We start from the raw sequence: 56,070 nt of genomic DNA, 5'->3' as shown, positions 1-56,070 counted from the left end.
GCTCGCCTTGCGCAAGCGCGAGCAATTGAACGCAGCCGCCGACGCCGCCGCGATCGCGGCCGTGAGGCCGGCGATGCTGACGCAGACCGACACGGTCGTCGTCAAGTCGACCGCGGAAGCCGTTTTCGCAGCGAAAGCGAATCTTCCCGGGCTGTCGTCGGTGCCGACACCGACGGTCACGGTCACCGATTCCGGCCTCGCGCGGACCATCACGGTGTCCTACACCGCGGAGTCCATCAACAATTTCCCCGGCGTTCTCGGCAAGCAGACCTGGCAGGTCGCCGGTTCGGCGACGGCGAAGGCGTCCAGCGCGCCCAACATGAACTTCTACCTGCTACTGGACGATTCGCCGTCGATGGCGATCGCTGCGACGCAGACCGACATCAACAACATGATCGCTGCTACGAGCAGTCAGCCTTCATACGCGAGAAACTGCGCGTTTGCCTGCCACGAAGCCCATCCCAATAACCAAAATCCGAGTTCGACCAACAAGGATAATCTCACCGTCGCACGCAATAACAACGTCACGTTGCGCATCGATCTCGTGACCAATGCCGTCAAGCAATTGCTCGTGGGGCCCTGGTCGTGCCCGCAGTCGGGTGTGTCGGGCGGCGTCATGCAGTGCATGGCGGCGCTCAACAACACCACCTACAAGGCCGCCATCTACACCTTCGACTACAATTTCAACGCGATCCAGACGCTGACGACCCCCACGACCGCGGGCACGAAGATCGGCAACATTCAACTCATGACGGTGGATCACCAGAACTGCGTCATTTACGGCAATTGCTCCACCGACTACGGCTCGGACATCTCAGGTGGGCTGACAGGCGTCAACGGCGTCATGCCCGCCCCTGGCAGCGGCACCAACCAGTCCGGCGATACGCCGCAGGAGGTCGTGTTCCTCGTGACCGACGGCGTCGAAGACAAGCTGATCCCGAAGACTGCAAGCTGCGATCCGAATGCCACCTATCCGCTTCCAACCGTCGGCACCACGCAAGTGCGCTGCCAGCAGCCGCTCAATACCGCGGCATGCACGACGATCAAGAACCGAGGCATTCGCATCGCGGTGCTCTATACCGAGTATCTGCAATTGCCGACCGACGGCTGGTACAACACGCGCATCGCGCAATTCAACGATCCGTCCTCGTCCACGGGCACGATCGCGCAACGGCTGGAATCATGCGCCTCGCCCGGTCTGTATGCCAGTGTTCAGACCGGCGGCGACATTTCCGCGGCGCTGACGAACCTTTTCCTCAAGGTCGCGTCCAGCACAGCCAGCCTCGTGCAGTAGAGAAGAAGCGCCATGATCGGCCCCGCCACAACAACCAAGAGACGCCGCAATCGCTGCGCTGCTTTCGCGCGCGACAGCAGGGGCGCCACGGCCGTCGAGTTCGCGCTCGTGGCCGTGCCGTTCCTTGCCCTCATCATCGCGCTCATTCAGACGTTCCTCGTTTTCTTCGCCCAGCAGATGCTCGAATCCGTCGTGCGCCAGTCGGCGCGCCTCGTCATGACCGGACAGGTTCAGTCCGCGCAGATGACGCAGGCGGTTTTCAAGCAGAAGGTCTGCGATCAGATCGTGATCCTGTTCAATTGCAGCGGCCTGATGGTCGACATGCAGGTGGCGACCTCGTGGACGTCCGCGAACACAGCGATGCCCACCCTGACCTTCGACGGCTCTGGCAAGGTCACCAATACCTGGCAGTACGATCCGGGCGACGCCGGCGACATCGTCGTTCTCCGCGTCATGTATGTGTGGCCGGTCGTGCTCGGGCCGCTCGGTTTCAATCTCTCGAACCTCAGCAACGGCAACCGGCTGATCATGTCGTCCGCCGCGTTCCAGAACGAGCCAGGAGCTTCCTGATGATCTCCGCCCTGTCGTCTCGCGCTCGGCACCTGTTGACCGATGTCCGCGCCGTTGCCGCGACGGAGTTCGCCATGGTGGCGCCGTTCATGCTGGTGCTCTATGTCGGCGGTGTCGAGCTCGGCAACGGCCTCGCCATGAACGTCAAGGTCAGCGCGACCGCGCACAGTGTCGCCGACATGATCACGCAGAACACGGCAGTTACCTCGTCTCAAATGGACGGCATTCTCGCGGCGGCGACCGCCATCATGGCCCCATATCCGACCAAGAACGGCTCGACCTCCTTGATGACGATCACAGTCTCGGAGGTCTCGACCGACAGCGCGGGGAAGGCGACGGTGCAGTGGAGCAAGTCGACGAGCTCCTCGGGAGCGAGAGCCGTCGGTCAGCAGCTGACCTTGTCATCCTTTACCGCGCCGAGCGGTACCAGCAACGCCAATATCTCGCTCATTCTGAGCGAGGTGTCCTACGATTACGCGCCCAACCTCGGCTTCACCATCGCCGGCACCGTGAAGCTGTCCGACAGCTACTATCTATTCCCGCGTTGTTCGACCAACAGCCCGGCCACCTCGAGCTTTCCCTATTACGACGTGAAATATCCGGCGACGTCGACCTGCACCTGCGTCCAGCATTTGCAGCAGAAGACCTGTTGATCACCGGTCATAGCCGCAGCACCTTGCCGGGATTCATGATGTTTTGCGGATCGAGCGCGCGCTTGATCGTGCGCATGATGTCGAGCTCGGTCTTCGAGCGGTAGTGGCTGAGCTCGTCGAGCTTGTCGACGCCGATGCCGTGCTCCGCCGAGATCGAGCCGCCCATGGAGGTGATGAGATCGTTCACGGCGCGCGTGATGGCGCCCTTGTATTGGGTCAGCGTCTGCTGATCCATGCCCTTGGGCCCCATGAAGGAAAAATGCAGATTGCCGTCGCCGATGTGCCCCAGCGGGTAGGGCCTGATAGTCGGGAGAATGCCAAGTACGGCCTTGAGCCCCTCGTCGATGAGCTCCGGAATCCTGGAGATCGCCACTGAGACGTCGTAGCTGAGCCCCGGTCCCTCCGCCCGGGAAGCCTCGGCGACGCCCTCGCGGATGCGCCACATATTGCGCGATTGACTGACCGTATGCGCGATCGCCGCATCGAGCACGCGGCCGGCCTCGAGCTGATCGGCCAGAAACTGCTCCATCTTCTCGGACATGCCCTCGGTCCCGTCCCGGCGTGGGCGCGCGGACGACCATTCGAGCAGGAGGTACCATGGCGTATCCGCCTTGAGCGGATCCTGGGTGCCGGGAATGTGACGCAGCACCATGTCGATGGCGCTGCGGCTCATCAGCTCGCAAGAGCCGACATTATCCTCGGACGCTGCGTGCGCTTCGGATAGGATTTCCAGGGCTGCGCGCGGATCGCGGATCGCCAGCCACGCGGTGCAGACGTCCTTCGGCGCTGGCCATAGCTTGAGGACGGCCTTGGTGATGATGCCCAGCGTGCCTTCGGCGCCCATGAACAGGTGCTTGAGGTCGTAGCCCGTGTTGTCCTTCTTGAGCGCACGCAGTCCGTCCCAAACATCGCCATTGGCCAACACGACTTCGAGCCCCAAGACGAGATTGCGGGCATTGCCATAGCGCAGCACCTGCACGCCGCCGGCGTTCGTCGACAGATTGCCGCCGATCATGCACGAGCCCTGCGCGCCAAGACTGAGGGGTAGGAACCTGTCGTGACTGGCCGCAGTCTCCTGCAGCGTCTGCAGCACGCAGCCGGCCTCGACCGTCATCGAATAGCCGACGGGATCGACCTCCAGAATGCGGTTCATGCGGCCGAGCGACAACACGATGCCGGTGTGCGCAGGCCAGGGCGTTGCCCCACCCATCAGGCCGGTGTTGCCGCCCTGCGGCACGATCGCGACGCCGTGCTCATGGCAAAGCCGGACCACTTTGGACACTTCCTCGGTGCTGCCTGGACGAACGACCGCGCCAGCACCCCCGACCAGCAATCCGCGCCAGTCCGTCACGAACGGCTGCTTGCCGTGCTCGTCCTCGATAAATCCCTTCTCGCCCACGATCGCGCGCAACGCATCGCTGATCTCGGTGGTCAAAGGAGCGGTCGGGATAGCGGGTAGGGACGACGGGAAGGCAGCCGGCATTTGTTTCCTCTGGCGCATCTTGGTGTGCACTGCGCACGTGACGTGCGTCGGGACATTGTCCACGTTTGCGCCGAGGAGTCTAGCGACGTACCCTGATGTCAGCCGGGCAGCGGCCTAGTGGATGATCTGGTTCAGGAAGCCCTTCGCCCGGTCCGTGCGCGGAGCCCGAAAGAACGTTTCCGGATTTGCCTCCTCAACGATGCTTCCACGATCCATGAAGACCACCCGGTCGGCGACCTCGCGGGCGAATCCCATCTCGTGCGTCACGCAGACCATCGTCATGCCCTCTCGCGCCAGCTCGACCATGGTGTCCAGCACTTCCTTGACCATCTCAGGGTCGAGAGCGGATGTCGGTTCGTCGAACAGCATGATCTTGGGTTGCATGCACAGCGCCCGCGCGATCGCGACGCGTTGCTGCTGACCACCCGACAATTGTGCGGGATACTTGTCTGCCTGATCCTGAATGCGGACTTTCCGCAGCAAGCCGAGTGCGCGATCGCGCGCTTCTGCTTGCGACAGGCCGCGAACCTTCATCGGAGCCAGCATGCAGTTCTCGGCCACCGTGAGATGCGGGAAGAGGTTGAAGCTCTGAAACACCATGCCGACTTCGCAGCGCACACTGTTGATGTCGGCGACGCGATTGCTCAACTCGACGCCGTCGACGATGATCCGGCCTTCGTCGTGCCTCTCGATATGGTTGATGCACCGGATGAGCGTTGACTTGCCGGAGCCGGAAGGTCCGCACAGAACGATTTTCTCGCCCCTGCCGACCTCGAGATTGACGTCGTTCAGCGCAGTGAACGCGCCGAACCGCTTCACGACATTCTCGACGACGACGATTGCGCCGGGCTGCGTGGCATCGCTCAAGTTCTCCCGAGGCATGTTTCGCTCCCAAATTCGAGGCGTTATCGCGATGTGGCGAGTGCGTATCGTTTGCGAAGGGCAGCGACACACTGGGAAGCTGCAGAACTGATGGCGAGGTAGGCCACTGCTACGACGAGGTACATTTCGACGAGGCGGCCGTTGAGCTGCGCAAGCTTGGAAGCGGCGCCCAGAAGATCCGTCAGCGAAAGCACGTAAACCAGAGAAGTGTCCTGAAACAGGATGATGGTCTGGCTCAGGATGATCGGACTGGCCACGCGCACGACCTGCGGGAGGACGACATGGCGGTAGGTATCATAGGTGGACAATGCGAGTGCCTGGCAGGCCTCGAACTGGCCCTTGTTCACGGCCCGCAGCCCGACACGGATGATCTCGGAGTAGTAGGCCGCCTCAAACAAGCCGAAGGTGATAAAGGCCGTATAGGTTGCGCCGATCGGGATCGGGCGGCCGTTGCCGCTAAGATGCCCAAGCACGATTGGCACCAGGAAGAAAAACCAGAACAGAACGAGGATCAGCGGGATCGACCGGATGACCGCAACGTAGCCGCGGATGATCTGGGCGAACACCGGAATCTCGAAATGCTGGAAGAGCGCAAGGCAGGTTCCGAGAGCCATGCCGATGGCGAATGCGGCGGCCGTGAGCGCAAGGGAGAAGAGCAGGCCCGACCAGAGATAGGGCCAGGATTGCGCTAGAATCGAGAAATCGAGAGTGTTCATTTCACGACCTCCATGGCACCGGGCAGAGCGCCACTTTGCTGCATCTCGGCGGCCAGATCCTGGTCGGCAGTGAGCTTGACGGGAGCGCTCCCCGGAATGCGGACTGCTTTGTCGATGAGCGTCATGGCCTGATACGCAACGAGCGCCAGACAAAGGTAGATGATCGTCGCCGCGCCAAATGCCGAGAATGTCTGGAACGTGGCCTCGCTGATCTGGCGCGCCTGCGCGGTGAGCTCCATCAAGCCGATCGTGAGTGCGACCGAGGTGTTCTTGTATATGCCCATCACCTCGCTGGTGAGGCTCGGCACGATGAGGCGCAAGGCCTGCGGCACGACAACATATCGATAGGTAAGGTAACCACTGAGGCCGAGAGCATTGGCCGCCTCGATCTGTCCTTTTGGGAGCGCTTCGATACCCGCCCGGACCTGCTCGGCTATTCGGGAAGCCGTGTAGAGTCCAAGGCAAAGGAGTGCCGGGAAGAACGATGCCCAGGGCGGCGGGATCTGCTTGATGGCATCGCCCAGCGCGGTGGGCACGGCCTCCGGGAAAACGAAGTACCAGAGGAACATCTGCACCAGGACCGGGATGTTTCTGAATATCTCGACATAGAGCCGGGCCAGGATCGAAAGGAAGCGATTCTGGACTGTACGGCCCACGCCGACGACCACACCGATGCCGAAGGCGATCCACCAGCCGAAGAAAGCCAGAGCCAGCGTCCAACCGAGACCCGACACAAGCCAGTCGATATAGCGCTGGCCGTCCGCCGTCTGTTCAAAAAGCACTCCGAACATCGCGAGCTCTCAGGTTGCAGGTGCGAACGAGGATTTCCTTGCGAGGCGGTCAGCTCCGTCAATCAGTCAACGGCATCGCTGGGATGCGCGATCCGTGCCATCAGTTCGTCCGTGAGCGGGAACGCGAGGTTCTCACCCTTGGGCGGGATCGGCTTGGTGAACCATTTCGCGTAGGTCTTCTCGAATTGGCCGGATGCCATTTGTTTGGAGAGAACGTCGTCGACGAGGCGCTTGAAGCCGGCATCACCCTTCGCGAACATCAGTCCATAATAGATCTTCGCGTAACCCTCGGGAAGGAACAAGAGCGCATCCGGATTCGGCGCCGCAGCCTTGAGCCCGGCGAGGAGGATATCGTCTTCCATGAAGGCGGCCGCACGGCCGGTGTTCAACATCAGGAAGGATTCCGCGTGGTCCTTGGCCTGGACGATGTTGAAGCCGAGGTGCTCCTTGGCGTTGACGCTCTGCGCGAAACCTACCGCGTTGGAGCCTTGCGTGACGACAATCGTCTTGCCTTTCAGGTCGCCGGCGGTCTTCACGCCACTGGCGGCCTTGACGAGCCATCGCGGCTGACTGACGAACGTCGCGACGGAAAACGAGACCTGTTCCTGCCGCTTCTTGTCGTTCGCAGTGCCGCCGCATTCAATGTCGACCGTCCCGCTCTGGATCAGCGGAATCCGGTTCGAGGAATTCACCGGCGTGTAGTTGACCTTGAGGTCGGGCAACTTCAGCTCCTCCTTGATGCGATCGACGATCGCCGCGCAGAGATCGAGCGAGAAGCCGACGGGCTTCTGATCGGGCCCGAGGTACGAGAACGGTATCGAAGCCTCACGGTGGCCGATCGTGATTGCGCCGCTGGATTTGATCTTATCAAGCGTCGGGCTGTCGGCTGCTGCGGAAGGGCTTGGGCTGACGGCCAGGAGTCCTGAAACCAGGAGTCCTGAAACCAGGAGTTCTGGGAGAAGTCCGGGCGCCTGAACAAGCTTCTTCATGGTCTTTGCCTTTCCCTCGTTTGTCGAATTCAAGCTGCGGCGGAAGGGCGTCCGAGCCCTCGCCGACGGATGACGTCGATCAGGCGATCGATGTCGTTGGCGGTGTTGAACATGCCGAGCGAGACGCGAATGCCATCTCGTTCAGGCGACACGCGCACATCGTTCTCCTCGAAATGGCGGAGCCAGTCCGATGGGGGCAGGGCGATGACGTAGATGTGCGGAGCGCGATGCTTTCGCTCGCGCGGGCCAACGAGGCGGATGTCCAGCTCGTCCAGGCGCGCGATGAGGTGATCGCCAAGATCAAAGCAGTGGTTCTGGATGTTGTGCACCCCGATCTGCTCGATCATGTCGAGGGAGGCACCCAGCGCATGGACCGCGGGCAGATTGAAGTTGCCCAGCTCGAATCGCCCAGCGGTGGGCGAGGGCGCTATCTTGTCCCGGCGCGCGATGAGATCATCAGGGATCTCGGCGAGGCTCGCGGCAGCCAGATAGGCCGGCTCCAGCTCTTTGAGCGCCTTGTCCCAATAAAGAAGCCCGAGCCCTTGCGGAACCAGCAATCCCTTGTGGCTTCCGGAGCCGACGAAGCTCGCGCCAATCGCCTTCGCGTTGACAGGCACAACGCCGATCGACTGCATCACATCCACGACGAAGTAGAGTTTCTTCCTGGCGCACATCGCGCCGACGCTCTCGATGTCAAAGCGGTGACCAGCGTGGAACGTGACGTGCGACATCGAAATCGCGCGCGTGTTTTCGTCGATGAAAGGAGCAAAGCTGTCGGCATCGACGATATCGGCCATCGGGATGAATCGGACCTCGACGCCCTTCCGTTGCAGATGCAGGAACGCGTAGGCGTTGTTCGGGTGATCGCCGTGGATCATCAGGACATTGTCGCCGGTCCGGAGTGGCAGTGCGTTTGCCGCGATGTTCATGCTTTCCGACGTGTTTTTCGTGAAGGCGATTTCATCCGCGGCCACGCCGAGAAAGCGAGCGACCTTGGCGCGGGTCTGCTCCACCCGGTCGAGCCATACGCTCTTCGGTCCGGCCGTCTCGAAGCCCTCGCGAAGGAAGAGCTCGATCGCGGCCTTCACCGGGCGCGCAAGCGGCGTTTGAAACCCGGAGTCCAGATAGACCATCCGTTCGACAGCGGGGAATTCCTTCCTCACGGCGTCCACGTCGTAGTGACGAGACATACGCATCTCCTGTTGGGCGCGCCGTCGGGACTTGGCTCTCGGCCAAGCGGCGGAGCGAGATTCTGGGAACGGTGAGACTGCGTTGCACAATTTCTGGTCAATCACCGGCAACGCCAAGAATATGAGCTTTCAGAATTTCGACAAACAACTTTATCGATTTTCAATATGTTTTATTCCGAAAAATGATAATATGTGGCGTAAGTCTTGATTTTGCTGCCGATTTGGCCGGAGGGAAAATGACGAAACGCAGCGAGAAGGACGGGCCATTGGATCGTGTCTTCGCGATCGTTCGGCACGTTGCCGACCAACGCAAAGCGGTCTCAGCGGCAGAGATCGCAAAGGCTCTCTCGCTGCCTCTTCCAACGGCGCACAGGTTGATCGGAAATCTCGAGGACCGCGGACTTCTTCAGAAGGCGTTGGGGACCAAGCGTTACGTTGTGGGAAACCAACTCGTCACACTGTCCGCCACTGTCATCGGAGCGGCCTTCCGCACTGCGCGGCGGCATGCGGTGCTTCAGGCGGTTGCGGGAGAAATCGGCGAACAATGCGAGATCGGCGTCGTACGCGACAACTTCGTTGCCTATGTCGACAGCGTTCGCGTTTCGGAGCCGCAAGGCCTTCAGTTCAATCCGGGAGAGGCGGCGCCGTTACACTGCACGTCGACTGGAAAAATCTACATGAGCAGACTGCCCGAGCGGACCCGGGCGAAGTTGTGCCGCGCACTACCTCTGACCAAATTCACGGAAACGACGATCGTCGACGTCCACGGGCTGATGAAGGTCCTGGAGGACACGCGGCAACGAGGCTGGGCCAAAACCAACGAAGAGTATGTGAAGGGAGTTGTGGGGTGTGCCGTCCCCATTCTGTCACCGGATCGAGAATTGATAGCTTGCTTGGGTGTCTCTGTGCCGGTGGCGCGCGTGAGCTTCGTCGAGCTGGACCGGTTCATACCGCCGCTTCAAAAGGCTGCCGCTCTGCTGTCGGAGACCATTCTGCAAGTTGATTGATGCGCCGATCCCGGCAACGTTCAGGCAATCTTTGCAACATTTCTAAACATCTTCGTCAACATCCCGCGGCTGTTCAGGCATAGGACGCGCTCAGACTTTACGGATCAGGATTGGCAGAATGCTATTGAAGTTTTCGGCGGCGCGCATGGGTATTGGCGCGGCCTGTCTCGTGCTGATCGGCATCAGCCCATTGTGCGCAGAGCCGGTGTTCGACAGTTTGGCGGGCGCATGGTCGGGCATCGGCACCATGAAGCCGTCGGACGGTCCGCGTGAGAAAGTTCGCTGCAAAGTGGCGTACAACGTTACCAAGCCGGGACAGTCGCTGACACTTGATCTGCGCTGCGCAAGCGATGCGTACAAGATGGTCCTGTCCGCGAACATCGAGCAGAGCGGGACGGAGCTTTCCGGCAACTGGTTCGAGAGCGAATACCGACAGGGCGGCAAGGTCTATGGCACGAACAAGGACGGCCTGATCGAGGCGCGAATTGAGGGAAACACGGTGGCTGCGCTGGTGACGATCCAGACCAGGAGCAATCATCAATCCTTTCTGATGGAAGCACCGGGCTCCTGGATGTCGGAGGTCGCGATCGAATTGAACAAGGAAGCGAAGTGACTTTAATTCGGAATAATCGCATAATAGCCCTGTTTTGCCCGACGTGTCAAACGGCGTTACAGACGCACCGGGCTAAGTCATTGATCCGGCTGCTGCGGGCTACTGTGCATGGGGTTGTTTTCGCACTTTTTGTTTGAGCGCTCGCCGGGAGGCTTCTCACGCGCTCTCCGTCTCCCGGTCCACGTCGTGCACCACGAGACCCATGTCTTCGTCCGGCATCCTGATCCAGTCGCGCCGCTTCAGCGTGCGCTTGGTGTCCTCGTAGCCGCTTGTCCAGTGTTCGCGCATCGAGGTGCTCGAGAACTCGTGGTCCTTGGCGTCTCCCTCGCGGCTGGCCGCGGAGTAGGGCGGCGATCGCTCTGCATCATCAAACTGTAACAAAGCCGTAATTGAGTAGCCGCGCGGGGTTCGGAAGATGCCGTCAGCCTTCTTCCGGATACGGGGCATTGTTGACGGTTGGGATTGGCCATGGCTGAGCCGGCAAAGCTTGTCAGCGCGATAACGAATGCCGAACCCGCCATTGCCGGCTTGGTGTGGGCCTTCCGTCTGCACAGCGACGGCAGCACTGAGGCGCTGCCGATCGAGCAGCCGATCGAGTTCAGCCATGACGGCCGGCTCTGGCTGCATTTCAACCTGACGGATGCGCGCGTGAGGCCGTGGATTGCGGTCTCGCAATTGCCGCCGCTCGCGCGCGAGCTGCTGCTGTCGAACGACACGTTCCAGCAGCTTCACGTCATCGATCACTGCGTCTACGGCGTGTTCTCGGACCTCGTGCGCGAGATCGACAGCGCGACGGAAGAGACCGCGTTCCTGCGCTTCGCCATGACCGAGCATCTCCTGGTCAGCGGACGCCATCAAGCGCTGTGCTCGACGGACGCGACGCGCCGCGTGCTCGAAGGCGGCTATCGCATCGACAATGTCGCCCATCTCCTGGAAAAGATCGTCGACGAGGTCGCCGACACGCTTGACAGGATGGCCGACAAGCTCGGGCAGGAGATCGACGACATCGAGGAGCGGATCCTCGCCGACGATAGCAAGCCGGAGATGCGGCGCAAGCTCGGTCGGCTGCGCCGGACCTGCGTGAGGCTGCATCGTCAGCTCACGGGCCTTCGCGTGCTGTTCCACCGCCTCGACCAGAAGAACACCGACCACCTCTCGCCAGCCTTGCGCATCCACGCCGGCAGGCTGGCGCAGCGGCTGGACGGGCTCGATCACGACATCGTCGAGCTGCGTGAGCGCAGCCGCCTGCTCGAAGAGGAGTTGCGCTTCAAGAACGAGGAGGAGAGCAACCGCCACCTCCACACGCTGTCGATCGTGACCTCGCTGCTGCTGCCGCCGACGCTGATCACCGGCATCTTCGGTATGAACACCAAGGGCCTGCCGCTCACCGAGGTCGAGACCGGGTTTCTCTGGGCGGCCGTTTTGATGGCTTCTTCAGTTGGTGCGGCCTATTTCTTCATGCGGCGGACGGGCATATTCAAGTAGCCTCTGCCAGCCGGAATCCGCCGTGATCGTGACTGCCCATAGCTCTCTGTTGCGAGGCGCGGCCGCCACTATGCTGGCCTGCACGGCGATAAGCACGAATGCCCTCGCCGGCGCCAAGGACGAGAGCGCGGCCGAGTGGCTGTTTCCAAAATGGTTCAACGAATGGCATGACGGCCTCGCCAACAAGGGCCTGAACTTCGGCGCCACCTATATCGCCGACAATATCGCCAACGTCTCCGGCGGCGTGAAGCGCGGCGCCATCCATTTCGGCCGTCTCGATCTGTCGGTCGATGCCGATCTCGACAAGCTGGTCGGCTGGACCGGCGGCCGCTTCTACGCCAATGCCCTCGTGATCTACGGCCAGGGTCTCTCCCGTAACTACGTGATGAATCTCGCCACCATCAGCGAGATCGAGGCGCTGCCGGACCAGCGGCTCTACAATGCGTATTTCGAGCAGAGTTTCTTCAATGATCGCCTGAACATCAGGGCCGGCCAGCAGGCTGCGGACGTCGAGTTCTTCGACAGCCAGACCGACGACCTCTTCATCAACGGCACCTTCGGCTGGCCGGCGATCAAGGCATCCAATCTTCCGGCCGGCGGCCCGGCGCCACCGATCGCGGTGCCCGGCATTCGCATCAAGGCGGCGCTGACGGACAAGATCACGGCCTACGGCGCGGTGTTCAACGGCGATCCCTCGGGGCCGGGCGATGCCGATCCGCAATTGCGCGACCACCATGGCCTCGCGTTTCGTGTCAACGATCCGCCCTGGGTGATCGGGCAGGTCCGCTTCACCTACGACATCGATGTCGGTGGCCGTCCGCTCGCGGGCAATTTCACACCGGGCGCCTGGAAGCACTATGGCCCGTTCGACAGCCAGCGTTTTACCGCCGAGGGCGTCTCGATCGCCGATCCCAGCGGCAGCGGTATTGCTGCAAAGCTTCGCGGCAACTACGGAATCTTCGCGGTGATCGAGCAGGTGCTTTATCGTCCTGCCGAGGTGACGGACAAGAGCACCTCAGCCTCGCTCCCTGGCATCACGGCGTTCGGCCGCATCGCCTACAGCCCGCCGGACCGCAATCTGATCGACCTGTATATGGACGGCGGCATCGGCTTCGTCGGCTTCACGCCTGGCCGTCCGCTCGACCGATTCGGCGTGGCGATGGCCTACATGCGGATTTCGAACACCGCCCGCAATCTCGATCTCGACACGCAGGCCTTCACGGGCATCCAGAGTCCGGTGCGCAGCAACGAGACCCTGATCGAGATGATCTACGAGGCGCACGTCAAGCCGGGCTGGCTGATCGCGCCTTACTTTCAGTACGTGTTCCGCCCCTCTGGCGGCGTGCCGAACCCGAACGATCCGACCGGCATCTCGTGGATCGGTGACGCCGCGGTGTTCGGCGTCACCACCACGATCAGGTACTAGGCCATCGCCGCTTGCGGCTTCGGCTTGGGTTGCCGCGACAGCGCCAGCACGATCAGCGAAGCGAACACGCAGAGTGCGCCGGCGATGAAGAAGGCGGGCAAATAGCTCTGATAGACCGTCCGCGAAAAACCGGCACCGAAGGCGGCAGTACCGGCACCGAGCTGATGGCCGGCAAAGATCCAGCCGAACACCAGATTGGCGCGCTCGGGTCCGAATTTTTGAGCTGTGAGCCGCACGGTCGGCGGCACCGTGGCGATCCAGTCGAGTCCGTAGAACATCGCGAACACCGACAGGCCGTAGAACGAGAAATCGCTGAAGGGCAGGAAGATCAGCGAGAGCCCGCGCAGCCCGTAGTACCAGAACAAGAGCCAGCGGTTGTCGTAGCGGTCCGACAGCCAGCCCGACATGATGGTGCCGAAGAAATCGAAGATGCCCATCGCAGCTAACAGGCTTGCGGCCTGCACTTGCGGGATGCCGAAATCGAGGCACATCGGGATCAGGTGCACCTGGACGAGACCATTGGTTGAGGCGCCGCAGACGAAGAAGGTCGCAAACAGGATCCAGAACGCAGTCGACTTCGAGGCATCGCGCAGCGTGCCGAGCGCAACGCCCGTGATCGAGCCATGGCTCACGGGCAGAGCGGGCAGGGGCGCGGTGCCTTCGTCGCCGAACGGGCGCAGGCCGACATCGCTCGGCCGGTCGCGCATCGCGAGCAGGACTGCCAGGGCCGAGACGCCGAGCATGATACAGACGAAGCCGAGTGCGAGACGCCAGCCGAAGCGCTCGGTGAGGCTTGCGAGCAGCGGCAGGAACACGAGCTGGCCGGTGGCGACGCTCGCCGTCATGATGCCGACAACGAGGCCGCGTCTTGCGGCGAACCAGCGCGTGGCAATGGTCGCGCCCAGCACCAGCGCGGTCATGCCCGTGCCGATCCCGATCACCACGCCCCACAAGGCGACGAGCTGCCAGACTTCGGTCATGCCGAGCGAGAGCACGAGCGCCGACACGACGATCAGCTGCGCGGCGAGCGTGACGTTGCGCAGGCCATAGCGGTTGAGCAGGGCGGCCGCGAACGGCGCCATCAGCCCGAACAGGATGAAGCGGATCGATAGCGCGGAGGAAATCTCCGCCGTGCTCCAGCCGAACTCCTTTTGCAGGGGAACGATGAACACGCCGGGCGCACCGACCGTGCCGGCGCTGATCAGCGCGGCGAGGAAGGTCACGCCGACCATCACCCAACCGTAGTGAATGTTGCGGCGGGAAAGTGCTGCCGCGAGCCAGTTCGAGATCATTGGGCCTCAACGTTGATGGGCAGGTCGCAACAGACCTGTGTCAGCTTGCAGGATGGCACGGGACGCCTTCGTCGCAAATGACGGAGTTCCCTCGTTTTCGGACTTTCTCGCGTCAGTGCGCCAGTCGCTCCACCGCAATCGCCGTGGCTTCGCCGCCGCCGATGCAGAGCGCCGCGACGCCGCGCCTGAGGTTCTGCGCCTCCAGCGCATGCAGCAGCGTCACGATCAGCCGCGCGCCTGTCGCGCCGATGGGATGGCCGAGCGCGCAGGCGCCGCCGTTGATGTTGAGCCTGTCGCGGGGAATGCCGAGATCGCGCTGCGCTGCCATCGCCACCACGGCGAAGGCCTCATTGATCTCGAACAGATCGACATCGCCTGCGCTCCAGCCGACCTTGTCGAGCAGCTTGCGGATCGCCGGGATCGGTGCCGTGGTGAACCATTGCGGCTCCTGGCTGTGGGTGGCGTGGCCCTTGATCTCGGCCAGAACCGGCAAGCCGCTCCGATCGGCGAGCGAGCGCTTGGTCAGCACCAGCGCGGCAGCGCCGTCGGCATTGGCGGAGGAGGCAGCCGGCGTGATGGTGCCGTTGGCGCGGAACGCCGGCTTCAAGCCGGGGATTTTTGCGGGATCGACCTTCAGCGGATGCTCGTCGTTGGTGATGACGCGGGGACCCGCTTTCTCGGTGAGCGTAATCGGTGCGATCTCGGCCTTGAACGCGCCACCCTCAACGGCCTTGCGCGCGCGGCTGAGTGTCTCCATCGCGTAGGCGTCCTGGTCCTTGCGGGTGAACTGGTAGGCTTCCGCGGTGGCCTCGCCGAAATCACCCATGGAGCGGCCGGTCTCGTAAGCGTCCTCCAGCCCGTCCATCATCATATGGTCGATGATGCGGTCATGGCCGGCGCGGTAGCCGCCGCGCGCCTTGGCCAAAAGATACGGCGCGTTGCTCATGCTCTCCATGCCGCCGGAAACGACGATGTCGGCCGACCCGGCGCGGATGATGTCGTGCGCCAGCATGGTCGCTTTCATGCCGGAGCCGCAGACCTTGTTCACGGTGGTGGCGCCAGTGGCATCGGGCAGGCCGGCGGCGCGCGCGGCCTGGCGTGCCGGAGCCTGGCCCTGACCGGCCGGCAGCACGCAGCCCATGAAGACCTCGTCGACCTTCTCGGGCGCGAGTTTTGCGCGCTCCAGCGCCACGCCGATCACGTGCGATCCGAGCTTGTGCGCGGGGAGCGGCGACAATTCGCCCATGAAGCGGCCGAGCGGGGTGCGGGCGGCGGAGATGATGACGACGGGATCGGCGGCTTCGGCCATGACAAACTCCCTGTGGTGACAAATAAGATTATGATCATCATATGATGCGGCGCAAAAAATGCAACCGCATCAGGGATGAGAAATTGTCGTGGTTCGGATGAGATTTGGTCGTTCGATTGGGTGAGGCAGGATGTGGTTGTGACGGAGTTGCGGTTGTAGGCGGTGACCGCCTCACACTCCGCTGTCATTGCCCGCGAAAGCGGGCAATCCAGTATTCCAGAGACCCGTGTTGGCGAACTCGCTCTTGCAACTGGAGCCGCGGCGTACTGGATGCCCCGGTCAAGCCGGGGCATGACACCTTTGGCTTGGAGGGAGCTTCTTCACTACAGAACCCACGCCTCACCGCTTCCTGTTCACAAACGCCTGCATGAGCCGCGTCGGCTCGTCCGTCAGGAACGACTCGCCGAACACCTTCACGCTCAAATTCACCGACTCCGTCAGCGGCAACTCCTCCCATTGCCGCAGCAGTGCCTTCTGCGAGCGCAGCGCCTCGGCGCCGCATTCGAGCAACGCCTTCACGACGTGCTCGACCTCGGCATCCAGCCCGCCTTCCGGCGCCACCTTATCGACCATGCCCCAGGCCAGCGCCGTCGGCGCGTCGATGTTCTCCGCCGTCATCACCAGCCAGCGCGCGCGGGCCCAGCCGATCAGGCGCGGCAGCAGCGCGGCATGGATCACCGAGGGGATGCCGACGCGCACCTCGGGCATGCCGAAATGCGCATCATGCGCGGCGATGCGGAAGTCGCAGGCGGCGGCGACCTCGAGCCCGCCGCCGAGGCACCAGCCGGGCATGCGCGCGATCACCGGAGCCGGGAAGGCGCGTACGGCCTCACAGAGATCGCGCAGGCGGCTGATGAAGGCTTCGGCCGACTTCTGGTCGAGCTTCGCCATCTCCTTGATGTCGGCGCCGCCGATCATGCTCTTCTCGCTCTGGCCGCGCAGCACCACGACGCGGATGTTGCGGTCGGTGGCAAGCCGCTGCAAGCCTTCGCGCACGGCATCGGTCACGGGCGAGCCAAGAATGTTGAGTGGGCCGGCGTTGCAGATCGCGACGTGAACGACGCCGCGCGCGTCACGCGTCACGCCGCAGTGGTGATTGAGCATTTCCATCATGCATCCCGAACGGTTCGTGGCAGGCGCAGGGCGCCGGGTCGAAGCCACTTCCGGGCCGAAACGCCCGGCTTGTCAAGCGGGCGGACCGGAGTTGTCAGCGGGAAGTCCGTAGCATAGCATGATATATGTCATATAACGAGGCCGTCATGACCCAAGCCGATCAACTTGACCTTTTTTCGCCCGACCAGCGGCGCGAGCGCGTGGTGGATTGGCAGGCGCCTGCGCCGGTTGCGAAAGTGGTGAGGGGCCTGTCGGGCATGGACGCCATGCTGGGCATTCGCGACGGCCGCCTGCCGCCGCCGCCCTTCGCAAAACTGATCGGCTTCACGATGGCCGTGGTCGAGCCAGGCCGGATCGTCATGGAACTGGAGCCGCATGAAGATCTCGAAAATACCATCGGCCTCCTGCACGGCGCGACCGCCGCGGGGTTGTTGGATACGGCCATGGGGTGCGCGATCTCGACCCGGCTGGAGGTCGGGCAGGGCTCCGTGACCCTCGATCTGAAGCTGACCTTCCTGCGTCCGCTCGGGCCTGATCTCGGCCGAAGGCAAGGTGATCAAGCTGGGGCGCCAGACGAGCTATACCGAAGGCTTCGTTCGCGACGGGAAGGGCGCGCTGGCGGTGCATGCAACTGCAACCTTTTCTATGATCGGCAACAATCTAACTGCGAATTAATGCGCCGTTCGCGGCATTTGCGTGTTATGAGATGATCTCCGACATTCAATGAGATGCGCATGCGCTATTCCCGGGAACACAAGCAGGAAACCCACGATCGCATCGTGAAGAAGGCCTCCGTGCGGCTGCGCGAAAAGGGCGCCCACGGCATCGGCGTCGCCGACCTTATGAAAGAGGCGGGCCTGACCCACGGCGGCTTCTACGCGCATTTCGATTCCCGCGAGGCGCTGGTGATCGAGGCCTTCGCCTACGCCATGGATCGCTCGATGGACCATTGGCGCAAGCTCACCGGCGAGGCCGCTCCTGAAAAGCGGTTGGCGCTGATCGCCGAGAGCTATCTCTCCGCGCTGCATCGCGACAATCCAGGTCATGGCTGCTCGATCCCCTCGCTCGGCGCCGAGATCGCCCGCGAGAGCCCAAAGACGCGCAAGGCCTTTGCCGGCAAGCTCGACGAGATGATCGAGATGATGACCGACTATATCCCGAACATGCCGCGGAAGGCCGCGCGAAAACAGGCGATTGCGACACTCGCCACGATGGCCGGCACCATGCTGCTGGCGCGCATCGCGGGCTCAAGCGAGCTGTCGGACGAGGTGCTGAAGGCGGGCCGGGATAGCGCGCTCGACGGCGCGAAGCGCGAGCCGAAGGTGTCGGCGGTGAAGAAGACGAAGAACTAGGTGCCGTAGGGTGGGCAAAGGCGCGTCAGCGCCGTGCCCACCATCTCTCCACGATTGCAGCAGAAGTGGTGGGCACGCCACGAGCCGCGCATTTGCGCGTCTCGTCGCTTTGCCCACCCTACGACAGCGGCGTTATCGTCCCGCAAATAACGCCCGCTCGCGCTCCACGATCTCGCTGATGTAATCCGCCACGGCCCTGATCCGCGCGAGGTCCTTGCTGTCGGCGTGCATCAGCATCCAGAACGTGCGCGTAATCGAGATCTCCTCCGGCAGCACCGGAACGAGCTGCGGATAGTCGGTCGCCATGAAGTGCGGCAGCACCGCGATGCCGAAACCCGAGAGCGTGGCATTGAGCTGCGCGATCAGATTGGCACTGCGGAAACGTGCGGAAATCTTCGGCGACACCTGAGGCAGATAGTCGAGCTCCGGCGTGAACAGCAATTCCTCGATGTAACCGACGAAGCGGTGCTGCGGCAGGTCCTGCCGCGAGGCGATCTCTGGGAAGCGGTCGAGATAGGCAGGCGCGGCATAGAGCCCGAGGCGGTAGTCGAGCAGCTTGCGGCCGACGATGCGGCCTTCCTTGGGCATGGTCAGGCTGATGGCGATGTCGGCCTCGCGCTTGGAGAGGCTGAACAGCCGCGCCGTGGCGACAAGTTGCAGGTCGAGATCGGGGTAGCGGTCGGCAAAGGGGGCGAGCCGCGGCGCCAGGAAGGCGGTGCCGAAACCGTCGGGTGCGCCGATCCGCACCGTGCCGGTCAGCCGTGCCACGGAGCCACCGACCTGCTCCTGGTTGGCGACGATGGTGGATTCCATGGCTTCCGCGCTGTCGGCGACGCGCTGGCCGGCCTCGGTGAGGAGGTAGCCGGTCTTGCGCCGGTCAAACAGCTTGGCCGAGAGGTGCTTCTCCAGCCGATCGACGCGGCGGATCACCGTCGCATGGTCGACCCCGAGCTGTTTTGCCGCAGCCGACACCGAGCCGCCCCGCACGATGGCCAGCACGAAGCGAAAGTCGTCCCAGTCGATAGCGCCTTGATCCAGCATTTTCGCACATCTATGGTGCATTATCTCAGACTTGAATCCTATAAAATGCAGGTCGATAGGATTTGTCAAAGCGATCAGCTGAGCCTGAAGGAGATCATTCCATGCGTTCAATCGGACATTTCATCGGTGGCAAGGAGGTCAAGGGCACCTCAGGCCGCACCGCCGACGTTTTCGAGCCGATGACCGGTGACGTCCAGGCCAAGGTCGCGCTGGCGTCCAAGGCCGAGGTTCGCGCCGCCGTCGAGAACGCCCGCGCCGCACAGCCGGAGTGGGCCGCGACCAACCCGCAGCGCCGCGCCCGCGTCATGATGAAGTTTCTGGAGCTGGTGCAACGCGACTACGACCAACTCGCCGAGCTGCTGGCGCGCGAGCATGGCAAGACCGTTCCTGACGCCAAGGGCGACATCCAGCGCGGCCTTGAGGTCGCCGAGTTCGCCTGCGGCATTCCGCACCTGATGAAGGGCGAATACACCGAGGGCGCCGGCCCCGGCATCGACATCTATTCCATGCGCCAGCCGCTCGGTGTCGTCGCCGGCATCACGCCGTTCAATTTCCCGGCGATGATTCCGATGTGGAAATTTGCACCTGCGATCGCCTGCGGCAACGCCTTCATCCTCAAGCCGTCGGAGCGCGATCCCGGCGTGCCGATGAAGCTCGCCGAGCTGATGATGGAGGCGGGCCTGCCGGCCGGCATCCTCAACGTCGTCAACGGCGACAAGGAAGCGGTCGACGCCATCCTCGACGACCCCGATATCAAGGCGATCGGCTTCGTCGGCTCCACGCCGATTGCGCAGTATATCTACGAACGCGCAGCGCAGACCGGCAAGCGCTGCCAGTGCTTCGGCGGCGCCAAGAACCACGCCATCGTGATGCCCGATGCCGACATGGACCAGACGGTCGATGCCTTGATCGGCGCCGGCTACGGCTCCGCCGGCGAGCGCTGCATGGCTATTTCCGTCGCCGTTCCCGTCGGCAAGACCGCCGCCGACCGTCTGATGGAAAAGCTGATCCCGCGCGTCGAGAGCCTCAAGATCGGCACCTCGATCGACCCGTCGGCCGACTACGGTCCGCTGGTCACGCGCGAGGCGGTCGAGAAGGTCAAGAGCTACATCGACATCGGCATCAAAGAAGGCGCGACGCTCGCCGTCGACGGCCGCGGCTTCAAGATGCAGGGCTACGAGAAGGGCTTCTATCTCGGCGGTTCGCTGTTCGACAACGTCACCAAGGACATGCGGATCTACAAGGAAGAGATCTTTGGCCCGGTGCTCTCCGTCGTGCGTGCGCACGACTACAAGGAAGCGCTGGCGTTGCCGTCAGATCATGATTACGGCAACGGCGTGGCCATCTTCACCCGCGACGGCGACGCCGCACGCGACTTCGCGGCCAAGGTGAACGTCGGCATGGTCGGCATCAACGTGCCGATCCCGGTGCCGATCGCCTATTACACCTTCGGCGGCTGGAAGAAGTCGGGCTTCGGCGATCTCAACCAACACGGTCCGGATTCGGTTCGATTCTACACCAAGACCAAGACGGTAACCTCGCGCTGGCCGTCCGGCGTCAAGGAAGGTGCGGAGTTCTCGATCCCGCTGATGAAGTAGGGCTGTAGCCCAGTCGTCATTGCGAGGAGCCCGCGACAAAATTGCGAAGCAATTTTGCGCTGGTGCGACGAAGCAATCCAGACTGTCTCTGCCGAGGGATGCTGGAGTGCTTCGCTGCGCTCGCAATGACGGTGGAGTGAAAGGTTAGGCGGCAGCATGCAGTTCGCTCTGAACGAGGATCAGGTCGCAATTCGCGACATGGCTTTGGCGTTTGCAGCGGAAAAGATTGCGCCGCACGCGTTACGCTGGGACGAGGAGAAGCATTTTCCGGTCGACGTGATGCGCGAAGCCGCCACGCTCGGCATGGGCGGCATCTATATCCGCGACGATGTCGGCGGCTCCGCCATGACGCGGTTCGACGCGGCGCTGATCTTCGAGGCGCTTGCGACGGGCTGCCCGACCACCTCGGCCTTCATCTCCATCCACAACATGGCGTCCTGGATGATCGATGCCTTCGGCAGCGATACCCAGCGCCACACATGGCTGCCAAAGCTCTGCACCATGGAGCTGATCGCGAGCTACTGCCTGACGGAGCCGGGCGCCGGCTCGGACGCGGCAGCGCTGCGCACCCGCGCGGTGCGCGATGGTGACCATTATGTGCTCAACGGCCAGAAGCAGTTCATCTCGGGCGCCGGCGGCACCGACCTCCTGGTCGCGATGGTCAGGACCGGTGGCGATGGTCCCGGCGGCATTTCGACCCTCGTCGTCGACGGCAAGACGCCGGGCGTCTCGTTCGGTGCCAATGAGCGCAAGATGGGCTGGAACGCGCAGCCGACCCGCGCCGTGATGTTCGAGAACGCCCGCGTGCCGGTCGCCAACCGCCTCAGTGAAGAGGGCGCCGGCTTCAAGATCGCGATGGCCGGCCTCGATGGCGGCCGCCTCAACATCACCGCGTGCTCGCTCGGTGGTGCGCAAATAGCGCTCGACAAGGCGCTCGCCTACATGAAGGAGCGCAAGGCGTTTGGAAAGCGCCTCGATGAATTCCAGGCGCTGCAATTCCGCCTTGCCGACATGGCGATCGAGCTCGAGGCCGCGCGCACGTTTTTGTGGCGCGCCGCCGCGGCGCTCGACCGCAAGGACCCCGACGCCACCATGCTGTGTGCCATGGCCAAGCGGTTTGGCACTGACGTCGGCTTCGAGGTCGCCAACCATGCGCTGCAGCTTCACGGCGGCTACGGCTACCTCAGCGAATACGGCATCGAGAAGATCGTGCGCGATTTGCGCGTGCACCAGATCCTCGAAGGCACCAATGAAATCATGCGGCTCATCGTGGCGCGCAAACTGATCGAGGGCGCGCGATGAGCGGCGTGGAAGAGGGCGACCTGATCGCCCGTGTCGAGGGCGCAGCCGGCGTGATCCGCCTCAACCGTCCGAAGGCGCTCAACGCCGTGACGCTGGAGATGTTTCGCGACATCGACAAGGCGCTCGACCGCTTCAAGGCCGATCCGGGCATCGCCGTGATCCTGCTGGAAGGTGCCGGCGAGCGTGGCCTGTGCGCCGGCGGCGACATTCGCACGCTCTGGGAAAGCTCCAAGGTCAATGGGGATCTCGGCAAGATCCTGTGGCGCGAGGAATACATCCTCAACGCCCGGATCAAGAAATTCCCGAAGCCGTATGTGGCGTTCATGGACGGCATCGTGATGGGTGGTGGCGTCGGTTTGTCAGCCCATGCCAGCCACCGCGTCGTCACCGATCGCACCAAGCTGGCGATGCCCGAGGTTGGGCTCGGCTTCTTCCCGGATGTCGGCGGCACCTTTTTGTTGTCGCATTCGCCGGGCGAGATCGGCACCTATTTCGGGCTGACCGGCCAGACCATGAACGGGCCGGATGCGATCCATGCGAAGTTCGCCGACTGGGTCGTGCCGGCCGTGAGGCTGCCGGAGCTGCGCGAAGCCCTGACGAAGCTGCACTCGGGCGCGACCGCCGCCGACGTCAGCAAGCTCATCAACGGTTTTTCGACCGGTGAAACCGCAGGCCCGGTCGCCGCAAAAGAGCCGACTATCGACGCATTGTTTGGCTTCGACCGCATGGAGGACATCTTCGCAGCGCTCAAGCGCGACGGCTCCGAATTCGCTCTGACGACATTGAAGACGCTCAACGAAAAATCGCCGCGCGGCATGGTGGTGACGCTGAACCTGCTGCGGCTCGCGCGCAAATCATCGAGCCTTGAAGAGTGCCTGGTGCGCGAATATCGCGCCGCGCTGGAGGTCTTCCGCAGCGACGATTTCCGCGAGGGCGTGCGCGCCGCGGTGATCGACAAGGATCGCAATCCGTCGTGGTCGCCGCCGCGCATCGAGGACGTGACGCCGCAGATGCTGGCGCCATATTTCGCCGAAATCGGCGCCGACGAGCTGAAGTTCAACTAGTATGTGGATGCAGCCAAGGACTCGGATCACCTCTCCCGTAGGGAGAGGTCGGATCGCATCAAGAGATGCGATCCGGGTGAGGGGCTACAGTGTCACTGGGTGCGGCGGCCCCTCACCCGGATTGCTCTGGACGATGCTGCGCATCGCCAGGCGCAATCCGACCTCTCCCCGTTGGGGAGAGGTGACCCCAAAGCCGCCAATTGTGCCTAATTTCTTCGATCTATAATCAGCGAGACATCTCAAGCGGAGGAAACGACAATGGCCACGATCGCATTCATCGGTCTCGGCAATATGGGCGGCCCGATGGCCGCCAACCTGGTCAAGGCCAGCCACAAGGTCGTCGCCTTCGACCTCGTCGAGGCCTCGCGCGCGCAAGCCAAGGCCGACGGCGCCAGCATTGCCGACAGCGCTGCGGGTGCTGTGAAGGGCGCGGACGTCGTCGTCACCATGCTGCCGGCCGGCAAGCACGTGCTCTCCGTCTGGAACGAGGTCGTTCCTGCCATGGCCAAGGGGGCGCTGATCATCGACAGCTCCACCATCGACGTCGAGAGCGCGCGGCAGGCGCATACGTTGGCCGCCAAGTACGGCGTGCTCTCGGTCGACGCGCCGGTCTCCGGCGGCACGGGTGGCGCCAAGGGGGCGACGCTCACCTTCATGTGCGGCGGCGAGGAGAGTGCGTTCGCGGCGGCGAAGCCCGTGCTGGAGAAGATGGGCAAGAAGATCGTGCATTGCGGCGGCGCCGGCGCAGGGCAGGCCGCAAAGATCTGCAACAACATGATCCTCGGCATTTCCATGATCGCGGTCAGCGAGGCGTTTGCATTGGCTGAGAAGCTCGGGCTCTCGCATCAGGCGTTGTTCGACGTCGCCTCGACCTCGTCGGGCCAGTGCTGGTCGCTGACGACCTATTGCCCGGTGCCGGGCCCGGTGCCGACCTCGCCGGCCAACAACGACTACAAGCCGGGATTTGCCTCGGCGCTGATGGTGAAGGACCTGACGCTGGCGCAGGACGCCGCGAAGGCTGCGGGTGCGGCGACGCCGCTCGGCAAGCATGCGCAGGAGATCTATCAGTCTTTCGACGCAGCCGGGCACGGCGGGGTGGATTTTTCCGGAATTATCAAGCACGTTCGCAGCCTCGCTGGAAAATAGCGAGGCTTTGCTCGTAGCCCGGATGGAGCGAAGCGCAATCCGGGACAGCTCTTTCAATTGGCGCGACCGTCCCCGGATTGCGCTTCGCTCCATCCGGGCTACAGTCGAAGGTCAATTCGACGGGCCCGGATCATGACGACATTTCAGGAAGCGCGCGCGTTTCTGCTCAAGCACCGCACGGATTACGAGACAGCGGTCAAGGGCTTCCGCTGGCCCGATCCGGTTCCATTCAACTGGGCGCTCGACTGGTTCGATGCCGACCTCGCGACGAATGCGGAGAGCGGGGATAGGCCCGCGCTCTGGATCGTCGATGCCGCGCAGGACCGGCAGACCAAGCTCTCTTTCGCGACTCTCTCGAAGCGCTCGAACCAGGTCGCCAACTTCCTCCGCGCGCAGGGCTTGAAGCGCGGCGATCATCTCTTGCTGCTGCTCGGCAATGTGGTTCCGCTGTGGGAGACGATGCTGGCGGCGATGAAGCTCGGCGTCGTCGTGATTCCCGCGACCACGCTGCTCACCGCAGAAGAACTGCGCGATCGGCTCGATCGCGGCAAGGCGAAGGCGGTGGTGGCTGCCGAGGACCAGGTCGCGAAATTCGCCAGCCTCGCTACCGAGAGTATCGTCCGCATCGTGGTCGGCACGGCGTCCGATGGCTGGCTTACTTATGACGAGGCAGCGACCGCTTCGGAGAGCTTTGCGCCTGACGGTCCGACCAAGGCCGACGACCCAATGCTGCTCTATTTCACCTCGGGCACGACCGCTAAACCAAAACTGGTGCGACACAGTCAGCGCAGCTATCCGGTCGGCCATCTCTCCACCATGTACTGGATCGGGCTGCAGCCCGGCGACGTCCATCTCAACATCTCGTCGCCCGGCTGGGCCAAGCATGCCTGGAGCTGTTTTTTCGCGCCGTGGAATGCGGGCGCGACCGTGTTCGTGGTCAACCAGCCGCGCTTCGACGCCAAGGGACTGCTCGCCACCATCGGCCGCTGTGGCGTCACCACGCTATGCGCGCCGCCGACGGTGTGGCGGCTGTTCATCCAGGAGAATCTCGCATCGTTCAAGGTGTCGCTTCGCGAGGTCTGCGGCGCCGGCGAGCCGCTCAATCCTGAAGTGATCGACCAGGTACAGGCCGCCTGGGGGCTGACCATCCGCGACGGCTACGGCCAGACTGAAACGACTGCACTCGCCGGCAATTCGCCGGGCCAGCCTATCAAGATCGGCTCGATGGGCCGGCCGTTGCCGGGCTATCGCGTGCAGATCAGCGATGCCGACGGCAACCCGGCGAAGGAGGGTGAGGTGACGCTGGTGCTCGGCGTGAACCGTCCCGCCGGATTGATGCAGGGCTATCAGAGTGATGACGGCAAGCTCTCCGGTGCGGAAGGCGAGCTCTATCGCAGCGGCGACGTCGTGTTCGCGGATGAGGATGGCTATCTCACCTTCGTCGGCCGCTCCGACGACGTGTTCAAATCCTCCGACTACCGAATCAGCCCGTTCGAGCTCGAGAGCGTGCTGCTCGAGCATGAGCTCGTCGCCGAGGCCGCCGTGGTGCCGAGCCCGGATCCGATCCGGCTCGCGGTCCCCAAGGCCTTCGTACTGCTGGCGTCGGGCGCAGAGCGCTCGCCCGAGACCGCGCTGTCGATCTTCAAGCACCTGCACACGCGTCTCGCGCCATTCAAGCGCATCCGCCGCCTCGAGATAGTCACCGAGCTGCCGAAGACGATCTCTGGAAAAATCCGCCGCGTGCAGCTACGCAGGCTGGAGCGCGACGACGATCGCACCGATCCCCTGCGCGGCCGGGAATTCCGCGAGGAGGATTTTCCGGAGCTGGCGAAAACACGGAGTGAGACCTAAGTGAACGAAGTCTGGAAGAAGCCGCCGATTACGCTCGACGCCTATCGGTCCATGGTCGGTAAGGAGATCGGCGTGTCGTCGTGGCACCTGATCGATCAGCCCCGCATCGACACCTACGCCGACGTGATCGAGGATCACCAGTTCATCCATGTCGACCCTGAAAGGGCCAAGAAAGAAACCGCGTTCGGCACCACCATCGCGCACGGTTTTCTCACGATGTCGCTGATGTCGATCATGTCCTATGAGGTGATGCCCGTGATCGCGGGCACCACGATGGGCGTGAACTACGGCTTCGACAAGCTGCGCTTCATTTCGCCGGTCCGCTCCGGCAAGCGAGTCCGCGGCCGTTTCGTGCTGGCGGAAGCCAAGCTACGCAAGCCGAACGAATTGCAGTCCCGCACCAACGTCACGGTGGAGATCGAGGGTGAGGATAAGCCCGCGCTGGTCGCGGACTGGCTCGGGTTGATCTATTTCGAGTAGGCCCGGGCCATCCCGGCCGGGCTTGACCCGGCCATCCATCGCTGCTCAAAAAGGAAACCCAGAGCGGGGTTTCACCCTCTCCCCTTGTGGGAGAGGGTGCCTCGCGGAACGCGAGGCGGGTGAGGGGTCTCTCTCCGCGAGCGCATCTGTAGAGAGAGACCCCTCATCCGGCGCTTCGCGCCACCTTCTCCCACAAGGGGAGAAGGGAAGAAGAATAGAGACCCTTACTCATGGCAATCAGGTTCGACGGACGCGTCGCCATCGTCACCGGCGCGGGCAATGGTCTGGGTCGCGCGCATGCGCTGGGATTGGCGAGCCGCGGCGCCAAGGTCGTTGTCAACGATTTCGGCGGCGCGCGTGATGGCACCGGCGGCTCGCTGTCGCCGGCCGAGGCCGTGGTCGAGGAGATCCGCAAAGCCGGCGGCATCGCGATGGCCGACGGCGCCGACGTCTCGAACTTCGAGCAGGTCACCGCCATGGTCGAGCGCGCCACCAAGGAGTGGGGCAGCGTCGATCTCTTGTGCGCCAATGCCGGCATCCTGCGCGACAAGTCGTTTGGCAAGATGGAAGCGGCCGATTTCCAGAAGGTGCTCGACGTGCATCTCGTCGGCACGTTCTATTGCTGCAAGGCGGCCTGGGCCGGCATGCGCGACCGCAACTACGGCCGCATCGTGCTGACGACGTCATCCTCCGGCCTCTACGGCAATTTCGGCCAGGCCAATTACGGCGCGGCGAAATCAGGCATGGTCGGCCTGATGAACGTGCTCGCCGAAGAGGGCCGCAAGAACGACATTCGCGTCAACATCATCTCGCCGACGGCGGCGACCCGCATGACCGAAGAGCTGCTGCCGCCGCAGGCGCTGCAACTGATGAAGCCCAACGCGATCACGCCCGCGGTCGAGTACATGCTGAGCGAGGATGCGCCGACCCGCACCATCATGGGCGCCGGCGCCGGCTCCTTCGCCGTGATCAAGATCTTGGAGAGCGAAGGCATCAACCTGCCGGAGTCCGAATGGACGCCGGATGCGGTCGCCGCGCGTTTTGCCGAGATCAGCGACATGTCGAAGGCCAAGGCGCTGACGGGGGCGTTCGAGCAGACGCAGAAATACGTCGCCCAGGCCGCGGCGCGGGCGGGGGTAAAACTCTGACAGCCGTCGCCGTCATCGGCGCCGGCCCCGCCGGGCTGATGGCGGCGGAGGTGCTGGCGCAAGGCGGCGCCAGCGTCACCGTTTATGACGCGATGCCGTCCGCGGGCCGCAAGTTTCTGATGGCCGGCCGCGGCGGGCTCAATCTCACCCACAGCGAGCCGCTGCCGCAGTTCATGGCGCGCTATCGCGCGGCGGCGCCGAAGCTGAAGGCTGCCATCGACGCCTTTCCGCCCGACGCGCTGCGCGCCTGGAGCGAGGCGCTGGGCGAGCCGACTTTCGTCGGCAGCAGCGGCCGAGTATTTCCGAAGGCGTTCAAGGCCTCGCCCTTGCTGCGCGCTTGGCTTCGGCGGCTCGATGCTACCGGGGTGCGGTTCGCCTTTCGTCATCGCTGGACCGGTTGGGATGACGAGGGGCGGCTCCGGTTTCAAACGCGCCATGGAACGGCTGTCATCGCTGCCAAAGCGACAGTGCTGGCGCTCGGCGGCGCAAGCTGGCCGCGGCTTGGCTCCGATGGCGGCTGGACGACAATTCTGGCGGACAAAGGCATCGCGATATCGCCGCTACGGCCTGCCAATTGCGGCTTCATCGTCGCCTGGTCCGATGTCTTTCGGTCCCGCTTCGAAGGGCAGCCGCTCAAAGGGATTGCGCTAAACTTCGGCCCGCACAGCCTGCGCGGCGAGGCAATCATCACGCGGGCCGGCATCGAAGGCGGGGCGATCTATGCGCTGTCGGCCGAATTGCGTGAGGCGATCGCGGCGAATGGCGAGGCGGTGCTGCACGTCGCCTTGCGCCCGGATGTCGATGAGGCCGAACTCGTCAAGCGCCTGCATGCCTCGCGCGGCAAACAGTCGTTCTCCAACTTCCTGCGCAAGGCTGCGCAACTCTCGCCCATCGCCCTTGGGTTGTTGCAGGAGGCCGCAATTGGCGCCGGCCAATCGCTGTCGGCAATGCCGCCCCAACGATTGGCCGAGCTCATCAACGCCGTGCCGATCAAGCTAACTGGAGTAGCGCCGATCGCGCGTGCGATTTCCAGCGCTGGCGGCATCTCTTTCGACGAACTCGATGCGGATTACATGATCCGCAAGCTACCCGGCGTATTTGCCACCGGCGAGATGCTGGACTGGGAGGCACCGACCGGCGGCTATTTGCTGCAGGCCTCGTTTGCGACCGGCGGGGCGGCGGGCAGGGGCGTGCTGAAATGGCTCGCTAGCTCACCACCGTCATTGCGAGCGTAGCGAAGCAATCCAGAATCCGTCCGCGGAGCTAGTCTGGATTGTTTCGTCGCAAGAGCTCCTCGCAATGACGGCTGTGGGGCAGCGCCTCTACCGCAGCTTCCCCCGCGCCGCCACCGGCAGCGTGCCGATGATCTCCTCGCCGCGCACCATCACGACCTCGTCCATCATGTTGACGACGACGCAGACATGGTTCGGCACGATGCGGACGACGTCGCCGACATTGGGGCGCGTGTTGCTGCGGGAGAGGTCGAGGAAGCCGTGCTCCTCGGCAAAGCGCGCGATCTTCGCCTCGGGATGCTCCAGGATCAGGCCGTGGCCGTCGAGCCCGCCGGTGTCCGTCGTCAGCGTCTTCGAGCCCGCGTCCAGAATACCGCGCTCGGGGGCGGCGCGGCTCACCACGGTCGAATAGATGTGCAGCGCGCAGTCGTCCCAGGTGGCGACGCCGGCGGCGACCTGCATGCGGTCGTTATAGATGTAGGTGCCGAAGCGATGCTCGGTGGCGCCTTTGAGCTTGCCGAGGTTCTTCAGGTTCGGCGTGCCGCCGGTCGAGACGATCCTTGCATCCAGTCCGTGCGCGTGTACGCCGGCCAGCGCCTCGTCGTAAAATTTCTGCGCGTCCGCCCAGCCTGTTTCGGTCGGATACATCATAAAGCCTGCGAATTGCAGTCCCTTGGACGCGGCGATCTCGCGGGCGAGGGCGATCGCCTCGGCCGGCGTCTCGACACCGGCGCGCTTGCGGCCGGTGTCGCATTCGACGACGACCGAGAGCGGGCGGCCTGATGCGGCGGCGGCCTTGGGCAGACCGGCGACGACGGTCGAATTGTCGGCGGCGACCGTCATATTCGCCTTCGCCTGCAGCGCGCCGAGCCGCGCCATCTTCTCTTCGCCCAGCAGATTGTAGCTGATCAGGATGTCGTCGATGCCGGCATTGGCCATGATCTCGGCCTCGCCGAGCTTCTGGCAGGTGATACCTTTCGCCCCCGCCGCGACCTGCATTTTCGCGATGGTCGGATTCTTGTGCGTCTTGATGTGGGGACGGTTGGCGATTCCGGCGTCGTCGCAGGCCTTCTGGATCCGCGCGATGTTGCGCTCGACCCTGTCCATGTCGATGACGGCGCAGGGCGTGCCGTATTCGCGGGCGATTTTAGCAGCGAGGGGAGTGGTCATGGGTCAAGCCTGCTCTATTTCTTCACGCAGCATTTCGAGTTCAAGCCAGCGCTCTTCGGCGACGGACAATTCGTCATGCGCCTTGGCGATGGCGGCGGAGGTGTCGTCGAATTTTTTGCGATCTTTCGCATAGAGATTGGGATCGTCGAGGACGCGTTGCAGCCTTGCGATGTCGGCGTGCAGCGTCTCCATCTTCGTCGGCAGCGTTGCCAGGGCGTGCTTCTCGTTGAAGCTCAGCTTGCGCTTGGGTGCGGAGGAGGGAGCAGCGGTACGCTCCTCCTTCTTTTCCGCCGGAGCCGGCGCCTTCGCCGTCTCGCGCTTGAGATCCGCGCCGCGCTGCGCCAGCATGTCGCTGTAGCCGCCGGCATATTCGATCCATTTAGCGTTGCCCTCAGGCGCGATCACGGAGGTGACGACGCGGTCGAGGAAGTCGCGGTCATGGCTGATCAGGATCACCGTGCCCTCGTAATCGCCGAGCATCTCCTCGAGCACGTCGAGCGTATCGAGGTCGAGATCGTTGGTCGGTTCGTCCAGCACAAGGAGGTTCGAGGGCTTTGCGAGCGCGCGGGCCAGCATCAGCCGGCCGCGCTCACCGCCGGAGAGCACCTCCAGCGGCGTGCCGCGCTGCTCCTGCGCGAACAGGAAGTCCTTCATGTAACCGACGACATGCTTCGGCTTGCCGCCGACCATGATTTGGTCGCCGCGACCGCCGGTGAGCGCTTCGGCTAGCGTCGATTTGGGATCGAGGCTCTCGCGGTGCTGGTCGAGCGTGGCCATTTCCAGATTGGCCCCAAGCCGCACGGTGCCGGTATCAGGCTGCGCGCCGCCGGTCAGCAGATTGACCAGCGTGGTCTTGCCGGCGCCGTTCGGCCCGATGACGCCGAGCCGGTCGCCGCGCTGGATGCGGGTTGAAAAATTCTCGACGATGTTGCGCTCGCCATAGGCCTTGGTGATGCCCTTGGCCTCGATCACCAGCTTGCCGGATTGCTCCGCTTCCGCCGCCGCGAGATTGGCGCTGCCGGCGGTGCCGCGATAATTGCGGCGCTGGTCGCGTAGGGCATGCAGATTGGCGAGCCGCTTGACGTTGCGCTTGCGCCGGCCGGAGACGCCGTGGCGCAGCCAGTGCTCCTCGTCGACGATCTTGCGGTCGAGCTTGTGCTGGTCGCGCTCTTCCTCCGCCAGCACCTCGTCGCGCCAGCTCTCGAACGAGGCAAAGCCGCGGTCGATCTGCTTGATCTTGCCGCGGTCGAGCCAGGCGGTGGAGCGCGACAGATTGGTGAGAAAGCGGCGGTCGTGGCTGATCAGCACGAGCGCGCTGCGCCGGCTGTCGAGCTCCTGTTCCAGCCACTCGATGGTGGAGAGATCGAGATGGTTGGTCGGCTCGTCCAGCAGCAGGATGTCGGGCGAGGGCGCCAGCACGCGGGCGAGCGCCGCGCGGCGGGCCTCGCCGCCGGAGAGATTATGCGGATTCTCCTCGCCGGTGAGGCCAAGCTGCTCCAAGAGATAACGCGCCTGGTGCTGGTCGTCGCCGGGCGCAAGCCCCGCCTCGACATAGGCGAGCGTGGTCTTGAGTTCGCCGAAATCTGGCTCCTGCGGCAGATAACGGACCGTGGCGCCGGGCTGCACGAAGCGCGTGCCGCCATCGGGCTCGATGAGGCCCGCTGCGATCTTCAGCAGCGTCGATTTGCCCGAGCCGTTGCGGCCGATCAGACAGACGCGCTCGCTTGGTGCGACATTGAGTTCGACACCGCTCAGCAGCGGCGTACCGCCAAAGGTCAGTTTGATGTCTTTCAGTTGGATCAGCGGCGGCGCCATGGTCAGCTCTGGCTCGTTGCGGCCGCGTCGGTGCGGCGGCGCTGGATCCGGCGCAGCGTCTGGTCGAGGGCCGAGAGGAATGCGGAACGGTCGCGCGGCGCGAACGAGCGCGGGCCGCCGGTGACTTCGCCGGCCGAACGCAGATCCGTCATCAGGTTGCGCACCGCCAGCGTCATGCCGATCGACTCTTCCGTGAACGGCTTTCCGTTCGGCGCGATCACGTCGGCGCCCGCTTTCACGCAGCGGCTCGCGAGCGGAATATCTGATGTCACGACGACATCGCCGGGCCTGGCGCGTTCCGCGATCCAGTCGTCGGCCGCGTCCATGCCGGCGCCGGCAGCAATGCGCTCGATCAGGGGATCGTGGGGCACTCGAAGAAAGTTGCCGGCGACGACGCTCACGGGCACGCCGTGCCGGAGTGCGACGCGGTAGATTTCGTCCTTCACCGGACAGGCGTCGGCGTCGACATAGATGCGGGTGGGGGTGTCAGTCATTGGCCGCGTGGTACCCCATTCGGGCCGCAAAGGCGAGGGGATTGACCGCTGTTCCCTGGGGCCTACGATCGCTCTGAAACAATGAGAACACAGGGAAGGCGACCCATGCCGAACCGGCTCGAAACCTATCGCGTCGAGGCCTACAACACCGCAAAACAGTCCGAGAACAAGATGCATGACGACACGGTGGCGCGCCGCTTCGGCTTCGAGGGCGGGCTGGTGCCGGGCGTCGATGTGTTCGCCTACATGATGCACGTGCCGCTGGCGCGCTGGGGCCGCGATTTCTTGTCGCGCGGGCTGGTCGAGGCGCGCTTCATCAAGCCGGTCTATGACGGCGAGAGCGCCGATGTCGACGCCACCGAGCACAATGGCCTGCTCACGATCGAAGTCTTCAGCCGCACTGCGCTGTGCGCGACGGGGACGGCCTCGCTGCCGGCGGCCGCGCCTGCGGTGTCGTTGAGCGGCTATGTCGCGGTCCCCGCGGTTGCCGAGCGCAAGCCGGTCAGCCCGGCGACGTTCGAGACCGGCAAGTGGTTCGGCACGACGCCGCGCCGCTGGGCGGGACAGGATGCGGCCGACTATCTCGCCGACATCAGGGAGACCGATCCGATCTTTGCGCGCGAGGGCCTGGGCCATCCCGGCCTGATCCAGCGGGTGATGAACCGCGTGCTGGTTGACAACACCATCCTCGGCCCGTGGATCCACGTCGGCAGCCGCATGCAGCTCTTGTCAGCCGCACGCATCGGTGACGAGATCACCGCGCGGGCAAAAGTCGCCGCGAACTACGAGAAGAAAGGCCACCGCTTCGTCGAGCTCGACGCGCTCGTCGTTGCCAACAGCACGACGCCACTCGCGCACTGCCAGCACACCGCGATCTACCAGCCACGTGAGCAGGCGGCGGCGTAGGGCGTTTAGGCGGCTGCAGCGTCTGTTGGGTTCGAGGCTCTCACTCCAAAAACGGTGTCATGCCCCGCGAAGGCGGGGCATCCAGTACGCCGCGGCCCATCCGTGAATCACTTCTGCCTCGGAGTACTGAATCGCCCGGTCAAGCCGGGCGATGACAGCATTTGTTGTGGATGCGAAAGAGGCCCTTACGCCGCCTTGGCCTTCGCCTCCTGGATCGCGCGCCATACCCGCTCCGGGGTCAGCGGCATGTCGATGTGCTTGATGCCGTAGTCGGAGAGCGCATCGAGCACCGCATTCACCACCGTCGACAGGCTGCCGGCGCAGCCGGCTTCGCCGCAGCCCTTGCTGCCGAGCGGATTGGTCGTCGCCGGCACCGGGTGATCGCCGACCGTCATGTTGGGCACGTCCTCTGCGCGCGGCAGGGCATAGTCCATCAGCGAGCCCGTGATCGGCTGGCCACTCTCGTCGTAGCGGATGTGCTCCATCAGCGCTTGTCCAATGCCCTGAACGACGCCGCCATGGAGCTGGCCCGCGACCAGCATCGGATTGATCACCGTGCCGAAATCGTTGACCGCGCTGTAGCGCACGATCTGCACCACGCCGGTCTCCGGATCGATCTCCACTTCAGCTACGTGGCAGCCGTTCGGGAACGCCGAGGGCACCGGCTCGCTGGTGTGGTCGACGTCGAGGCTGTCGGGCACGCCCTCCGGCGTCTTGCTGTCATGCAGCTTCCTGGCGAGCTCCATGATGTCGATGCTGCGGTCGGTGCCGGCGATGGTGAAGCTGCCGTCAGCGAACTCGATGTCGGCTTCGGATGCTTCCAGCATGTGCGCGGCGGCGCGCTTGCCCTTCTCGATCACGAGCTTGGCGGCGCCCACGATCGCCATGCCGCTCGCGGTGATTGAGCGCGAACCGCCGGTGCCGCTGCCGGTGTGGACGATGTCGCTGTCGCCCTGGACGAGCTTGACGCGCTCGAAGGGAACGCCGAGCTGATCGCACAGCACCTGCGCGAACGGAGTGGCATGGCCCTGGCCGTAATCGAGCGTGCCGGTGACCAGCTGCACGCTGCCGTCAGCATCGAACACGATCTTGCCGAGCTCCGGGCTCGGCGGCGCGGTGACCTCGAGATAGGAGCCGACCGCGATGCCGCGCAGCTTGCCGGCCTTCCGGCTTTCCTTCTTGCGCTTGGCGAAATTCTCGTGGTCGGAGATCTCGAGCGCCTTGTTGAACACGGCCTGGAAGTCACCGCTGTCATAGGTCACGCCGGAGGAGGCCGGGAACGGCATCTGGCTCGGCTTGATGAAATTGCGCTTGCGCAAGGTCAGCCGGTTGATGCCCATCTCGTCGGCGGCGCGGTCGATCAGCCGCTCCATGTAATAGTTCGCCTCGGGCCGGCCGGCGCCGCGATAGGCGCCCATCAGCGTGGTGTTGGTTAGCACCGTCTTGATGTCGACCGCCATCAGCGGCGTGCGATAGACGCTGGAAAAGTTCTTGCCGGTGTTCAGCGAGAGCGGCCCCGGCGCAACGCCGGTGATGTAAGCGCCGAGATTGCCGTAGCCGGACAGCTTCGCCGCGAGGAAATGTCCCTCGGCATCGAGCGCCAGCTCGGCGTGGATTTTTTGCGCACGGCCGTGGCTGTCGGAGAGGAAGCTGGTGGAGCGCTCGTCCAGCCATTTCACCGGCCGACCCAGCGCCTTCGCCCCGTACAGGATGCACATGTATTCGGGATAGTTGATGTTCTTCATGCCGAAGGAGCCGCCGACATTGGCGGTGAGGATGCGCACCTTCTCGTTCGGCACTTTCAGGTTCTTGGCGAGGTTGGCGCGGTTGCCGGCGACGCCCTGCGTCGGCACCTGAAGCGTGTAGCGCTCGGTCGTCTTGTCGTAGGAGGCAAGGCCCACGCGCGGCTCCATCGACACCACGGCGACGCGGGTGTTCTCGATGTCGATCTTGGTGACATGGGCGGCGCTGGCAAAGGCTGCGTTGACCTTCTCCATGTCGCCATAGTGGTAGTCGAGCGCGACGTTATCAGGGATATGGTCATAGAGCTGCGGCGCGCCGGGCTTGGCCGCTTCCTCAGGGTCGGTCACTGCCGGTAATGGCTCGACGTCGACCTCGACGGCTTCGGCCGCATCGCGCGCCTGCGCCAGCGTCTCTGCCACCACGAAGGCGACGGGATCGCCGACGAAGCGGACCTTGTCGGTCGCCAGCGGCTGGCGGTTGGTCTGGAGCAGGGGCGAGCCGTCGCGGCTCTTCAGCGGCAGGCCGCAGGTGAAAGGGCCGTAGCCGGCGGCATCGAGATCCCTACCGGTCCACACCCCCAGTACGCCTGGCATCGCCTTGGCGGCGTCAATGCCGGTGCCGCGGATGATGCCATGGGCATGAGTGGAACGGACGATCACGGCATAGGCCTGGCCGGGCAGGTTGAAATCGTCGGTGTAGCGGCCCTTGCCGCGCACCAGCGTGTCGTCCTCCTTGCGGCGGACGGGCTGCCCGACGCCATATTTTTGCAGTGCAATAGCGTTTTCGAGCGTGGACGATTTGGTGTGTTCTTGCATGGGAATGACCTGAAAAGCCGGTATTTGCGCATTTTCGCGGCAGCGGGGGACCGGACCCCCTCAGATAACCCACGACCCCGTTCACGACAACGCACGAATGGACATGGTCCCATGTGATGCGATGTTGCGCAGACCTGCCGCGCTGCTAATGTTTCAGGCGAAAAAGCAATTCCAGATCGGCCCATCGGGCCGCGGAAAGACAGTTTGTATGAATGACCACACGCGGCTCCGCGATGGCCACGGGCTGCACGGTGAGCTGGAGGGGGCGATGGCGGCGGTGGCATTGGCCACTGGACCGGTCGTCCCCGTACAGTCGGGAACCGGCGTCTACGCGGCGCTGGATCTCGGCACCAACAATTGCCGGCTCCTGATCGCTTGTCCCACCCACGACGGCTTTCGCGTGGTTGATTCCTTCTCGCGCATCATCCGGCTCGGCGAGGGCGTCTCGGCGACGGGCTGCATCAGCGATGCCGCGATCGAGCGCGCCATCGCCGCGCTCAGCATCTGCCGTGACAAGATCAATCTGCGCAAGGCACGGCGGCTGCGGCTGATCGCGACCGAAGCCTGCCGCGCGGCCTCGAATGCGGAAGGTTTCCGCAGCCGCGTCGCGGCCGAGACCGGCATCGAGCTCGAGGTGATCGACCGCGAGACCGAGGCGGCGCTCGCCGTGCTCGGCTGTTCGCCGCTGGTCGATCCCAGGGGGCGCGGCGCGATCCTGTTCGACATCGGCGGCGGCTCGACCGAACTGGTGCGGATCGAGCGCGATACCACAAATCCGGAGCCGCGGATCCGGGCCTGGATGTCGATCCCGTTCGGCGTGGTCACACTTGCCGAGCAGTTCGGCGGCCGCGACGTCACGCCGGAAATCTATGCCGCGATGGAGCGCGAGGTCGCCAATCACGTCGCGCCGTTCGCGGCAGAGCACGGCCGCGATCTCACCGACATGCATCTGCTCGGCACCTCCGGCACGGTGACGACGCTTGCCGGCATCCATCTCAACCTCGCGCGCTATGATCGCCGCCGCATCGACAGCATCTGGATGAACGATGCCGACATCACCGCGACCATCAACAAGCTGCTCGGCATGAGCTATGAGGAGCGCGCCGGCAACAATTGCATCAGCGTCGAGCGCGCCGACCTCGTGCTGGCCGGCTGCGCCATCCTCGATGCGATCAGGCACGCCTTCCCGCTGCCGCGCCTGCGCGTCGCCGATCGCGGCCTGCGCGAGGGCATGCTGGTCGAGATGATGCGCGAGGACGGCGCGCTCAGGAGCTGGTGAGATGGCGAAAGACACCACCGGCCGCTTGCACGTCCAGGTCAAGACCGGCGGCAAGCGCAAGCTCTCGTCCAAGCTGTGGCTGGAGCGGCAGCTCAACGATCCCTATGTCGCCAAGGCCAAGGCGGCGGGCTATCGCTCGCGCGCGGCGTTCAAGCTCCTGGAGATGGACGACAAGTTTCGTCTTCTGAAGCCCGGCATGGCCGTGGTCGATCTTGGCGCGGCGCCCGGCGGCTGGAGCCAGATCGCGGCCAAGCGCGTCGGCTCTACCGAAGGCAAGGGCAAGGTCGTCGCGATCGATCTGCTCGAGATGCCGGAGATTCCTGGCGTCGATTTCGCGCAGCTCGATTTCATGGACAATGACGCCCCCGAAAAGCTCACCGCGATGCTGGGCGGCGGCGCCGATGTCGTGATGTCCGACATGGCCGCCAACACCACCGGCCACCGCAAGACCGATCAACTCCGCATCGTTGGCCTGGTCGAGACCGCGGCCGCGTTCGCCTGCGACGTGCTCAAGCCCGGCGGCACGTTTCTCGCCAAGACGTTCCAGAGCGGCGCCGACGCCGAGTTGCTGGCCCAGCTCAAGCGCGATTTTGCCACCGTGCGCCACGTCAAGCCCGCGGCGAGCCGGCAGGATTCCTCGGAACGCTACGTGCTCGCGACGGGATTTCGGGGCGAGGCGAAGGCGTAGCAACCAACTCCGTCATTGCGAGGAGCCCTTGCGACGAAGCAATCCAGAGTATTTCCGCGGAGAGACTCTGGATTGCTTCGCTTCGCTCGCAATGACGAGAAGAGAGACTACCCAACCTCTGATCCCGCACGTCCTGCGCATCCTCCGTCGCCACCTTGACCGCCGCCTTGGCTGCGCCTTTGCCCGCGCCCTTGCGGCTCGCGATCTCCACCGCCTTGCGGAGATCTCGTAGCCGGCATCAACGGGCATCTGCCAGAAGAACCCAGCTCGATACGCCGAGGTCAGCGCCACTACGACGAAGGCCGCCGCGAACACGGTGGCCGCAAAAAAGAGCCCCGCCAGAGGCGGGGCTTTGGGGGCATCTTACCGGCTGGGTTGATTCTGAGCCGGCTGACCCGACGTCGAAGGCGGCGGGGCATTATTTTGGTTGGTTTGCCCAGACGGCGTGTTGCTGGGCTGGTTGGTGGACTGACTGTTGCTTTGGGCCGGCGCCTGTCCGGTGGTCTGACCAGCAGGCGGTTGTGTGCCTGCCTGGCCCGACGGCGCCGGTTGGTTCTGCTGAGCCTGGCCGGTTGTGGACGGTTGGTTCTGCTGAGCCTGGCCCGTTGTGGATGGTTGGTTCTGCCCAGCCTGGCCGGTGGTCTGGTTCTGCTGTGCCGGCGCATTGGTCTGGTTCTGCTGCGCCGGTGCGTTGGTCTGACCGGTGCTTTGCCCGGTCGTGTTCTGCTGCGTCGACTGGCCAGTCGCCCCCTGACCAGTGGTCGTCGATTGGCCCTGCGTGGCGCGGATCTGGTTGGAGACGCCTAGTGCAGCGACCGTCCGGGTATCGATCGAGCCGGTGGTCTGGAAACCTTCCCGTCTCTGGAAGGTGATCAGCGCTTCGCGCGTAGCGGGCCCGAGGATGCCGTCTGCTTGGCCAGACATCAGGCCGCGTTCAATCAGCACCCGTTGAACAATGCGGATCTCGTCGGGGCTGAGATCCAGCGCGGCGATGTTGCCACCGCCACCGCTCACGCTGCCGCGCCGGGCAAAGTGCGTTCTTGGGCCGGCGGGAATGGCGTCGACGATCCTGTGGCTTCGGTCGACGACGATGATCTCGTCATCCACGACGAAGAAGCTGTCGTCCCGATAGGCCGGATAGATGTCGATCAGCACCGGGAATGTCGAGATGGCGACCACGGAGATGTTCCGCGGCACCACCACGCCAGTATTGATCCGGAAGTTGATGGAATTGAAGTTGACCCGCACGCGATCCACATTGCGTGAGCTCAACACCGATTGCTGCAGCGTTGTCTGCTGCTGTGCGCTCACTTGCACGCGGCCGGACAAGCTCTGGGTAGTCCCACCCTGGGCCTGCGCCTGGGTGTTGACCTGTCCTTGAGTGTTGGCGCCGGTCGTCGTGCCCTGCTGGGCACTCGGGGCTTGCGCGTTGTTGGTGTTCGCGCCAGTCGTTGGCGCGCTCTGGCCCTGGGCGTTGCCCTTGGCGCCAGTCGTCGTTGTGCTCTGACCCTGCACGTTCTTGCCTTGGGCATTGTCCTTGGTGTTCGCGCCGGTCGTTGTCTTGCTCTGACCCTGCGCGTTCTTGCCTTGGACATTGTCCTTGGTGTTAGCGCCTGTGGTCGCGCTCTTACCCTGTCCTGCGCCTTGCGACTGACGCGTAGCGTCGCGGTCGCTGCGGCTCTGACCGGTGGTTTGGTCCTTCATTCCGCTCTTGTCGCGCTCGGACCTGGACTGACGGGCTTGGTCGGGGCCGCCTCGGCTCTGACCAACGGTTTGGTCCTTGCCACGCTTCTCGCCTTCAGATTGGGACTGACGCGCGTTGTCGCGGGCGCCGCGGCCCTGATCGACGGCCTGACGTTCGCCCCTATCGGCCTTGCCACTAGCACGCATTCCCTCGCTACGCTCAGAACGCGACGGCGCCGCAGCGGGCCCCTCGGCCCGACCACCTGCGCGGCCCTGGGTCGTTCCTTCGCGGTGAGAGGCGCCGCCTGCACCTTGCGACATTCCGCCGCCCGATCGGCCGGATTCCGCGCCAGCGGCCGCGCCTCCGCTCATCCCGCCGCCGGCGCCTTCACGCATGCCTTGAGCCGATGCCAGGCTGACGCCGGCGAGCAGCACAGCTGTGGTCAATAGGAACCTGTTCTTTCTCGTGTCCACCTGAACCTCCTCCATTTGCTTTGCAGCATCCGTTGATGGGGAACCTTCGAAGCTCAGGGCTCGAGACAAGCCGAGCCCTCATTCGAGTTTTCCGATGCCTGTGAACGATGCGCCGATGCCATCGTTCCTATCAGGCGGGAGAGTCGCGCGGTTCCGTCGCGGTGCTATCGCGCGCGCGGGACTCTCTCGATCGAAGCGATAAAGACATCGATCAAAAATCCACTTTGCAGGCTCAGCGCCTCGCGCCGGCCCTTCTCTTGCCGCGTCGCTTCACCAGTAAGGGTGCCAGCGGTGGTGATAGAAGTGCCGCCGCGGGAACGGTCCGCCGTAATAGGCGAAGGCCGGCCGCACGACACGGTGATAGCGGTAGCCGTAGTAGGCAGGGGCGTAACCGGTGCTGTAGTAAGTCCTGGTGTAGCCACCCCACGGATAGTAACCGCCGTAATACGCCGGTGCGTAGTAGTCGTCATAATAGCCCGGATACCCGTAGTAGCCGTAGCCCGGTCCGTAGGCGTACGCGGACGAGGCGAGGCCGCCGATCAGGGCACCTGCGAGTAATCCGCCTGCCAGCGCCGGCCCAAAACCACCGCGCCAGCGAGCCTCCGCCGGCGTCGGTGCCGCCACCGCGCTCACGCCGAGCGCGCCGACGGTTGCCAGGACAAGTGCGGTCTTTTTCATGCACGTCCTCCTTCATTGGTGTTTCGACATCGTGCCAACATTGCCGAAGGGCAAAAGTTGCAAGCGCGCGCAGGCGAGGAACAGGAGTCACGAAGATAAACGAGCGTTCATCTCGGTGAACGCGCTGGTGGGGCGCCTCTGAGTGATCGCGTTGGCTGGAGAGATCCACATGCCCGCTGTCCGCGTGCGTTCGTTCGACCTCGCGCCACAGGGTACGCGCGGGAGTAGGAAGCCGCTCGGCGACATCGCCTCGGACTATCCCTTTCGCGCGGTCCACGAAGGTCAGGTCAAAGCTAATTTCGGAAAGATGTAAATGATCGGCTGCTGTGCATGTGGACTCTTGTCCGGGGAGAGCCGGCCCGCTACCCCAGCCGCTGATCCCGCACGTCCTGCGTATCCTCCGTCGCCACCTTGACCGCCGCCTTGGCTGCGCCTTTGCCCGCACCCTTGCGGCTCGCGATCTCCACCGCCTTGCGGCCGGAGATCTCGTAGCCGGCATCAACGGGCATCTGCCAGAAGAACCAGCTCGATGCTGCCGAGGTCAGCGCCACCACGACGAAGGCCGGCGCGAATACGGTGGCGTTGAGCTCGCTGACATGGCTGAACCACATCGTCGTCTCGACGCAGGCCGCGCCGACGGCGACGCCGGCTGAGACCGCGAGCTGCTGGTTGACGCTGACCAGCGTGGTGGCGCGGCTCATCTGCGCGGTCTCGACGTCGGCATAGGCGACCGTGTTGATCGCGGTGAACTCCAGCGAGCGGAAGAAGCCGCCGACCACCAGGATCACCATGATGATGAGCAGTGGTGTCGTCACCGTGAACAGGGCGCAGACGCCGAGAAAGAACGCGCTGACGACCGCGTTCACCGTCATCAGATTGCGGAAGCCGAAGGTGCGGATGATGCGCGCCGCCAGCGTCTTCATGCCCATGGCGCCGAGCGAGGAGGCAAAAGTGACCAGGCCCGAGTGGAATGGCGACAGCCCGAAGCCGATCTGCATCAACAGCGGCAGCAGGAACGGCAGCGCGCCGATGCCGAGACGGAACAGGAAGCCGCCGAAAATGGCCGCGCGCAGCGTCGGCAGCTTCAGAAGTGAAAAGTCCAGCACCGGCGATCCCGTCCGCCGCGCGTGCAGGACATACAGTGTCATCGAGATCGCGCCGCCCACGACCAGGGCCGCAACCGTGCTCCAGGGCAGCAGGTTGAGCCCGGCGACGGAGAGGCCAAACGCGATGCCGGCAAGCCCGATGCCCGCCAGCACCATGCCGTAGAGATCGAACGGCTCCTGCGTCTCGCTCTTGATGGGGTCGATGAAGCGCAGCGCCATGAAGATGCCGAGCAGCCCGATCGGGATGTTGATCAGGAAGATCCAGTGCCAGGAGGCGTACGTCGTAATGAAGCCGCCGAGCGGCGGCCCGATCACGGGGCCGATCAGGGCAGGGACCGTCACCCAGGCCATCGCATTGACCAGCGCGCTCTTGTCGACCGAGCGCAGCAGCACGAGACGCCCGACCGGGGTCATCATCGCCCCGCCCATGCCTTGCAGGATGCGCGCGAACACGAAGTCGGTGACCGAGGTCGAAAGCGCGCAGCCGACCGAGCCGACCATGAACACGCCGACCGCGATCGCGAACACCATGCGCGCGCCGAAGCGGTCGGCGGTCCAGCCGCTCGCCGGGATGAACACCGCCAGCGACAGCAGATAGGAGGTGATCGCGAGCTTCAGCGTCAGGGGGCTGGTGCCGATGTCGGCCGCGATCGCCGGCAGCGAGGTGGCGATCACCGTCGAATCCATGTTCTCCATGAAGAGCGCGGTGGCCACGATCAGCGGAATGACGCGTTGCTTGTCGACCATGACGGATTGATAATGAAAATCGGAAGGAGGGGCGGACTTGCGGCTTAACACCGCCTCCTGCCGGGGACCATTGCGGATCAACGCATAGCACCTAAGTCCCGCGTAACAACGGTGTGACCCTCTCCCTCGTCATTCCGGGGTGCGCCGCTTGGCGCGGGCTATGGTGCGCAATTGCGCACCTGAGAATCCATTGGGCCGTAGGAATCGCTGGGGAATGGCTTCCGGGCTCGCGACTTCGTCGCGCCCCGGAATGACGATGGGTGGGGGCGCCGCCGGGCTATCCCCGCCGAATTTGCCCAAAAAGCCTGTGCATGGCTGGCCGGCGGTCCGAATTGCTTTGATTCGTCACGCAGCCGTGCTATCGACCCGCGTCAACCCCACCGATGGGCTCCGATTCTCCGGCGTTGCCGCAAGGTACGCCGAGGGCGGCGCTCATCCATTAGCATTTGCGGCAGGGCCGCAGGAAGGAGTTGGCAGATGGCCACGGTGCAACTTCAAGGCATTCGCGAAGCCTTCACGTTCGACGACGTGCTGCTGAAGCCGGGCCTGTCCGAGGTCATGCCGGGCGAGGTCGACATCCGGTCCCGCGTCACCCGCGCCATTCCGCTCAACATCCCGATCATGGCCTCCGCCATGGACACCGTCACCGAGGCGCGCATGGCGATCGCCATGGCGCAGGCCGGCGGCCTCGGCGTCATCCACCGCAATTTCGATCCCGAAGGGCAGGCTGCCCAGGTGCGGCAGGTCAAGCGCTACGAATCGGGCATGGTGGTGAACCCGCTCACCATCAGCCCCGAGGCCACGCTCGATGACGCGCTCAAGCTGATGAGCGATCACGGCATCTCCGGCATTCCCGTCGTCACCGGTGCCGGCAAGTCCACGCCCGGCAAGCTGGTCGGCATCCTCACCAACCGCGACGTGCGGTTCGCGACGAACCGGCAGCAGAAAATCTCCGAGCTGATGACACACGAAAATCTCGTCACGGTGCGCGAGAACGTCAGCCAGGACGAGGCGCGGCGGATGCTGCATCAGCATCGCATCGAGAAGCTGCTCGTGGTCGACGAGCAATATCGCTGCGTCGGCCTCATCACCGTGAAGGACATGGAGAAGGCGGTCGCCCACCCGCTCGCCTGCAAGGACGCGCAGGGCCGCCTGCGTGTTGCTGCCGCCACCACGGTCGGCGACACCGGCTTCGAGCGCACCGAGCGGCTGATCGATGCCGGCGTCGACCTCGTCGTCGTCGACACCGCGCACGGCCATTCCCGCCACGTGCTGCACGCCGTGAATCGCATCAAGCGTCTCTCCAATTCCGTGCAAGTCGTTGCTGGCAACGTTGCTACCACCGAAGGCGCGCAGGCACTGATCGACGCGGGTGCGGATTGCATCAAGGTCGGCATCGGCCCGGGCTCGATCTGCACCACCCGCATCGTCGCCGGCGTCGGCGTGCCGCAGCTCACCGCGATCATGGATGCGGTGGAAGCTGCGAAGAAGGCCGACATTCCCGTCATCGCCGACGGCGGCATCAAGTTCTCCGGCGACCTTGCCAAGGCGCTCGCCGCCGGCGCCGACATCGCCATGGTCGGCTCGCTGCTGGCCGGCACCGACGAGACGCCGGGCGAAGTGTTTTTGTGGCAGGGCCGCTCCTACAAGGCCTATCGCGGCATGGGCTCGGTCGGTGCGATGGCGCGCGGCTCGGCCGATCGCTACTTCCAGCAGGACATCAAGGACGCGCTCAAGCTCGTGCCTGAGGGCATCGAGGGCCAGGTGCCGTACAAGGGCCCGGTCGGCAACGTCATGCACCAGCTCGCCGGCGGCTTGCGCGCCGCGATGGGCTATGTCGGCGCACGCGACATGAAGGATCTGCACCAGAAGGCCCAGTTCGTCCGCATCACCGGCGCGGGCCTGCGCGAAAGTCACGTCCACGACGTCACCATCACGCGCGAAGCCCCGAACTATCCGGGCGGGGGTTAGTCGCTCGCTCGTACCAAAATGACGGCGTCATGCCCCGCGAAGGCGGGGCATCCAGTACGCCGCGGCCCTTCCACTCAGTCACAACCGTCTCGGAGTACTGGATCGCCCGCCTTCGCGGGCGATGACAGCGTGTTTGTGGTTCGCACCTGCCGCAAGCTCGTCATTGCAAGCGAAGCAATCCAGAGCTTTTGTGTTGACGCAACTAGATTGCTTCGCTTCGCTCGCAATGACAGAAAAGTGGAGGAAGCCATGTCCCAAGGCAAACGCATCGTTCTCGCCGCGCGTCCCGTCGGCGAGCCCAAGCCGTCTGATTTTCGCCTGGAGGAATTCGCTGTTCCGACGCCCGGGCCGGGCGAGGTCCTGCTGCGCACGATCTGGCTGTCGCTCGATCCCTATATGCGCGGGCGCATGAGCGAGGGGCCGTCCTACGCCGCGCCGGTGCCGATCGGCGGCGTGATGGAAGGCGAGGCGGTCAGCGAGGTCGCGGCCTCCAACAATGCTGATTTCGCGGTAGGCGACATCGTGCGCATCCGCTCCGGCTGGCAGACCCACGCGATCTCCAGCGGCAAGGGCCTGATCAAGGTCGATCCCAAGCTCGGCCCGATCTCGACCTCGATCGGCGTGCTCGGCATGCCCGGCATGACCGCCTATACGGGCCTGATCGCGCATTACAACGACACCGAGGCCAAGCCGCCGAAATGGGCCGCCAGCATGATGCGTGCGACCCTGACCAAGCGGCTGACCTTCCGCGGCTTCATCGTCTCCGACTTCGCCTCCCGCCATGGTGACTTCCTGCGCGACATGTCGGCCTGGGTCCGCGAGGGCAAGGTGAAATACAAGGAGTTCGTGACCGAGGGCCTGGAGAGCGCGCCCGGCGCCTTCATGGGGCTGCTGAAGGGGGCCAATTTCGGCAAGCAGCTGGTGCGGGTGGGGCCGGATAAGGCCTGAACCCGCCGCTCCGAGCCCCCGACGGGCGGAGATGGTTAAGAAAGAGTCACCGATCGGCCACACCTGTTCGTAAAACCCGCAGGTGTGACCGCCGGTTCATTGACCTCAAGGCGAAGGCATTGAATCATCGCGCATATTTTGGGTGTTGCGATGTTAGAGATCAGTGTTTTCTGCGTCATTGTGTTGGCGGTGGGCTATTGGGCGACCATGTTCGTCATGGGCCGGCGCGACGACGTCATCCACGGCAAGTTCGTGCATGTCGACGAGGAGGACGATGTCGTTCGTCCCGCGATGCCGACACCACCGCCGCCATTCCCGAAGCGTCCGGTCAAGGCTGCGCAGCCAACCATGGTCCAACCCATGATCGCCAGACCAAGCCGGTGAACAGTGCGGCGCTGCAATCCCTGCTGGCCGCGATCCAGCAGGACCTCAAGAGCGTCGCCTGAACCGCCAAGTTCGCGCTAGTGCTCGCCGCCCATCTGGGCGAGGATTTCCTCGATATCGACATCGATCTGGCCTGCGGCCCTGACGTGGCGGAGCTCAAAACTGTCCGGCCGGAAGCGGTACTCAACGAGCCCGACTTCCTTGATCGCGATCCGGTCCTGGCGCTGATCGTTGATGACGAAGCCGGTGGACGGTGCCCAGACATGGCGGGTGTGGCGATAGGTGAAGTCGCGCCGCTGATGCACATGGCCGCTGGCGATGAGGCGCAGATCGACATGCGCAAACATCTCGATCAGCCGCGCCCGGGCCGGCTGCGGCACGTAGCGGATCGCGGTCTCCGCCATCTCGGCATCGTCGGGCAGGTTGAGAAACACCGGCTTGTGCAGGAACAGCGCGACCGGCTTCCCGGCGGTGCGCGCGAGCTCCTGTGCCAGCCAGTCGAACTGCTCGGCCTCGAAGGCGAGCCCTGAATTCATGACAAGGGAATTGAGGCCGATGAAGCGCCAGCCCGCGGCCTCGAACGCCCAGTGATCTTCGCCGATGATGTCGCAAAATTGCCGGCGGTGTGCCTCGCTGACCGGCGGCTTCGGCGCCGGTCCGATCATGGTCGGATTGTCGCCGATGTCGTGATTGCCGGGCAGGTAACGGCAGGCGACGGGCAGGGCATCGTGCAGGCTTTTGGCGAATGCGACATCGTCGCGGCCGGTCGGGCCGTCGAACGAGACATCGCCGGTATTGACGATGAGATCGGGCCGGTTGGCGTCGATGTGCTCGCAGACGCGCTGGAAGTTGGCGATCAGGCCGGGAAAACGCCGGCCGAGATGGGTGTCGGAAATCTGCGTGAGGCGAAATTCGGACATGCGACCATCATACCCGCCGTCGCGCGTCGGAACGATGACGGCGCGGGCATGCGTCGCAACGAACAAAGTTTAAAGCACGCGATAGCGGATCGTGTAGCCGTCCTGCGGGGCGACGGGGCCGGCCAGCGGCGAGGCGATGCGGTCGGCGAGGTGCCAGGGGCCGAACTGCTCGGAGCGATGCGGCTCGGCGGGCAGGCGGAGGCGGAATTCGAACGTGCCCTTTCCGGGCAGGCTCACTACCAGCACGCGGTCGGCGGTGCGGTGGTTGAGCGCCACCGCGCCACGCAGCAGCGCGCGCCCGTCCGAGAGGTCGCGCACGCCATCGACCAGCGCCAGCGTCTGGTTGCGGTCGGTGTGCAGCTCGATCTGGGTGTCGGTGACCGCCGCCAGTATCTCCCTGGGCATGCGGATCTCGAACTCGACCGCCGGCTTGGACGGGTTGAGGCCGAGATAGGCGAGGGCGGCGTGGCGCATGTCGTAGGCGGCAAAGGCGAACAGGACGATCGCGGCGAGCGCCGCAAGGCCGTGCCTGACGACGTCGCGCCAGGTCCGGTAGCTCAGGCGGAAATAGACCGTCATCGCCAGCGCCACCGCAAGCGCAGCAGCAATGCCGGCCAACGCCGACATCAGAATTCCGTGCCGGCCGTCGGCGGACTCAGTGAAGAGACTGGACAGGATATTCATGGCGGTCTCTCGCCTCAGCCCCTGGGGGCCGAAATCGCTTTAACTATCGGCATTTGGTCGCGCGAGCGGGAACGCCGGTTCAAGTCGTTCATTGTCAGCGCCAACAGACGCGGCTAATGACGATCGGCGGCAATTCGCCTCCCGGGAAAGTTCCGATGTCCGTTCAAATGGTCCTGCTGCCGGTCTTCGTGCAGGTCGCTCTCACCTTCGCGCTCTTGATCGGCATGGTGATGGCGCGCCGCAAGACGCTGGTCTCGGGCGAGACCCAGATCCGCGACATCGCCCTGGGCGAGCCGAACTGGCCCAAGGGCGCCACACAAATCGCCAATTGCTACCGCAACCAGTTCGAGCTGCCGGTGCTGTTCTACGCCCTGATCGCGCTGGCATTGCCGCTGCGCCGGGCCGATCTCTTCATCGTGCTGATGTCCTGGGTGTTCGTGGTGACGCGCTTTGCCCATGCCGGAATCTTCGTCTCCTCGAACGATCTCGGCCGGCGCTCGACGGTCTGGCTCGCCAGTGCGCTGGTGCTGCTGGCGATGTGGGTCTACTTCGCGCTGAAGCTGCTCCTGCTGATCTGACGCTTGCGTTGGCGCATCATGCGCAAAACAGAAGATTCTCATCTGAAAGATTTGAAATGACGCCCGCTGCCCGGCTGTCCGCAGCCATCGAACTGATCGACACCATCGAGAGAGACCGCGTGCCCGCGGCCAAGGCGCTGAAGGAGTGGGGCACCGCGCACCGCTTCGCCGGTTCCGGCGACCGCGCCGCCATTGCCGGCCTCGTCTGGGACGTGCTGCGCCGCTACGCCTCGAGCGCGTTCCTGATGGATTCCGATACTGCGCGGGCGCGGCTGATCGGCATGCTGCGCCTCGAGCGCAACATGGACACGGCCACCATGGAAGCGCTGTTCGACGGCAGCCGGTTTGCGCCTGCGCCGCTGACGGAGGCCGAGCAGGCCGCGCTCGCCTCGCGGTCGCTGAATGGTGCCCCGGCCGCGGTCGCCGGCGACTATCCGGACTGGCTCGATCCGCACTTTGCAAAAGTGTTCGGCGAGGACCGTGCCGCCGAGGCCGCGGCGATGGCGAGCCGGGCCCCGCTCGACCTGCGCGTCAACACGCTAAAATCCAATCGGGACAAGGTGCTGCGTGCGCTTGCTCATCTTCATGCGAAACCGACGCCTTGGTCCGCAACGGGCTTGCGCATCGAGCTTTCGGCCGATGCGCGCAATCCCGGCATCCAGGCCGAGGAGGATTTCATCAAGGGCGCCATTGAAGTGCAGGATGAGGGATCGCAGCTTGCAGCCCAATTCACCGCGGCAAAACCCGGCGAGCAGGTGATCGACCTCTGCGCCGGCGCCGGCGGCAAGACGCTGGCGCTCGCCGCCCTGATGCAGGGCAAGGGCCGGCTGATCGCCACCGACCGTGACAAGCGCCAGCTCGCCCCGATCCACGAGCGGCTGTCGCGCGCCGGCGTCCACAATGCCGATGTCCGCACGCCCAAGGGCGAGGCCGATCCGCTTGCCGACATCCGTGCGTCGGCTGATCTGGTCGTGATCGACGCGCCCTGCACGGGAACCGGTACCTGGCGCCGCAACCCCGACGCCAAATGGCGCATGCGACCGGGCGCGCTGGAGATCCGCCTGCGCGATCAGGCCGAGGTATTGGAGCGCGCGGTTCCGCTGGTGAAGCTCGGCGGCCGCATCGCCTACATCACCTGTTCGGTGCTGTCGGAGGAGAACGGCGAGCAGGTGAGGGCGTTCGTCGCGCGGCATCCCGAGTTTGCGGTGGTGCCGCCGGGGCAGACCGCGAGCGTGCTCTGGGACAAGGCGGAGGCTTTTGGCGAGGCCGCGCTGCAGTCAGATGAAGGCTGGCTAATGACGCCGCGGCGGACCGGAACGGACGGTTTCTTCGTGTCGGTGCTGCGGAAGGCGTAGCTCTCGTAGGGTGGGCAAAGGCGCGCCCTTCGCGCGCCGTGCCCACCATTTTCCCGCAGTGTCGCGCCAATGGTGGGCACGCTTCGCTTTGCCCACCCTACCGCACCGCCGCTGACGCGGCACAGTTCCATCCCAAAACAAAAGCCCCGCGAACCGTTCCCGGTCGCGGAGCCTCTGTTAGCTAACGCTTCTGCCGGTACGTCCGTGGTCAGAAGCGCTGGTGCGCTGGCGATTAGCCGACGCGGAGATTGTCAGCCGAGGACTTGCCGCTGCGACGATCGGCGACGATGTCGAACGAGACCTTCTGGCCCTCGTTGAGGGAGGAGAGGCCAGCGCGCTCGACGGCGCTGATGTGCACGAACACGTCCTTCTGGCCGTCATCCGGCTGGATGAAACCATAACCCTTTTGGGTGTTGAACCACTTCACGGTGCCCATAGCCATGGGAATTTCCTTTAGTTAGAGAGGATACGCACGCAGACCGGTACGCAGCATTGCGCCCATAGTCCTGATGAGTCGATGTTTGGAGAATTCATCTGAAGCGTGCGCGCCCGTCAGCAACGAAGCGAAGCGGCCCAGTCGTTCGGCCAAGTATCGATGATCACAATATAGCGAGGATTTGGGGCTTCTTCAAGGCACCACCCGCGCTTCGGGATACCGCGCGGGTTTGCTATTTTGCGGTGCAAGTTCACCGCGCTCGCGCGCCTCAGTCGACGATGAAGAGCGTCGCACCCACCGCCGTCGAGGACCGGTGCGCGGCATCGCCGAAATCCGAGACCTGATAGCTCATCCCGGCCGTCAGCTTGAATTTGCGCCCGTCGCGCAGCTCGCTGTCGAGCTCGCCCTTCAGCACGTAGAGCACGTGACCGCGATCGCACCAATGATCGGCGAGATAGCCCGGCGAATACTCCACCATCCGCACCCGGAGATCGCCGATGTTGAGCGTGCGCCAGAGCGCCTGGCCGGTCTCGCCGGGATGCGTGGTGGGCTCGACCTGGCTCCAGTCGGTGACGGTGAAGGGGGAGGTGGGGAGTTTCATAGGGAGGTCCTGTCTCTGGGCCGGCGGGACTCTGTTATCGCACGCTGTCGCCGCAGTCTCCGTCATTGCGAGCCTGGGCCACGAACGTTCCTCGTTCACGGTGTCATTGCCCGCGAAGGCGGGCAATCCAGTATTCCACCAGCGGTCGTGATTAAACCGATGAGCCGCGGCGTACTGGATTCCCCGCTTTCGCGGGGAATGACGGCGGTGGGTGGGGCGTCACTGCACCAGATGATTGGCCGAGCCCTGCACGATCAGCCCCGCCGCATTCACCCGCAAATATTCGCAGATCTTCTTCCCACGCTCGTTCGCGTAGAACACCACGACACTATCGGGGCTGACGAACACATCGATCGGCGAGAAATGCAGCTCCGGCAGCAGCCCGAGCGCCTTGCCCCAATAGGCGCGAAGCGCGTCCTTGCCGTGCACGGTGCCGCTGGCATCGAATCCCATCACGGGGATGCGGTCCGAGGTCATCACGGCGGCCTCGTCATAGAGCCTGAGCACGCGTTCGAGGTCGCGCGCGTTCCAGGCTTCGACCCAGGCCCGGCCGAGCGCGGCGAGCGATGATGGCTGGTGATGCTGTGACATGGCGTTCTCCCTGATCGGCCCTTGGCAACAATAGGTCAATATTACTTACCTATATTCATTTGTCCATGCCCAAAGAAGAATGTGGGGCGCGCGCCCGCGCGGTTGCGGGCCGTCGCGCGGTCGCGTATCTGCTGGCCATGACAGCAGCACAAAACGACCGCTCCGCGTCGACGCCCTCGGTGGCCTCGGCGCACGACAAGATTCTCATCGTCGACTTCGGCAGCCAGGTGACGCAGCTGATCGCGCGTCGCGTGCGCGAGGACGGCGTCTATTGCGAGATCGTCCCGTTCAACAAGGCGGAAGCTGCCTTCGACGAGATGAAACCGAAGGCGGTGATCCTCTCCGGCGGCCCGGAATCGGTGCATGAGGCCGGCTCGCCCCGCGCCCCGCAAGCGATCTTCGATTCCGGCGTTCCGGTGATGGGCATCTGCTACGGCCAGATGACCATGGCGGCGCAGCTGGGCGGCGAGGTCGAGGGCGGCCATCACCGCGAATTCGGTCGCGCCGATGTCGAGGTCAAGGCCAAGAGCCAGCTGTTCGAGGACGTCTGGTCGCTGGGCGGCAAGAACCAAGTCTGGATGAGTCATGGCGACCGCATCACCAAGATGCCGCCGGGCTTCTCCGTCGCCGGCACCTCGCCGAACGCGCCCTTCGCGATCATCCAGGACGAGACACGCAAATATTACGGCCTGATGTTCCACCCCGAAGTGGTGCACACGCCCGACGGCGCCAAACTGATCCGCAACTTCGTCCGCAAGATCGCCGGCCTCACCGGCGACTGGACCATGCGTGCCTTCCGCGAGGAGGAGATCCAGAAAATCCGCCAGCAGGTCGGCAGTCGCAAGGTGATCTGCGGTCTTTCCGGCGGCGTCGATTCAGCGGTTGCGGCCGTGCTGATCCACGAAGCCATCGGCGACCAGCTCACCTGCGTGTTCGTCGATCATGGGCTGCTGCGCCTCGACGAAGCCAAGACCGTGGTCGACCTGTTCCGCCACCACTACAACATCCCGCTCGTGCACGTGGATGCCTCCAAGCAATTCCTGGGCGAGCTCGAAGGCGTCACCGACCCGGAAGTGAAGCGCAAGACCATCGGCCGCCTCTTCATCGAGGTGTTCGAAGCTGAAGCGAAGAAGATCGGCGGCGCCGACTTCCTGGCGCAAGGCACGCTCTATCCCGACGTGATCGAGAGCGTCTCCTTCACCGGCGGCCCCTCGGTGACGATCAAGTCGCACCACAATGTCGGCGGCCTGCCCGAGCGCATGAACATGAAGCTCGTCGAGCCCCTGCGCGAGCTGTTCAAGGACGAGGTGCGCAAGCTCGGGCGCGAACTCGGCCTTCCCGAAATCTTCGTCGGCCGTCACCCATTCCCGGGCCCGGGCCTCGCCATCCGCTGCCCCGGCGAGATCACCCGCGACAAGCTCGACATCCTGCGCAAGGCCGATGCCGTCTATATCGACCAGATCCGGAAAGCAGGCCTCTACGACGAGATCTGGCAGGCCTTCGCCGTGCTGCTCCCCGTCAAGACCGTCGGCGTCATGGGCGACGGCCGCACCTACGACTACGTCGTCGGCCTGCGCGCCGTCACCTCCACCGACGGCATGACCGCGGACTTCTACCAGTTCGACATGAAATTCCTAGGCGAGACCGCCACGCGCATCATCAACGAGGTGAAGGGCGTGAACAGGGTGGTGTACGACGTGACCAGCAAGCCGCCTGGGACGATTGAGTGGGAGTAGGGGGCTACCCCAAAGGTTTCGTCCGTCCAAAGCCGCAATCCTGATCCATTGTCCTATCAACCGGGGAGGTTGGCGGCTGACGGAGATTTGCCATGGGCCGGTACGTCGACAGTCTTTCATTAAGAAGCGAGATATTTGAGTTCTGGAAAGATCGCATCGTAGGCTTGGTGCGATGGATTGACTGGGGTGAACCCGGCTGTTGGGCGTGCGGATTCTATTACGGCCCAAAATACGACATCAAACGATCTGACGCGGGTTGGGACGAAATTCTCCGGTGCTGGGACCGTATCCCTCTCCAGCGCTGTCACATTGTCGGGCGCGCACTTGGAGGCAGCGACGACGCCTCAAACCTGTTCTTACTGTGCCGCGAATGTCACGATCGGATGCCGAATACAAACATCCCTGAAATATTCTACGAGTGGGCAAGGGCCCAGAATTGGTCCAGAAGAGAAGATGCCAAAATACTGGATGCGATGAAGGCATTCAGAGTTGAAGGCGTGATGGTGCCCGATCTGGAGCGGGTGCTGGAGTCCGAAGACTACAAGCTTTGGTCGGAAGGTCGGCGTGGCCTGCATTGGCCCCAGTCGAACTATGCGTCGATCTCGTCGCGTTTGACGCCTGCGACGACAGTAGGGCTTGCTGTTTATTATCTTCGCTTTGTCAGTGATCGTCCGCTCAGGCAACGGAGCAGGCGCCGGACTGGAAAGCGCTCTAAGGCGGATACGGTCAAGCCGTCTTGAAATTTGGTTGGTTTACCTTTATGACTACTGTAGTCATAAGGGTGAGCCCATGCGCGAAATTCAGCTTCGTGATGCGAAGGCCAATCTTTCCGCAGTCGTCGATGAAGCTATCGACGGCAAGCCTGCCGTGATCACGCGCCGTGGGAAGAAACAGGCAGTGGTCCTGAGCTACGAGGAGTGGAGGCGGCTGTCGCAGGTGCCGAGCTTCGGGCGTCTGCTGATGGCGATTCCTGTGAGAGCGGGCGATTTGCCGGCGCGCAATCGGTCCAAGCTCCGTAAGACCGATTTTTGAGACGTGTACCTCATTGATACGAACGTCATATCCGCGGTCTCGCCGAACCGGCCGACGCCCCAGGCGCTTGTTGAATGGATGGACGCGCAATCCGCCTCCATATTCTTGTCCGTCGTGACAATTGCAGAGATCGAGGACGGAATTGCCAAGCTGCGACGCGAGAAAGCCGCGCGCAGGAGCAAGGACTTGGCCCAGTGGCTTGATACCGTGCTGCATCTCTACGGCGACCGAATACTGGCGTTCGACACGGCGGCCGCGCGGCTTGCGGGAGCACTATCGGACCGGGCTCGCGGGCAAGGTCATGCGCCCGGATTTGCCGATATCATTATTGCTGCGACGGCGCGCCAGCACGCGCTGACGATCCTGTCCCGCAACGTCAGGCATTTCGAGCCGCTCGGCGTGCCCGTGCTCGATCCCTTCAGTGATTTGCCGCCGTCCTGATCGTTGCGCAGGTGCCCAGCGCTTGCGTCGGATGTGCCTCATGCTCGCCCATGCTACCACATCCGCATCGCCTCTTTGGAGCCAGTGTTGATGTCTGTCCCGCCCAACGCCGTCCAACCACCCGCATCCTCCACCTCCACCGACCCCGAAATCATCGGCTGGATGCACGGCTTCCCGCCATCCCCAGACCGCACCATCACCTTCCAGGATGGCTCGTTCCGCAATTTCCCCGAGCTGCGCTGGGCGTGGAGCAACATCCGCCAGCTGGTGCCGACCGTGAACGTCTGGCGCGGGGCGGGGCCGGCGTCGCCTCTGCCGCGCGAGGACCATGACATCGGAGCGGTCGGCTCGATCACGATGGACGGCCGGCCCATGACGTTCGCAAAGATGCTGGAGGAGACCTACACCGACGGCATCGCGGTGCTGCATCGGGGCAGGCTGATCTATGAGCGCTACTTTGGCGCATTGAAGCCGCACAAGCCGCATATCGCGATGTCGGTGACGAAATCGTTCACCGGCGTGCTCGCGGGCATGCTGGTCAGCGAGGGCAGGATCGATCCGCAGGCGCCCGTCACGGATTATGTGCCGGAGCTGAAGGCGAGCGCGTTTGGGGACGCGCGCGTGCACGAGGTCATGGATATGACCACGGGGCTCGCCTACACCGAAGTCTATACCGACAAGAATTCGGATGTGTGGGGGCTGCGGCGCGCCAACGGCATGGCGCCGATCCCGCCGGGTTATGACGGCGCGACCACCATCTTCGATTTCCTCGTCGCGCAGAAGAAGCAGGGCGAGCATGGCAAGGCCTTTGCCTACAAGACCGTCAACACCGACGTGCTGGCCTGGATCATCAGGCGCACCAGCGGCATGACGCTGTCCGATCTGCTCTCCGAGCGCATCTGGCAGCCGATGGGTGCGGAGGAGGACGCGCATTATCACGTCGACCGCATCGGCACCGAGAGCGGCGGTGGCGGTCTCTCCACCAGCTTGCGCGATCTCGCCCGCTTCGGCGAGACCATGCGCAATCACGGCCGCTTCAACGGCCGCCAGATCGTGCCGTCGTCCGTGGTCGAGGACATCGCGCGCGGCGGCGATCCAGAAAAATTCAAGCCGGCCGGCTACACCACGCTGCCGGGCGCCTCCTACCGCAATCAATGGTGGGTCACGCACAACGCTCACGGCGCCTACATGGCGCGCGGCGTCTATGGCCAGGGCATCTACATCGATCCCAGGGCCGAGATGGTGATCGCGCGCTACGCCTCGCATCCCATGGCGGGCAACTCCGCCAACGACCCCGTGACGCTGCCGGCCTACATGGCGCTGGCAAAGGCGCTGATGGCGGGCGGGTAGGTACGTCGGGACGCCGGTCCTCGTAGCCCGGATGGAGCGAAAGCGTAATCCGGGACTGGCCAGCCGCATCGCGCCGCTGCCTCTGTGGCAAGAATCCCGGATTGCGCTGCGAGGTTGGGCAAGAATCCTAGCCGTTTGGGTGAACGAGTGTACGATTCGGTATGACGAATCGCATGTTCAAGACCGGGGTGAGCCGGGATCAGGTCAGCCTTCTGCCCGCGCGGGTGGAAGATTATGTGGGTCGAGAGAACCCGGTTCGGGCGATCGAGGCGTTTGTCGCAGCGCTGGACCTTGAGCGGCTTGGCTTCGGTCATGCCGGGTCGGGTGGCGGGGCGGGACAACCGCCTTACGATCCTGCCGATCTGCTGAAGCTCTATCTTTATGGCTACACCAACCGGATACGATCCTCGCGCGCTCT

At 64.1% G+C, this 56,070-nt stretch carries 53 protein-coding genes and 2 pseudogenes (1 of these 55 only partly in view); 32 read left to right on the top strand and 23 right to left on the bottom strand.

Features of this window, described 5'->3' with window-relative positions:
• The 3 genes in view from BLV07_RS37035 to BLV07_RS37025 are tightly spaced (at most 12 nt apart) and all read left to right on the top strand, a layout consistent with a single transcriptional unit that may run on beyond the window.
• On the top strand, positions 1–1,294 hold the 3' portion of the coding sequence (locus tag BLV07_RS37035; protein ID WP_176946010.1) for a TadE/TadG family type IV pilus assembly protein. It extends 116 nt beyond the left edge of the window; 1,294 of the gene's 1,410 nt are visible here — the last part of the coding sequence; its start codon lies off the left edge, out of view; it ends in the stop codon at positions 1,292–1,294.
• Positions 1,295–1,306: 12 nt separating this feature from the next.
• Complete coding sequence (locus BLV07_RS37030; protein ID WP_091895881.1) at positions 1,307–1,864, top strand: TadE/TadG family type IV pilus assembly protein; 558 nt, start codon at positions 1,307–1,309, stop codon at positions 1,862–1,864.
• Complete coding sequence (locus BLV07_RS37025; RefSeq protein WP_091895878.1) at positions 1,864–2,517, top strand: TadE/TadG family type IV pilus assembly protein; 654 nt, start codon at positions 1,864–1,866, stop codon at positions 2,515–2,517. The genes BLV07_RS37030 and BLV07_RS37025 overlap by 1 nt, the downstream gene beginning before the upstream one ends.
• Positions 2,518–2,524: 7 nt before the next feature.
• Here BLV07_RS37025 and BLV07_RS37020 read toward each other — a convergent pair whose 3' ends face one another.
• The 6 genes from BLV07_RS37020 to BLV07_RS36995 all read right to left on the bottom strand — a co-directional run bounded on the left by BLV07_RS37020 (position 2,525) and on the right by BLV07_RS36995 (position 8,568).
• Positions 2,525–4,000 carry an FAD-binding oxidoreductase gene (locus BLV07_RS37020; protein WP_091895875.1) on the bottom strand — a complete coding sequence of 492 codons (1,476 nt, stop codon included), beginning with the start codon at positions 3,998–4,000 and terminating at the stop codon, positions 2,525–2,527.
• A 114-nt stretch (positions 4,001–4,114) separates the two neighbouring features.
• On the bottom strand, positions 4,115–4,882 hold the full coding sequence (locus BLV07_RS37015; RefSeq protein WP_091895872.1) for an amino acid ABC transporter ATP-binding protein: 768 nt from the start codon (positions 4,880–4,882) through the stop codon (positions 4,115–4,117).
• 23 nt (positions 4,883–4,905) lie between these two features.
• Entirely contained in the window at positions 4,906–5,598 is a 693-nt protein-coding gene (locus BLV07_RS37010; protein WP_091895869.1) for an amino acid ABC transporter permease, read from the bottom strand.
• A complete protein-coding gene (locus BLV07_RS37005; RefSeq protein ID WP_091895866.1) occupies positions 5,595–6,389 on the bottom strand; it encodes an amino acid ABC transporter permease in 795 nt (264 codons plus the stop codon). The genes BLV07_RS37010 and BLV07_RS37005 overlap by 4 nt, the downstream gene beginning before the upstream one ends.
• A gap of 62 nt (positions 6,390–6,451) precedes the next feature.
• Positions 6,452–7,378, bottom strand: a complete 927-nt coding sequence (locus BLV07_RS37000; protein ID WP_091895917.1) for an amino acid ABC transporter substrate-binding protein — start codon at positions 7,376–7,378, stop codon at positions 6,452–6,454.
• Between the two features lie 29 nt (positions 7,379–7,407).
• Complete coding sequence (locus BLV07_RS36995) at positions 7,408–8,568, bottom strand: aminotransferase class V-fold PLP-dependent enzyme (protein ID WP_176946009.1); 1,161 nt, start codon at positions 8,566–8,568, stop codon at positions 7,408–7,410.
• 236 nt (positions 8,569–8,804) lie between these two features.
• Here BLV07_RS36995 and BLV07_RS36990 point away from each other — a divergent pair, with 236 nt between their 5' ends.
• Together BLV07_RS36990 and BLV07_RS36985 are read left to right on the top strand one after the other, a co-directional pair.
• Entirely contained in the window at positions 8,805–9,575 is a 771-nt protein-coding gene (locus BLV07_RS36990) for an IclR family transcriptional regulator (RefSeq protein ID WP_091895861.1), read from the top strand.
• A 118-nt stretch (positions 9,576–9,693) separates the two neighbouring features.
• A complete protein-coding gene (locus BLV07_RS36985) occupies positions 9,694–10,188 on the top strand; it encodes a hypothetical protein (protein ID WP_091895858.1) in 495 nt (164 codons plus the stop codon).
• 156 nt (positions 10,189–10,344) lie between these two features.
• Here the strand turns inward: BLV07_RS36985 and BLV07_RS50470 are convergent, their stop codons facing one another.
• Positions 10,345–10,635, bottom strand: coding sequence for a DUF3734 domain-containing protein (locus BLV07_RS50470; protein WP_502690279.1), 291 nt, complete (start codon positions 10,633–10,635; stop codon positions 10,345–10,347).
• Positions 10,636–10,656: 21 nt separating this feature from the next.
• On the opposite strand from BLV07_RS50470, the gene BLV07_RS36975 reads away from it, so the two are divergent.
• On the top strand, positions 10,657–11,673 hold the full coding sequence (locus tag BLV07_RS36975; RefSeq protein WP_091895855.1) for a transporter: 1,017 nt from the start codon (positions 10,657–10,659) through the stop codon (positions 11,671–11,673).
• A 70-nt stretch (positions 11,674–11,743) separates the two neighbouring features.
• Entirely contained in the window at positions 11,744–13,099 is a 1,356-nt protein-coding gene (locus BLV07_RS36970; RefSeq protein ID WP_502690280.1) for a carbohydrate porin, read from the top strand.
• On the opposite strand, the gene BLV07_RS36965 is transcribed toward BLV07_RS36970, so the two are convergent.
• From BLV07_RS36965 to BLV07_RS36955, 3 genes are all read right to left on the bottom strand, one after another.
• Positions 13,096–14,391 (bottom strand): MFS transporter, encoded by a 1,296-nt coding sequence (locus tag BLV07_RS36965; RefSeq protein WP_091895849.1) that lies wholly within the window; start codon positions 14,389–14,391, stop codon positions 13,096–13,098. The two genes, BLV07_RS36970 and BLV07_RS36965, sit on opposite strands and share 4 nt — an antisense overlap.
• 112 nt (positions 14,392–14,503) lie before the next feature.
• On the bottom strand, positions 14,504–15,700 hold the full coding sequence (locus BLV07_RS36960) for an acetyl-CoA C-acyltransferase (protein ID WP_091895846.1): 1,197 nt from the start codon (positions 15,698–15,700) through the stop codon (positions 14,504–14,506).
• A 339-nt stretch (positions 15,701–16,039) separates the two neighbouring features.
• Complete coding sequence (locus BLV07_RS36955) at positions 16,040–16,810, bottom strand: enoyl-CoA hydratase (protein WP_091895843.1); 771 nt, start codon at positions 16,808–16,810, stop codon at positions 16,040–16,042.
• A 149-nt stretch (positions 16,811–16,959) separates the two neighbouring features.
• Between BLV07_RS36955 and BLV07_RS36950 the strand changes: the two are divergent.
• Together BLV07_RS36950 and BLV07_RS36945 are read left to right on the top strand one after the other, a co-directional pair.
• Positions 16,960–17,488, top strand: a pseudogene (locus BLV07_RS36950) (PaaI family thioesterase).
• 59 nt (positions 17,489–17,547) lie between these two features.
• Positions 17,548–18,165 carry a TetR/AcrR family transcriptional regulator gene (locus BLV07_RS36945; protein ID WP_091895914.1) on the top strand — a complete coding sequence of 206 codons (618 nt, stop codon included), beginning with the start codon at positions 17,548–17,550 and terminating at the stop codon, positions 18,163–18,165.
• A 132-nt stretch (positions 18,166–18,297) separates the two neighbouring features.
• Here the strand turns inward: BLV07_RS36945 and BLV07_RS36940 are convergent, their stop codons facing one another.
• Complete coding sequence (locus tag BLV07_RS36940) at positions 18,298–19,206, bottom strand: LysR family transcriptional regulator (RefSeq protein WP_091895838.1); 909 nt, start codon at positions 19,204–19,206, stop codon at positions 18,298–18,300.
• A gap of 101 nt (positions 19,207–19,307) precedes the next feature.
• Between BLV07_RS36940 and BLV07_RS36935 the strand changes: the two genes are divergently transcribed.
• The 8 genes from BLV07_RS36935 (at position 19,308) to BLV07_RS36900 (ending at position 29,030) form a co-directional block, all read left to right on the top strand.
• A complete protein-coding gene (locus tag BLV07_RS36935) occupies positions 19,308–20,804 on the top strand; it encodes a CoA-acylating methylmalonate-semialdehyde dehydrogenase (RefSeq protein ID WP_091895835.1) in 1,497 nt (498 codons plus the stop codon).
• A 156-nt stretch (positions 20,805–20,960) separates the two neighbouring features.
• A complete protein-coding gene (locus BLV07_RS36930) occupies positions 20,961–22,106 on the top strand; it encodes an isobutyryl-CoA dehydrogenase (RefSeq protein ID WP_091895831.1) in 1,146 nt (381 codons plus the stop codon).
• Positions 22,103–23,170, top strand: coding sequence for an enoyl-CoA hydratase/isomerase family protein (locus BLV07_RS36925; protein WP_091895828.1), 1,068 nt, complete (start codon positions 22,103–22,105; stop codon positions 23,168–23,170). Before BLV07_RS36930 ends, BLV07_RS36925 begins: the two co-directional genes overlap by 4 nt.
• 258 nt (positions 23,171–23,428) lie before the next feature.
• On the top strand, positions 23,429–24,316 hold the full coding sequence (gene mmsB, locus BLV07_RS36920) for a 3-hydroxyisobutyrate dehydrogenase (protein WP_091895825.1): 888 nt from the start codon (positions 23,429–23,431) through the stop codon (positions 24,314–24,316).
• Between the two features lie 132 nt (positions 24,317–24,448).
• Complete coding sequence (locus BLV07_RS36915) at positions 24,449–26,167, top strand: AMP-binding protein (RefSeq protein ID WP_091895821.1); 1,719 nt, start codon at positions 24,449–24,451, stop codon at positions 26,165–26,167.
• Positions 26,168–26,647 carry a MaoC family dehydratase gene (locus BLV07_RS36910; protein WP_091895818.1) on the top strand — a complete coding sequence of 160 codons (480 nt, stop codon included), beginning with the start codon at positions 26,168–26,170 and terminating at the stop codon, positions 26,645–26,647.
• A gap of 230 nt (positions 26,648–26,877) precedes the next feature.
• Positions 26,878–27,795: an SDR family NAD(P)-dependent oxidoreductase gene (locus tag BLV07_RS49210; protein ID WP_091895815.1), complete on the top strand. Its 918-nt coding sequence runs from the start codon at positions 26,878–26,880 to the stop codon at positions 27,793–27,795.
• A complete protein-coding gene (locus tag BLV07_RS36900; protein WP_091895911.1) occupies positions 27,792–29,030 on the top strand; it encodes a BaiN/RdsA family NAD(P)/FAD-dependent oxidoreductase in 1,239 nt (412 codons plus the stop codon). Before BLV07_RS49210 ends, BLV07_RS36900 begins: the two co-directional genes overlap by 4 nt.
• An 87-nt stretch (positions 29,031–29,117) precedes the next feature.
• On the opposite strand, the gene BLV07_RS36895 is transcribed toward BLV07_RS36900, so the two are convergent.
• Genes BLV07_RS36895 through BLV07_RS36885 form a run of 3 tightly spaced genes read right to left on the bottom strand, consistent with a single transcriptional unit; the run spans position 29,118 to position 32,506 of the window.
• Positions 29,118–30,197 carry a D-TA family PLP-dependent enzyme gene (locus tag BLV07_RS36895; protein WP_091895812.1) on the bottom strand — a complete coding sequence of 360 codons (1,080 nt, stop codon included), beginning with the start codon at positions 30,195–30,197 and terminating at the stop codon, positions 29,118–29,120.
• Between the two features lie 3 nt (positions 30,198–30,200).
• Positions 30,201–32,012 carry an ABC-F family ATP-binding cassette domain-containing protein gene (locus tag BLV07_RS36890; protein ID WP_091895809.1) on the bottom strand — a complete coding sequence of 604 codons (1,812 nt, stop codon included), beginning with the start codon at positions 32,010–32,012 and terminating at the stop codon, positions 30,201–30,203.
• A gap of 2 nt (positions 32,013–32,014) precedes the next feature.
• Positions 32,015–32,506, bottom strand: a complete 492-nt coding sequence (locus BLV07_RS36885) for a YaiI/YqxD family protein (protein ID WP_091895806.1) — start codon at positions 32,504–32,506, stop codon at positions 32,015–32,017.
• A gap of 105 nt (positions 32,507–32,611) precedes the next feature.
• Here BLV07_RS36885 and BLV07_RS36880 point away from each other — a divergent pair, with 105 nt between their 5' ends.
• Entirely contained in the window at positions 32,612–33,412 is an 801-nt protein-coding gene (locus BLV07_RS36880; protein ID WP_091895803.1) for a hypothetical protein, read from the top strand.
• A gap of 185 nt (positions 33,413–33,597) precedes the next feature.
• On the opposite strand, the gene BLV07_RS36875 is transcribed toward BLV07_RS36880, so the two are convergent.
• Positions 33,598–35,970, bottom strand: a complete 2,373-nt coding sequence (locus tag BLV07_RS36875; protein WP_091895800.1) for a xanthine dehydrogenase family protein molybdopterin-binding subunit — start codon at positions 35,968–35,970, stop codon at positions 33,598–33,600.
• 208 nt (positions 35,971–36,178) lie between these two features.
• Between BLV07_RS36875 and BLV07_RS36870 the strand changes: the two genes are divergently transcribed.
• Both BLV07_RS36870 and BLV07_RS36865 read left to right on the top strand, forming a co-directional pair.
• The gene (locus BLV07_RS36870; protein WP_091895797.1) at positions 36,179–37,249 is read left to right on the top strand and encodes a Ppx/GppA phosphatase family protein; all 1,071 of its coding nucleotides are present in this window, start codon (positions 36,179–36,181) and stop codon (positions 37,247–37,249) included.
• 1 nt (position 37,250) lies between these two features.
• The gene (locus BLV07_RS36865) at positions 37,251–37,937 is read left to right on the top strand and encodes an RlmE family RNA methyltransferase (RefSeq protein ID WP_091895795.1); all 687 of its coding nucleotides are present in this window, start codon (positions 37,251–37,253) and stop codon (positions 37,935–37,937) included.
• 363 nt (positions 37,938–38,300) lie between these two features.
• Here BLV07_RS36865 and BLV07_RS36860 read toward each other — a convergent pair whose 3' ends face one another.
• Positions 38,301–40,094, bottom strand: a complete 1,794-nt coding sequence (locus BLV07_RS36860; RefSeq protein WP_176946008.1) for a peptidoglycan-binding protein — start codon at positions 40,092–40,094, stop codon at positions 38,301–38,303.
• Positions 40,095–40,364: 270 nt separating this feature from the next.
• Positions 40,365–40,772, bottom strand: a complete 408-nt coding sequence (locus tag BLV07_RS36855) for a hypothetical protein (RefSeq protein WP_091895789.1) — start codon at positions 40,770–40,772, stop codon at positions 40,365–40,367.
• A gap of 169 nt (positions 40,773–40,941) precedes the next feature.
• On the opposite strand from BLV07_RS36855, the gene BLV07_RS48015 reads away from it, so the two are divergent.
• Positions 40,942–41,085 carry a hypothetical protein gene (locus tag BLV07_RS48015; RefSeq protein ID WP_176946007.1) on the top strand — a complete coding sequence of 48 codons (144 nt, stop codon included), beginning with the start codon at positions 40,942–40,944 and terminating at the stop codon, positions 41,083–41,085.
• Between the two features lie 49 nt (positions 41,086–41,134).
• Here the strand turns inward: BLV07_RS48015 and BLV07_RS36850 are convergent, their stop codons facing one another.
• On the bottom strand, positions 41,135–42,625 hold the full coding sequence (locus BLV07_RS36850; protein WP_091895786.1) for an MFS transporter: 1,491 nt from the start codon (positions 42,623–42,625) through the stop codon (positions 41,135–41,137).
• A gap of 477 nt (positions 42,626–43,102) precedes the next feature.
• Between BLV07_RS36850 and guaB the strand changes: the two genes are divergently transcribed.
• The 3 genes and pseudogenes from guaB to BLV07_RS36835 all read left to right on the top strand — a co-directional run bounded on the left by guaB (position 43,103) and on the right by BLV07_RS36835 (position 45,990).
• Positions 43,103–44,596 carry an IMP dehydrogenase gene (gene guaB / locus BLV07_RS36845; protein WP_091895783.1) on the top strand — a complete coding sequence of 498 codons (1,494 nt, stop codon included), beginning with the start codon at positions 43,103–43,105 and terminating at the stop codon, positions 44,594–44,596.
• A 249-nt stretch (positions 44,597–44,845) separates the two neighbouring features.
• Positions 44,846–45,544, top strand: coding sequence for an MDR family NADP-dependent oxidoreductase (locus BLV07_RS36840; protein ID WP_091895908.1), 699 nt, complete (start codon positions 44,846–44,848; stop codon positions 45,542–45,544).
• Between the two features lie 150 nt (positions 45,545–45,694).
• Positions 45,695–45,990: pseudogene (locus BLV07_RS36835) on the top strand (hypothetical protein).
• A 15-nt stretch (positions 45,991–46,005) separates the two neighbouring features.
• Here the strand turns inward: BLV07_RS36835 and BLV07_RS36830 are convergent.
• Positions 46,006–46,848 carry a metallophosphoesterase family protein gene (locus BLV07_RS36830; RefSeq protein ID WP_091895780.1) on the bottom strand — a complete coding sequence of 281 codons (843 nt, stop codon included), beginning with the start codon at positions 46,846–46,848 and terminating at the stop codon, positions 46,006–46,008.
• Positions 46,849–46,917: 69 nt separating this feature from the next.
• The gene (locus BLV07_RS48010) at positions 46,918–47,532 is read right to left on the bottom strand and encodes an acriflavin resistance protein (protein WP_176946006.1); all 615 of its coding nucleotides are present in this window, start codon (positions 47,530–47,532) and stop codon (positions 46,918–46,920) included.
• Between the two features lie 155 nt (positions 47,533–47,687).
• Between BLV07_RS48010 and BLV07_RS36820 the strand changes: the two genes are divergently transcribed.
• Positions 47,688–48,110 carry an MAPEG family protein gene (locus tag BLV07_RS36820; protein ID WP_091895905.1) on the top strand — a complete coding sequence of 141 codons (423 nt, stop codon included), beginning with the start codon at positions 47,688–47,690 and terminating at the stop codon, positions 48,108–48,110.
• A gap of 56 nt (positions 48,111–48,166) precedes the next feature.
• On the top strand, positions 48,167–49,465 hold the full coding sequence (locus BLV07_RS36815; protein ID WP_091895777.1) for an RsmB/NOP family class I SAM-dependent RNA methyltransferase: 1,299 nt from the start codon (positions 48,167–48,169) through the stop codon (positions 49,463–49,465).
• Positions 49,466–49,697: 232 nt separating this feature from the next.
• On the opposite strand, the gene BLV07_RS36810 is transcribed toward BLV07_RS36815, so the two are convergent.
• The 3 genes from BLV07_RS36810 to BLV07_RS36800 form a co-directional block, all read right to left on the bottom strand.
• Positions 49,698–49,907 carry a cold-shock protein gene (locus BLV07_RS36810; protein ID WP_008141931.1) on the bottom strand — a complete coding sequence of 70 codons (210 nt, stop codon included), beginning with the start codon at positions 49,905–49,907 and terminating at the stop codon, positions 49,698–49,700.
• A gap of 262 nt (positions 49,908–50,169) precedes the next feature.
• The gene (locus tag BLV07_RS36805) at positions 50,170–50,502 is read right to left on the bottom strand and encodes a DHCW motif cupin fold protein (protein ID WP_091895774.1); all 333 of its coding nucleotides are present in this window, start codon (positions 50,500–50,502) and stop codon (positions 50,170–50,172) included.
• A gap of 219 nt (positions 50,503–50,721) precedes the next feature.
• Positions 50,722–51,093 (bottom strand): nuclear transport factor 2 family protein, encoded by a 372-nt coding sequence (locus BLV07_RS36800; protein WP_091895771.1) that lies wholly within the window; start codon positions 51,091–51,093, stop codon positions 50,722–50,724.
• 137 nt (positions 51,094–51,230) lie between these two features.
• On the opposite strand from BLV07_RS36800, the gene guaA reads away from it, so the two are divergent.
• From guaA to BLV07_RS36770, 6 genes are all read left to right on the top strand, one after another.
• A complete protein-coding gene (gene guaA, locus BLV07_RS36795; RefSeq protein ID WP_091895903.1) occupies positions 51,231–52,829 on the top strand; it encodes a glutamine-hydrolyzing GMP synthase in 1,599 nt (532 codons plus the stop codon).
• Positions 52,830–52,921: 92 nt separating this feature from the next.
• A complete protein-coding gene (locus BLV07_RS36790) occupies positions 52,922–53,569 on the top strand; it encodes an HNH endonuclease signature motif containing protein (protein ID WP_091895768.1) in 648 nt (215 codons plus the stop codon).
• Positions 53,570–53,618: 49 nt separating this feature from the next.
• Positions 53,619–53,861 (top strand): type II toxin-antitoxin system Phd/YefM family antitoxin, encoded by a 243-nt coding sequence (locus tag BLV07_RS36785; protein ID WP_091895765.1) that lies wholly within the window; start codon positions 53,619–53,621, stop codon positions 53,859–53,861.
• A gap of 3 nt (positions 53,862–53,864) precedes the next feature.
• The gene (locus BLV07_RS36780) at positions 53,865–54,302 is read left to right on the top strand and encodes a type II toxin-antitoxin system VapC family toxin (protein WP_091895762.1); all 438 of its coding nucleotides are present in this window, start codon (positions 53,865–53,867) and stop codon (positions 54,300–54,302) included.
• A 90-nt stretch (positions 54,303–54,392) separates the two neighbouring features.
• Positions 54,393–55,652, top strand: coding sequence for a serine hydrolase domain-containing protein (locus BLV07_RS36775; protein ID WP_091895759.1), 1,260 nt, complete (start codon positions 54,393–54,395; stop codon positions 55,650–55,652).
• A 173-nt stretch (positions 55,653–55,825) separates the two neighbouring features.
• A partial coding sequence (locus BLV07_RS36770) for a transposase (RefSeq protein ID WP_143035611.1) occupies positions 55,826–56,070 on the top strand: 245 nt, incomplete at its 3' end.

Origin of the sequence: Bradyrhizobium sp. Rc2d (genome assembly GCF_900099855.1) — a bacterium.
In the GTDB taxonomy this organism is placed as follows: Bacteria; Pseudomonadota; Alphaproteobacteria; order Rhizobiales; family Xanthobacteraceae; genus Bradyrhizobium.
Note: the sequence above shows the minus strand (reverse complement) of the source record. Positions and strands in the feature narration are given on the sequence as shown.

Excerpts from the sequence above, each read along its gene's own strand:
- BLV07_RS37030 (WP_091895881.1), top strand. The coding sequence starts at position 1,307 with ATGATCGGCCCCGCCACAACAACCAAGAGACGCCGCAATCGCTGCGCT.
- BLV07_RS37025 (WP_091895878.1), top strand. The coding sequence starts at position 1,864 with ATGATCTCCGCCCTGTCGTCTCGCGCTCGGCACCTGTTGACCGATGTC.
- BLV07_RS37020 (WP_091895875.1), bottom strand. The coding sequence starts at position 4,000 with ATGCCGGCTGCCTTCCCGTCGTCCCTACCCGCTATCCCGACCGCTCCT.
- BLV07_RS37015 (WP_091895872.1), bottom strand. The coding sequence starts at position 4,882 with ATGCCTCGGGAGAACTTGAGCGATGCCACGCAGCCCGGCGCAATCGTC.
- BLV07_RS37010 (WP_091895869.1), bottom strand. The coding sequence starts at position 5,598 with ATGAACACTCTCGATTTCTCGATTCTAGCGCAATCCTGGCCCTATCTC.
- BLV07_RS37005 (WP_091895866.1), bottom strand. The coding sequence starts at position 6,389 with ATGTTCGGAGTGCTTTTTGAACAGACGGCGGACGGCCAGCGCTATATC.
- BLV07_RS37000 (WP_091895917.1), bottom strand. The coding sequence starts at position 7,378 with ATGAAGAAGCTTGTTCAGGCGCCCGGACTTCTCCCAGAACTCCTGGTT.
- BLV07_RS36995 (WP_176946009.1), bottom strand. The coding sequence starts at position 8,568 with ATGTCTCGTCACTACGACGTGGACGCCGTGAGGAAGGAATTCCCCGCT.
- BLV07_RS36990 (WP_091895861.1), top strand. The coding sequence starts at position 8,805 with ATGACGAAACGCAGCGAGAAGGACGGGCCATTGGATCGTGTCTTCGCG.
- BLV07_RS36985 (WP_091895858.1), top strand. The coding sequence starts at position 9,694 with ATGCTATTGAAGTTTTCGGCGGCGCGCATGGGTATTGGCGCGGCCTGT.
- BLV07_RS50470 (WP_502690279.1), bottom strand. The coding sequence starts at position 10,635 with ATGCCCCGTATCCGGAAGAAGGCTGACGGCATCTTCCGAACCCCGCGC.
- BLV07_RS36975 (WP_091895855.1), top strand. The coding sequence starts at position 10,657 with ATGGCTGAGCCGGCAAAGCTTGTCAGCGCGATAACGAATGCCGAACCC.
- BLV07_RS36970 (WP_502690280.1), top strand. The coding sequence starts at position 11,744 with ATGCTGGCCTGCACGGCGATAAGCACGAATGCCCTCGCCGGCGCCAAG.
- BLV07_RS36965 (WP_091895849.1), bottom strand. The coding sequence starts at position 14,391 with ATGATCTCGAACTGGCTCGCGGCAGCACTTTCCCGCCGCAACATTCAC.
- BLV07_RS36960 (WP_091895846.1), bottom strand. The coding sequence starts at position 15,700 with ATGGCCGAAGCCGCCGATCCCGTCGTCATCATCTCCGCCGCCCGCACC.
- BLV07_RS36955 (WP_091895843.1), bottom strand. The coding sequence starts at position 16,810 with ATGGAAATGCTCAATCACCACTGCGGCGTGACGCGTGACGCGCGCGGC.
- BLV07_RS36945 (WP_091895914.1), top strand. The coding sequence starts at position 17,548 with ATGCGCTATTCCCGGGAACACAAGCAGGAAACCCACGATCGCATCGTG.
- BLV07_RS36940 (WP_091895838.1), bottom strand. The coding sequence starts at position 19,206 with ATGCTGGATCAAGGCGCTATCGACTGGGACGACTTTCGCTTCGTGCTG.
- BLV07_RS36935 (WP_091895835.1), top strand. The coding sequence starts at position 19,308 with ATGCGTTCAATCGGACATTTCATCGGTGGCAAGGAGGTCAAGGGCACC.
- BLV07_RS36930 (WP_091895831.1), top strand. The coding sequence starts at position 20,961 with ATGCAGTTCGCTCTGAACGAGGATCAGGTCGCAATTCGCGACATGGCT.
- BLV07_RS36925 (WP_091895828.1), top strand. The coding sequence starts at position 22,103 with ATGAGCGGCGTGGAAGAGGGCGACCTGATCGCCCGTGTCGAGGGCGCA.
- mmsB (WP_091895825.1), top strand. The coding sequence starts at position 23,429 with ATGGCCACGATCGCATTCATCGGTCTCGGCAATATGGGCGGCCCGATG.
- BLV07_RS36915 (WP_091895821.1), top strand. The coding sequence starts at position 24,449 with ATGACGACATTTCAGGAAGCGCGCGCGTTTCTGCTCAAGCACCGCACG.
- BLV07_RS49210 (WP_091895815.1), top strand. The coding sequence starts at position 26,878 with ATGGCAATCAGGTTCGACGGACGCGTCGCCATCGTCACCGGCGCGGGC.
- BLV07_RS36895 (WP_091895812.1), bottom strand. The coding sequence starts at position 30,197 with ATGACCACTCCCCTCGCTGCTAAAATCGCCCGCGAATACGGCACGCCC.
- BLV07_RS36890 (WP_091895809.1), bottom strand. The coding sequence starts at position 32,012 with ATGGCGCCGCCGCTGATCCAACTGAAAGACATCAAACTGACCTTTGGC.
- BLV07_RS36885 (WP_091895806.1), bottom strand. The coding sequence starts at position 32,506 with ATGACTGACACCCCCACCCGCATCTATGTCGACGCCGACGCCTGTCCG.
- BLV07_RS36880 (WP_091895803.1), top strand. The coding sequence starts at position 32,612 with ATGCCGAACCGGCTCGAAACCTATCGCGTCGAGGCCTACAACACCGCA.
- BLV07_RS36875 (WP_091895800.1), bottom strand. The coding sequence starts at position 35,970 with ATGCAAGAACACACCAAATCGTCCACGCTCGAAAACGCTATTGCACTG.
- BLV07_RS36870 (WP_091895797.1), top strand. The coding sequence starts at position 36,179 with ATGAATGACCACACGCGGCTCCGCGATGGCCACGGGCTGCACGGTGAG.
- BLV07_RS36865 (WP_091895795.1), top strand. The coding sequence starts at position 37,251 with ATGGCGAAAGACACCACCGGCCGCTTGCACGTCCAGGTCAAGACCGGC.
- BLV07_RS36855 (WP_091895789.1), bottom strand. The coding sequence starts at position 40,772 with ATGAAAAAGACCGCACTTGTCCTGGCAACCGTCGGCGCGCTCGGCGTG.
- BLV07_RS48015 (WP_176946007.1), top strand. The coding sequence starts at position 40,942 with ATGCCCGCTGTCCGCGTGCGTTCGTTCGACCTCGCGCCACAGGGTACG.
- BLV07_RS36850 (WP_091895786.1), bottom strand. The coding sequence starts at position 42,625 with ATGGTCGACAAGCAACGCGTCATTCCGCTGATCGTGGCCACCGCGCTC.
- guaB (WP_091895783.1), top strand. The coding sequence starts at position 43,103 with ATGGCCACGGTGCAACTTCAAGGCATTCGCGAAGCCTTCACGTTCGAC.
- BLV07_RS36840 (WP_091895908.1), top strand. The coding sequence starts at position 44,846 with ATGTCCCAAGGCAAACGCATCGTTCTCGCCGCGCGTCCCGTCGGCGAG.
- BLV07_RS36830 (WP_091895780.1), bottom strand. The coding sequence starts at position 46,848 with ATGTCCGAATTTCGCCTCACGCAGATTTCCGACACCCATCTCGGCCGG.
- BLV07_RS48010 (WP_176946006.1), bottom strand. The coding sequence starts at position 47,532 with ATGAATATCCTGTCCAGTCTCTTCACTGAGTCCGCCGACGGCCGGCAC.
- BLV07_RS36820 (WP_091895905.1), top strand. The coding sequence starts at position 47,688 with ATGTCCGTTCAAATGGTCCTGCTGCCGGTCTTCGTGCAGGTCGCTCTC.
- BLV07_RS36815 (WP_091895777.1), top strand. The coding sequence starts at position 48,167 with ATGACGCCCGCTGCCCGGCTGTCCGCAGCCATCGAACTGATCGACACC.
- BLV07_RS36810 (WP_008141931.1), bottom strand. The coding sequence starts at position 49,907 with ATGGCTATGGGCACCGTGAAGTGGTTCAACACCCAAAAGGGTTATGGT.
- BLV07_RS36805 (WP_091895774.1), bottom strand. The coding sequence starts at position 50,502 with ATGAAACTCCCCACCTCCCCCTTCACCGTCACCGACTGGAGCCAGGTC.
- BLV07_RS36800 (WP_091895771.1), bottom strand. The coding sequence starts at position 51,093 with ATGTCACAGCATCACCAGCCATCATCGCTCGCCGCGCTCGGCCGGGCC.
- guaA (WP_091895903.1), top strand. The coding sequence starts at position 51,231 with ATGACAGCAGCACAAAACGACCGCTCCGCGTCGACGCCCTCGGTGGCC.
- BLV07_RS36790 (WP_091895768.1), top strand. The coding sequence starts at position 52,922 with ATGGGCCGGTACGTCGACAGTCTTTCATTAAGAAGCGAGATATTTGAG.
- BLV07_RS36785 (WP_091895765.1), top strand. The coding sequence starts at position 53,619 with ATGCGCGAAATTCAGCTTCGTGATGCGAAGGCCAATCTTTCCGCAGTC.
- BLV07_RS36775 (WP_091895759.1), top strand. The coding sequence starts at position 54,393 with ATGTCTGTCCCGCCCAACGCCGTCCAACCACCCGCATCCTCCACCTCC.